Source organism: Pseudomonas fluorescens, from assembly GCF_040448305.1.
GTDB classification, from domain to species: Bacteria; Pseudomonadota; Gammaproteobacteria; order Pseudomonadales; family Pseudomonadaceae; genus Aquipseudomonas; species Aquipseudomonas fluorescens_BH.
In genome coordinates this window covers 402,457-460,127 of the sequence record NZ_CP148752.1, presented here as the reverse complement: position 1 = coordinate 460,127, position 57,671 = coordinate 402,457, and the positions used below count along the sequence as shown (strand labels likewise).

The following is a 57,671-nucleotide window of genomic DNA, read 5'->3' as shown; positions in this document are numbered from 1 at the left end:
CAATTGATTGGCCTGGAAAAGCTCCAGGGTTATCTGTCGCTCAATCAACTGGTCAGCCTGCCGAACGAACAGCAACAGGTGCGCGACGCGCTGAGCAAACTGCCATCGTACTGGCAACCCTTGCTCGACATCGGCGTACCGGCCGAGGCGCTGCAAGCCGAGCTTGCGAAGCTACAGGCATTGCCGACCGTGGACATCGACGCAGCGCTCAGCGGCCCATTGGCAGAATCCTACCGGCCCCTGTGGCTGGGGCCGACCGATGGCGGCGTGGCGGCGATGGTCAGCCTGCAAGGCATCAACAACCCGGCCCTGCTGCGGCTCCAGGGTGAGGATTTACCCGGCGTGATACTGGTGGATCGACTGGGTGAATTGAACAACGTCTTCGCGGCCACCCAAATCAGTGCCGCCGAACTGAAACTCGCCTCTTGCGTGCTGATCGTGCTGGTGCTGATCCTGCCATTCGGCCTCGGCGGTGCATTGCGTATCGTGTCCCTGCCCCTGCTGGCAGCGTTGTGCAGCCTGGCCAGTCTCGGCTGGCTAGGGCAGCCGTTGACCCTGTTCAGTCTGTTCGGCCTGCTGCTGGTGACGGCGATCAGCGTCGATTACGCGATCCTGATGCGCGAACAGGTCGGCGGCGCAGCCGTGAGCCTGCTGGGCACCCTGCTGGCGGCGTTGACCACCTGGCTGTCGTTCGGCCTGCTGGCAGTGTCGAGCACCCCGGCGGTGAGCAACTTCGGACTGTCGGTGAGCCTGGGCCTGATCTTCAGCTTCCTGCTCGCACCGTGGGCCGGTCGACAGGTGCATGAGCCTACGGCCGTGGAGCGGGCAACATGATGGTCGTTCTGTTCTGGGCGATGGCGCTGGTGTTGTTCGCGGTGGCGACCCGTGTCGGCCGGCATTTCGGCCTGATTCCCATCGTCAGCCAGTTGTTGCTGGCGACCCTCGGCTTGCCGCTGTTGATGTATTTCTGGATCGAGCCACAATGGCAATTGAGCGGTGCGCTGCTGGTGTCGCCGGGCTGGCTGAAGAACCTCTACAGCCTGAGCTTTGCCCTGTTGCTGGGTTACATCCTCAGCGATGTGATCGACCTGCAACTGGATCGCCAAAGCCTGAAAATCGCCCTGCCCAGCTTTTGCATTCCGTTTGCCTGCGGCCTGGCCACGGCGGTCTGGTTGTTGCCGCCGCAACCGTGGATCAGCTCGCTGGCCGTCGGCCTGTTGTTCGCCATCACCGCGATTCCGGTGCTGTACCTGTACCTGCGGCACATCGATTACCCACCTGCCGCTACCCGACGTCTGGTGCAAACCGCGATCCTCATCGACCTCGCCTGCTGGACCCTGTTCGGCATCGCCCAGGGCAGCCTGCACCTGAGCAGCCTGTTGCTGCCCCTGGCCGGCGCGTGCCTGCCGGTGCTGCTGCGGTTGCTCGGTTTGCGCCAGACATGGCTCTACAGCCTGAGCTTTTTCGCCCTGCTGGTCGTCGCCGAACACTTCAAGCTCAATGCGCTGATTTTCGGCATCGACTATGTGTTGATCATGGCCGCGCTGAAAGCCCCACTGGTCCTGCCGCTGCCGGCCGTGTGGATGGGCCGCTTGCAGACGTACATCGCCATCCCGCTGATCCTCACGTTCGGCATCGTGCAGATCAACGTGCACAGCGCGCTGGACAGCCTCGGCTGGGTGCAACTGGTCGCCCTGCTGCTGTTGCCGATGCTGAGCAAACTGCTGGGCAACTGGCTCGGCCTCGGCTGGGCCGGGGCCTCGTTCCAGGGTGCCAGCCGCTGGCGGGAAAGCGTGCTGCTGAACATCCGTGGCTTGAGCGAGATCGTTTTTCTCAACCTGCTGCTGCAACAGCGACTCATCAGCCCGCCGCTGTACTTTGCCCTGATGCTGATGGGTCTGATCGCTACACTGCTGCCAGCCCTGACCGGCATGCACCGAATCCCCCTGAAAACCGCTGTCCCGGCAAGGAGCCCCCATGCCAACCGTTGAAATGGAATGTCGCCAGGTCGTGGTCATCGGCGCCGGTCCATCCGGTGCCATCGCCGCCGCGTTGCTCAAGCGCAAGGGACACGATGTGCTGGTAATCGAGCGTCAGCATTTTCCACGGTTTTCCATTGGTGAAAGCCTGTTGGCCCATTGCCTGGACTTCGTCGAAGAAGCGGGCATGCTCGACGCCGTCAACGCGGCCGGCTTCCAGCTGAAAACCGGTGCCGCGTTTGCCTGGGGCGAACGCTACAGCGCGTTCGATTTCGGCGAGACGTTCAGTGACGGCAAATCGACGACGTTTCAGGTCCAGCGCGCCGATTTCGATAAGCTGCTGGCCGATCAGGCCACGCTGCAAGGCGTGGAGATCCGCTATGGCGAAACCATCGTCAGCGTCGACATCGACCCCGGAAAACCGCAGCTCGGCGTGCGCCGCGAGGACGGTAGCGAGTACCGCGTCGAGGCAGATTTCCTGCTCGATGCCAGTGGTTACGGCCGCGTACTGCCGCGTTTGCTCGACCTCGAAGCGCCGTCGAACTTCCCGGTGCGTCAGGCCGTGTTCACTCACGTCGAAGACTGTATCGACCTCCCGACCTTCGACCGCAGCAAGATCCTCGTGACCACTCATCCGACCCAGCGCGACGTATGGTTCTGGACCATCCCGTTCAGCAACGGGCGCTGCTCGGTCGGCGTGGTCGCCGCAGAGGAGCGTTTCGCCGGCCGCAGCGACAATCTGGACGAGTGCCTGCGCGGCTTTATCGCCGAGACGCCCAGCCTGGCCAGCGTGTTGCAAAATGCGCAGTGGGACACCGAGGCCAGAACCATCGGCGGTTACTCGGCCAACGTCAAAACCCTGCACGGTCCGGGCTTCGCGCTGCTGGGCAATGCCGCGGAATTCCTCGACCCGGTGTTTTCCTCCGGCGTGACCATCGCCATGCGTTCGGCGAGCATGGCCGCCGGGGTATTGCACCGTCAGTTGCAAGGCGAAGCCGTCGACTGGCAAGGCGAGTTCGCCGAACCGCTCAAGCGCGGCGTCGACACGTTCCGTTGCTATGTCGAAGGCTGGTACGCCGGGACCTTCCAGGATGTGATCTTCCATGAGAGCAGTTCACCGGAAATCCGCGGGATGATCAGCTCCATACTTGCCGGATATGCCTGGGACCCAAGCAACCCGTTCGTCAGCGAAGCCAAGCGCCGGTTGAAGGTGATATCGGAGTTCTGTGCAAGGGATGCGTCATGAACTACTTGAGCGACCACTACGTCGAAGAAACCCGTTTCGGCTTGTGGTTCCTGCGCAGCCAGATCTGGCAACACTATGTGCTGCGGTTGGCGATCGACGATTTGCGCAACCTGTTCAGCGAAGCGCTGCCTGTCAGCCCGGTGCTGCTGGATGCCGGTTGCGGCCAGGGCAAGTCATTCCCGCTGCTGCGCCTGGCCTTTGCGCCCGGTCGCCTGATTGGCATCGATGCTGATCCCCAGAGCCTGGACCAGAGCCGCGCAGAAGCGTCCCGCCAGGGCATGGAAGTGGAGTTGATCGGCGGCGACTGCGCCAGCCTGAACCTGCCGGACGCCAGTATCGACCTGCTGTTCTGTCACCAGACCTTCCATCATCTGGTGGAACAGGAACAGGCACTGGCTGAGTTCTACCGCGTGCTCAAACCCGGTGGTTATCTGCTGTTCGCCGAATCCACCGAGGCTTACATTGATACCTGGGTAATCCGCTGGTTGTTCCGCCACCCGATGCACGTGCAGAAAAGCGCGGCGCAGTACCTGCAAATGATTCGCCAGCAGGGCTTCGAATTTAGCGCGCAAAACGTGTCTTATCCGTACCTGTGGTGGAGTCGCGCCAAGGATTTCGGCCTGCTCGAACACTTGGGTGTGTGCAAGCCAAAACCCTTTGGCCAACGGGAAGAAACCCTGGTCAATGTGGTGGCGCGCAAACCTTTTGTAGGAACCGTGTGATGTTGATTACCCGTCACTTGAACTGCACAACCTGTAGGAGCGAGCCTGCTCGCGATAGCGGTGGGTCAGTCAAAATGGATGTCGACTATAAAGCCGCCATCGCGAGCAGGCTCGCTCCTACAGGGGTTATCGGTGCTATGCGATTTCTGTTAGTCGCCGCAACCCTGCTGCTGAGCGCCTGCGCCGGCCGGGCGCCGCTGCCCGAGCAAAATCCGGATCTGCCGTTGCCGCTGCAACTGCACATCCAGCTCTTACAGCCCGACGACCGCCAGGACTGGGTACTGGTGATCCAGCGCGAGGAATCGGGTATTCGCTGGTCGATGATGGACCTGTTGGGCATTCCCCAGGCCCGCCAGAAATTGATCGATAAAACCTGGGAGTCCGATGGTTTCTTGCCGCCCAATCCACAAGCCCGGGAGCTGTTCGCGGCGCTGCTGTTTGCGCTGACGCCGCAAGATGAACTGGCGGCCAACTATCCCGGCGCCTGGCAGCACGGCAGGCAACGGTACCTGCCCGAGCGCTGGGACATCCGCTACGCACAACCGCAAAATTTTGAATTGAAGCTACCGCGTGGTCCGAGCTATCAAGTCACCCCCCTGAGCGGTGAAACGCCATGACGGCCTACCTCAACGCCCTCGGATTGGTCTGCGCGCTGGGCCGCGACAAGCAGGAGGTTGCCCGCAACCTGTTTGCCGGCGACTGCGGCGGCATGCGCGAACAAGCCGGGTGGGTGCCGCAACGCACACTGCCGGTCGGTGCGGTCCAGGGCAAACTGGAAACCCTTCCAGCCGACATGTCGCGCCATCACAGTCGCAACAATCAGTTGCTGCTGGAAGCCACGCTGCAAATTCGCCCGGATATCGACAGCGCGATCCAGACCTACGGCCGCGACCGCATCGGTGTCGTGCTGGGCACCAGTACCTCGGGCATCGACGAGGCCAGCCAGGGCCTGGCGCATTACCTGCGCGAAAAGCAGTTCCCTGCCGAGTACGACTATCAGCAACAGGAACTCGGGGCACCGGCGAACTTCCTCGCCGAGTGGCTGCAATTGAGCGGGCCGGCCTATGTCATTTCCACGGCTTGCACCTCCAGCGCCCGGGCCTTGATGAGCGCCCAGCGCCTGTTGGACCTGGGCATTTGCGACGCGGTGCTGTGTGGCGGTGTCGACACCTTGTGCAAGCTGACCCTCAACGGTTTCTCGGCACTGGAAGCGGTCTCGGAACAACGCTGCAATCCGTTTTCGGTGAACCGCAATGGCATTAACATTGGCGAAGCGGCGGTGCTGTTCCTGATGACCAAACGTGCAGGCGACAGCCAAGCGATTGCCCTGCTTGGCAGCGGCGCCAGTTCCGATGCGCATCACATATCCGCCCCAGAGCCGAGCGGTCGTGGCGCCCTGCAAGCCATGCGCAAAGCCTTGGGCCGTGCCAACCTGCAACCGCTGCAGATCGCTTATCTGAACCTGCACGGCACCGCCACCCAGCACAACGACGCCATGGAAAGCCAGGCCGTGGCGACGCTGTTCCCGGCCGGCGTGCCCTGTTCGTCGAGCAAACCCATGACCGGCCACACCCTCGGTGCCGCCGGGGCGCTGGAAGCGGCGTTCTGCTGGTTGAGCCTGAGTGCAGACAATCGCGAGCATGCCCTGCCGCCGCACGTCTGGGACGGACAGCCCGACCCCGAACTGCCGCCGCTGCAATGGGTGACCCCGGCCACGCGCCTGACGTCCATTGCACCCCGCTACCTGATGAGCAATTCCTTTGCCTTCGGTGGCAACAACGTCAGCCTGATTATCGGAGACGCCCCATGATTGACTGGCCGCTCGCCGAATTGCTGCCCCACGCTGGCGACATGATCCTTATCGATCAGATCCTGGCGTTCGATGAAGAGCAGATTCACACGCGCCTGACCGTCAAGCCCGATGGCCTGTTCAATCTCCCCGACGGCAGCCTGCCGGCCTGGGTCGGTATCGAACTGATGGCCCAGAGCGTGGCCGCCTTCGCCGGTTGCCATGCGCGCCAGCGCGGTGATGCGGTGGAATTGGGCTTCCTGCTCGGCAGCCGCAAATTCGAATGCAACGTCGAAAGTTTTCCGGCCGGTACCGAGTTGACCATCCACGGGATTCGCTCCCTGGAAGACGATAACGGCATGGGCGTGTTCGAGTGCCACATCAACGCCCCCGGGATCCACGTTACCGCCCGTCTGAACGTGTTCCGCCCACCCCAGGCCGCTCAATATCTCCATGAACCCGAAGGAGTCCAGTGATGACTGAATCCGTACTGGTCACCGGCTCCAGCCGTGGCATCGGCCGCGCCATTGCCTTGCGCCTGGCCCAGACCGGGCACGACATCGTATTGCATTGCCGCAGCGGCCTGGCCGACGCCGAAGCCGTCAAGGCCGAAGTCGAGGCCGTGGGCCGTCGTGCGCGCATCCTGCAGTTCGACGTGTCCGACCGCGCCCGTTGCAAAGAAATTCTCGAAGCCGACGTGGAAACCCACGGCGCCTATTACGGCGTGGTGCTCAATGCCGGCCTGACCCGCGACGGTGCCTTTCCGGCCCTGAGCGAGGAAGACTGGGATGTGGTGATGCGCACCAACCTCGACGGTTTCTACAACGTGCTGCACCCGGTGATGATGCCGATGATCCGTCGTCGCGCCGCCGGGCGGATTGTCTGCATCACTTCGGTGTCGGGGCTGATCGGCAACCGTGGCCAGGTCAACTACAGCGCCTCCAAGGCAGGTTTGATCGGCGCGGCCAAGGCATTGGCGATCGAGCTGGGCAAGCGCAAAATCACCGTTAACTGTGTCGCACCCGGCCTGATCGACACAGCCATGCTCGACGAAAACGTGCCGGTGGAAGAACTGATGAAAATGATCCCCGCACAACGCATGGGCACCCCTGAAGAGGTGGCCGGCGCGGTGAATTTCCTGATGTCGGCGGAAGCCTCGTACATCACCCGGCAGGTTCTGGCCGTCAACGGAGGCCTGTGCTGATGAAGCGCGTCGTCGTCACCGGCATGGCCGGCATCACCTCACTGGGCAGCGACTGGGAGACCATCGCCGGCAACTTCGCGGCCAACCGCAGCGGCATCCGCCGGATGGACGAGTGGGATCGTTTTACCGAGCTCAACACTCGCCTGGCTGGCCCCATCGATGACTTCAAGGTGCCGAGCCACTGGACCCGCAAGCAACTGCGCAGCATGGGCCGGGTCTCACGGCTGGCTGTGGGCGCTGCCGAGCAAGCGTTGGCCGACGCCGGCCTGTTGGGCGACGAGTCGATCAAGGACGGGCGCATGGGCGTTGCCTGCGGCTCCTCCACCGGCAGCACCGACGAGATCAAGGCGTTCGGCAACATGCTGCTCAACTCGGTGGCCGAAGGCCTGAACGCCAACTCCTACGTGCGCATGATGCCGCACACCACCGCGGCCAATATCAGCATCTTCTTCGGCCTCACCGGTCGCCTGATTCCCACCTCCAGCGCCTGCACCAGCGGCAGCCAGGGCATCGGCTATGCCTACGAGGCGATCAAGTTCGGCCGCCTGCCGCTGATGCTCGCCGGCGGCGCCGAAGAACTGTGCCCGACCGAAGCCATGGTCTTCGACGCGCTCTACGCCACCAGCCTGAAAAACGACACCCCACAACGCAGCCCGCGCCCTTACGACAGCGCACGCGACGGCCTGGTGATCGGCGAAGGCGGCGGCATGCTGGTGCTCGAAGAACTGGAACACGCCCTGGCCCGTGGCGCGCGCATCCATGCCGAGATCGTCGGTTTCGGCAGCAACGCCGACGGCCAGCACACCACCCGTCCCGAACAAGTCACCATGCGCCGGGCCATGGAACTGGCCCTGGAAGACGCCGGGCTGAAGCCTTCGGACATCGGCTACGTCAACGGCCACGGCACCGCCACCGAACAGGGCGACATCGCCGAAACCCTGGCCACCAGCAGCCTGTTCGGCGAACACATGCCGATCAGCTCGCAGAAAAGCTTCCTCGGTCACACCCTCGGCGCCTGCGGTGCGCTGGAGTCCTGGTTCAGCATCGAAATGATGAACCGCGACCTGTACGCCCACACCTTCAACCTCGACGAAGTCGACCCGCATTGCGGCAAGCTCGACTACCTGCGCGGCGAGTTTCGGCAGATGAGTAATCAGTACGTGATGAACAATAATTTTGCGTTTGGCGGGGTGAATACTTCGCTGATTTTCAAGCGCTGGTCGTAACCTAAAATATTTCCCCTGTGGGAGCGAGCTTGCTCGCGATGGACATCAACGATAACGCGCGGTGCCTGAATGACCGCGTTGTCTGGACGTTTTTCGCGAGCAGGCTCGCTCCCACAAGGGTTCTCGCCTCCCCGGACGATCACGGTGGGTCGAGGTTATCCAACACCCGATTCACCGCCATTTCCCCCAGCATGATCGACTGCTGAATGCCCAGCAGGGTGTTGCTTTGCGCTCCGTTCAGACTCCTCGCGAAGTCGCTCGCCATGGCATTCGCAGATGCCAGTGACACACATGCGTACTCCAGCAGAGTGTGGTTGTCGACTTCAGGAGCGACGAGAAAGATTTTGCTGGGTTGGCGTGAGGTATCCGGATCGGTGTCCGACCGGTTTTTTGCTTTATTGGTCATGATTCAGCGCCCAGAAAAGTGGAGCCGACACCGTGTCGCTACGAATCAAAAGGGTGGCAGCTGTACGCAGGTTAGCAGACCGGGTCTTCGCCAAACCGGCGCGCCCGAAGGCGCCCTGCGCACAGCTACCGTCAAGGGCAGGTACAGACATACCTGCCTATCAGGAGCGCAAATGCACTTAGCGAAAACACGAGCTGCTAAACCCGATCACTGACCATCAGTGACACGAATCAAGTTAGCGATGGCCCTCAAAGCGCACAAGCCGGCGGATTCTGGAGTAGTTGCAGGCAACGTCGCAAGGCGCTGTAGCCGTTGCGAGGGATTTCGGAAATGTCCCACAGCGGGCGGTGAAGCGTCCGGCAGGACTGATGCTTCTTGCTCCATACAGCAGGTCTTTTTGGTGTTCTCTCGGACGCCATCGCGAGCAAGCTCGCTCCCACAGGGTTCAGCGCTGTGAACACAATGCTCGCCATACCACCCACCCACTGTGGGAGCGAGCTTGCTCGCGATTGACTGCGCAGCAGTCACGCCTCTAACGGCTCGACCTTCCTGGTCAACAACTCCACAAACGCCCGCGCCATCGCCGATTTTTGGTCCTTGCGCTGCACCAGCCACACTGCTGACACCGCCGCCGGATCGAGCAACGGACGGTAGACCACACCGTCGATGCGCATCCGCTGATAAGACGCCGGCAACACCGACACACCGAGCCCCGCCGCTACCAGCCCGATGATGGTCATCGCCTCGCCGGCCTCCTGGGCGAAGTGTGGGCTGAAGCCGGAATCCCGGGCCAGGCTGAGCAGTTGCGCATACAGGCCACTACCGTAGCTACGCGGAAAAAACACAAAGGGCTCAAGGGCCAGGGCAGACAGAAACAAGCCCTCCTCGCTGCCCTCTACCAACGGGTGCTTGGAGCTGAGCACCGCGACCAGCGGCTCGCGCATCAATTCGACCACGCTGAGGCAGTCCGGCAGCCCGAGCGGGCGCATGATGCCGACTTCAATCGACTCGTCCACCAGCGCATCGGCCACCTGGGTGCTGCTCATTTCCCGCAGGTTCAGGTGCACCGCCGGGAAGCGCTGGCGGAACGAAAAAATCGCCTGGGGAATGGTCGAGTTGAAGGGTGCCGACGAGGTGAAGCCGATTTTCAGTTCACCCAACTCGCCCAGTTGCGCCCGTCGCGCGACATCCGCCGCTTTGTCGACCTGCGCCAGCACCAACCGCGCCTCTTGCAGAAACAGCCGACCGGCCTCGCTCAGCTCGACCCGACGATTGGTACGCTCGAACAACCGCGCGCCGACTTCCTGTTCCAGCGCCTGAATCTGCTGGCTCAGCGGCGGTTGCGAGATGCCCAGCACCTGTGCGGCGCGGCCGAAGTGCAGTTCTTCGGCGACGGCGATGAAGTAGCGCAGATGACGCAATTCCATGAAAACCCCATTAGGTCGTTAAAGCTATCAAACAGGTCGAACAATATATTGGATTGAATCATTAGCCAGCTATATGCTTTTTTCATTGCCTGACCGGCTGCGTCCTCCGAGGTCCAACGTGAAAACTGCTTTCGCCCCTCTCGCCCATGAAGTGCCTCCCGCAGCACCGGACGCTATTGCCGCTGAACTGGCGGAAATCTACATCGAAAAAGGTACCCCGGCGTTCATGCGCACGGTGCTGGCATTGTTCTGCGGCGGCTTCGCGACTTTCGCCCTGCTCTACTGCGTGCAGCCGATGATGCCGCTGCTGTCCGACGAGTATTCCATCAACGCGGCGCAGAGCAGCCTGATCCTGTCTATCGCCACCGGCATGCTTGCCATCGGCCTGCTGATCACCGGCCCGATTTCCGACCGTATCGGGCGTAAACCGGTGATGGTGGCCGCACTGTTCGCCGCAGCGCTGTGCACCATGGCCAGTGCGATGATGCCGAGCTGGCACGGTGTGCTGCTGATGCGTGCGCTGATTGGGTTGTCGTTGAGCGGTCTGGCGGCGGTTGCGATGACTTACTTGAGCGAAGAGATCCACCCACAGCACATCGGCCTCGCCATGGGCTTGTACATCAGTGGCAACGCGATTGGCGGGATGAGCGGACGCTTGATCACCGGGGTATTGATCGACTTCGTCAGCTGGCACACGGCGATGCTGGTGATCGGTGGCCTGGCGCTGATTGCCGCGGCGGTGTTCTGGAAAATCCTCCCCGAATCGCGCAACTTCCGCGCCCGCTCGCTGCACCCGCGCAGCCTGCTCGACGGTTTCACCATGCACTTTCGCGACGCCGGCCTGCCGCTGCTGTTTCTTGAAGCCTTTGTGTTGATGGGCGCGTTCGTCACGCTGTTCAACTACATCGGCTATCGCCTGCTGGCCGCGCCGTACCACATGGAACAGGCCTTCGTCGGGTTGCTGTCGGTGGTGTACCTGTCGGGCATCTATAGCTCAGCGAAAATCGGTTCGCTGGCCGACAAACTCGGTCGCCGCAAAGTGCTCTGGAGCACCATCGCGCTGATGATCGGTGGTCTCGCCCTGACGATGTTCACGCCATTGCCGCTGGTGATCATCGGCATGCTGGTCTTTACCTTCGGCTTCTTTGGCGCCCACTCAGTGGCCAGCAGCTGGATCGGCCGCCGCGCCACCAGGGCCAAGGGGCAAGCATCGTCCCTGTACCTGTTCAGCTACTACGCCGGGGGGAGCATCGCCGGTACGGCAGGCGGCGTGTTCTGGCACTTGGGCGGCTGGAACGGGATCGGGTTGTTTATCGGCACGCTGCTGGTGATTGCGCTGCTGGTCGCGTTGAAGCTGGCGAAGTTGCCGTTGTTGCCACAGAACACCTCGGCTACCTGAGCACCACCCGCGCCTCCAGGGCATCGTCACGTTTTTCCAGGGTCAGCGATTGCAACGCGACACCGCCGCGCTCGATGCCGTCGATCCACTGCATCAAGGGCTGCGCATTGCCATTGAGGGTCACGCGCAGCAGATCGCTGTCGCTCTCCATCTGACGGATTTCCAGCCCCGCCGCCGTGGCACTTTCGCTGATGCGCAGCGATAGCGGTTTTTCGCTGTCGACGGGGACGTGGCTGCGCGGTAATGCCCGCTGCAGTTGCGCGGCCAGCCCTGCCTGCTGTTGGTATTGTCGCTCGACAGCTTCCAGCCGCTGCCGGGTTGGTTGCCAGATCAGGCTGAAAGCCACGACCGCCAACAAAAAAGCCCCCGATACCTGCAACAGCCGTTGTTCGCGCGCGGAAATACGTCGCCATACCTGCTTCATGCCTCGTCCTCCACGGTGAGGGTGGCTTGCACCCGGTCAGCGGCTTTGTTTGCGCTGTCGAGCCGGACGGGCATGCCTTGTTGTCGTCCGCGTTCCCGCAACTGCTCCAGCTCGGTAAAGCCGCTGGCGGTCAGCTGGATTTTCCAGCCTTCGCCTGCTCGAAACTCGATGCGCTGGACCTCGACCGGACTGGCACCGATCACCTGCTCAATCAACTGGAGCAGCCCTGCAATACGGGTGTTTTGCGAATCCACAGGCTGGTTTTGCAGGGCCTTGAGTTGCGCTGCCATATCGACGATGCGGCTTTGCTCCGGGTAAAGCGCCTTGAATCGCTGTTCATTCTGGGTGGCGAGGCGGTGGGCTTCGCTGTCGAGGAAGCGGATCCGCGTCTCGCTGGCACCCCAGGTCAACAGCGCCAGCATCAACAACGCCCACCCGCCGGCACGCCAAGGCAGACGCTTGCCCCGTGGGGCGAATGCGCCTTGCAGCAGATTGATGGACCGGGTTGGACGGCGGGTCAGGCTTTGATCGATGACAGCGGGGGCCTCACGCTCATCCAGCCATTGCATGTCCTTGGGTAATAACGGGGCGAGCAGCGCCAGGTGGTCTTGCGACAATGCCAGGCGCGCAGGCAAGCCTGCCCCCAACAACCAGCGACCGAACCACCATGCGCCGCACGGCTGATCGCCGGACAACACATCAGCATCGACGAACACCCCGCGCACCTCAATACCCGCCTCGCGCAGCAAGTCGAGCACGGCGGCCAACCGTTCGCGACCAATGACAATGACCGGGTAGCAGCCGTCACGATCACGAGCGCCAACACTCAGATGCACCCTCTCCAGCGCTTCACTCAGTTGATCTTCCACGGCGTAGGCTATGGCTTGGGCCTCGGGTTTACGCCGCGCCGGCCATGGCTCGCTGCGTACCCAACTACACATTTCCATGGGCAGTAGCACATCAACCGCCTGCCCCTGCAATGCCGAGGTCGCTTGATTCAGTGGCATCGGCTGGCGTTGACCGACTTGTGACCACAGGACGCAAGGCCAAAGGCTGGATGGCGCGTCGTGCCCTTCGGCGGTCAGGTAAAGCCAAGTGTTCATCGCGGCCTCTCGTGGCTATTCATGGGAAGAAAACGTCGTTGCAGCACCGTCAGTTGTCGAGTCTTGGGGTCGTGCCCGACATCCGTGGCCAGGTGCAGTTCGCCCCCGCCCCGGGTCACCTGCACTCTTATCCGATACCAGCGGCTTTGGGTACCAAGTCCGTGATTGCTCAGGCCCTGCCCGGAGAGCAACGGGTCCTGGCTAAACGCCTGGACGCTCGCCCAGGGCGTTATTGCTGCCTGACTCGCCAGCGCATCAGCGGTCGCGGCGTCCATCTCGCCGAGCGTTCTTAACAGCAGCGCCGGTGCGGTGTTGATGTTCAAGGCCGCGTCGGTGGGCAACAGCGCCACCCAGGGCTCCAGCCGCTGCAGCAGGCGAGCGTCAATGCCAGGCAGCAAGCGCAGCTGGCTCAGTTCCTCCAGCGACCCGACCTGGCTCAGTTGCAGAGGAGGCAGTTCGAGCAGCTCGAGCAGGCGCGCCCAACGGTTGAGGGTGACCTGATCCACCTGCCCCTGGCGCAACAACGCATTGAGATTGAAGCGCCCGGCGAGGTCGTCGATATCGATTCGGATCTGCGCATCTTCAACCTCGAAACCCGGTGCCATGGCCGTCCAGCCTTGAATCCGCTCGACGGGTTTTTTCGCGTCCTGTAACGCGTCGCGCAACAGCAACAACGCCCAGGTTTCCCCGCCCGATGCGAGCTGCCGCAGCTGTATCTGCTGCAACTGTTGCCCGCTGCTTTGCAGCGAAAGGTGATGGCTGCGCAACACGCCACCAATGATCAGCAGTGCCAGGCTCATGACCAGCAATACGCTGATCAACGCAATGCCGCGTTGGCGCCCGTTCATGGCAATGCACCCGGCATCGGCAACACCCGACGAATCGATTCGAAGCGCCCGACCGACACTTGCACTTCCAGCGCCATGGGCGCCTTCGCGTCCTTCCCGGCCGGCCAATGAGCAACCCAGCCGGACTGACTGTCGAACAGGTGCCAGCGCAACTCACGAACGTCTTCGAGCAGTTTTTGCCGCTGCACGAACTCCGTACCTTCGCCCTGGCTTTCGCGCCACAGCACGCCGCCATCGAGTCGATAGGTCAGCGTTTGACGCTCACTGCGCGGTTGGTCCAGAGGATTGCGCCAGTGACTGCGCTGGAACTGCAAAAGCGCCGGTACGAGCACCATCGGCTGTGCGCTGACGTGCAGCAGATCCCGCTCGATCACCGCCACCGCTCGTTGCAGGCTCCTGAGTGCTCGCTCGTGGGCCGTCGTGCCCTGTTGCACTCGCAGCACGCTATCGAACAAGCCCCAACTGGCCAACCCCAGCACGGCGAAGATGGCCATGGCGATGACCAGCTCCAGCAAGGTGAACCCGCGCTGCTTATTCATGAACCGCGAGTATCCAGCCGCTGGCACGATGCAAGGCGTGTGCACTGTTCGCCGGGCTGACCTGAATGTCGACCTGGAGCAAACGCGGATCGCGGGTGGCGCTGATGTGCTGTTGCAGCACCCAGTCACGCTGATCCATAGACACGACCTGTTGTTGCTGACCGGCCGCCAAGCCGGATTGCAGGCGCAATTCGTTCAACCGGTTGTCCGCCAGCCACGCCGCAAACAGTCGCTCCTCAACAGCGCCGCGCTGCTTCACCGCGTATTGACTGGCCGACAGCACGGCTGCCGCCAGTGTCGCGAAGACCGCCAGGGCCACCATGATCTCCAGCAGCGTGAAGCCGCCCATGGACGACAAGGATCGCCGGCTAGTCATCGATCGCCACCTCGCCGATGCCATCGCCGGACAGGCTCAGCCAGGTCCTGTTGCCGGACTCGAATGCCAGCGTGAAGGCACTGGTTTCATCGTTGCTGAGCAACAGCAGCTGTGGCGGTCCTTCGTCAGCGTCCAGCCCTACCGCATAGCCGTCCTGCTGCAAACGTACTTGCACGCTCAGGGGCCAGGCAGTCAGTTCATTCACCGGCTCCCACCCGCCAACACCCCGGCGCATCACCCGGTGGCCATCGGTACCCAGCCGCAAGCCATATTCCTGCCCCTCGAACACCGCACGCTCACGCAATTGATGAATCACCTGCACCATCGCTTCGGCTTCCTGCCTGACCTCGCGCGCGGGACTGCCCCCACCGACAAAGCTCACCATGCCCAGCAAGACGCCAACCACGACAATCACGATCATCAGCTCCAATAACGTAAACCCCCGGCAGTGGTAGCCCACGGATCAATGGCCCCAATTGCCGATTTCGGCTGCAAACCCTTCACCGCCTGCTACGCCATCAGCGCCCAGGGAATACAGGTCGTAAGCGCCATCTACCGATCGCACCCCCGGATTGAGGTACTGATAAGGCGTGCTCCACGGGTCGACCGGCATGCTCTTGAGGTAACCCTGAGGGTTCCAGCCCCGTGCCGCGGGCAGTCCGGAGGGACGTTTGACCAACGCTTCCAGGCCTTGCTGGGTCGAGGGGTAATGGGCGTTGTCGAGGCGATACATTTCCAGGGCGGTGGCGATGGCCTGGATATCGATTCTGGCGGCAGTGACCTTGGCTTGATCGGGGCGGCTCATGAACTGTGGCACCACGATAGCCCCCAGCACGCCGATGATGACCACCACCACCATGATTTCGATCAGGGTAAAACCGCGTTGCGCGCGAGAAAGGTTTTTACGGACAGGTTGCATGGATCAATTCACCAATTGGTTGAGGCTGAGAATCGGGAGCAGGATGGCCATGACGATCAGCAGCACGACGCCGCCCATCAGTACAAGCATCGCCGGCTCGAAGAGGCTCACCACCAGCGCAATGCGCGCGGCGAGGCTGTTTTCCTGTTGTTCGGCGGCCCGGGCCAGCATGCGGTCGAGTTCGCCGGCACGTTCGCCGCTGGCGATCATGTGCAGCATCATCGGCGGGATGTCGCCGCTCAGTTCCAGGCCACGGGTCAGCGTTCCGCCTTCGCGGACAGAGCGGGCGACATCGACCATCCGCGCACGAATGGTCAGGTTGCCGATGACCGCGGCGGCAATCTCCAGTGCGTCCACCAACGGCACGGCACTTTTGCCGAGGATTGCCAGGGTGCTGGCAAACCGTGCGGCTTCCATGGCACGCAGCACTTCACCAATGACTGGCGCATTCAGCACCCAACGATGCCAGCGCAGGCGCCACTGCGGCTGCTGCCAGCTCCAGCGCCACAGGCCGAACAGCGTCGCCAGCACGCTGATCAACAACAGGAAATGGTTGCGCAGGCCGTTGCTCACGCCGATCAGCGCCTGGGTCAGCCAGGGCAACGGCTGGCCGCTGTCGACGAAGATCTTCACCACATCCGGCACCACATAACCGAGCAGAAAACCGACGATTGCCAGGCTGGCCAACATCAGGATCAACGGGTACACCAGGGCCATCTGGATCTTTTGCCGCGAGGCCTGGCGGGCCTGGGTGTAGGCCGCCAGTTGCTCCAGCACATGGCCCAGATACCCCGAGCGTTCTCCAGCGGCAACGGTGGCGCGGAACAACTCGGGGAAGGCCCTGGGAAATTGCCCCAGCGCCGAGGCCAGGGCGTGGCCTTCCATCACCCGGCTCCTGACCGCCGAGAGCAAGCCCGCCACCTTGCGCTTTGAGCTCTGCTTCGCCACCGCATCGAGCGCTTCTTCCAGAGGCAGTCCGGCCTGAACCAGCGTTGACAATTGCAACGTCAACAGCGCCAGATCAGCTGCACTCAGGCGCCCACCTCGCGACTGTTTGTCCGCACCGCTGCCAACCCGAACCTCGGTCAACACACGCGGCCACAAGCCGCGCTCACGCAACAACTGTCGCGCATGGCGGGGTCCATCGGCCTCCAGTCGTCCCCTGCAGGACCGTCCCTGGGCGTCGTGGGCGCGGTAGTCGAAGGTCGGCACCGGTCAGTTCTCCTGCGTCACGCGCAGCAATTCATCAAGGCTGGTCAATCCTTCCAGCACCCGCTGGCGCCCGTCCTGGAACAGGCTGCGCGAGACCTTGCGTGTTTCGTCGACGAGGATTTGCTCGTGGGCGCCCTGATGGATCAGCGCCGAGACGGCGGGTGTGACGCTGATCAGTTCGTAAATGCCGATGCGGCCGCGATAGCCGTGCTGGCACTGTTCACAGCCCGAGGCCTTGAACAGGGTGTGCGGCGTGGCGGTGTCGAGCCCCAGGCGCTGGCAGGCTGCCGCGTCGGCGAGGTACGAAACCTTGCAATGGGGGCACAAGGTGCGCAGCAGGCGCTGGGCCAGAATGCCCACCAGCGAGGACGCCAGCAGATAGGCATCGACGCCCATGTCTACCAGCCGCGTGACCGCGCCTGCCGCGCTGCTGGTGTGCAGGGTCGAGAGCACCAGATGCCCGGTCAAGGACGCCTGGACAGCGATCTCGGCGGTTTCGCGGTCACGGATTTCGCCGACCATCACCACGTCCGGGTCCTGGCGCAAAATCGCCCGCAGGCCCCGGGCGAAGGTCATGTCGACTTTCGGATTGACCGGCATCTGACCGACGCCCGGCAGGTGATATTCGATCGGGTCTTCGACCGTCAGGATGTTGCGGGTCTGGTCATTCAGACTGCTCAGCGCGGCGTACAGGCTGGTGGTCTTGCCGGAACCGGTCGGCCCGGTCACCAACAGGATGCCGTGGGGTTTGCCCAACAACTGGCGCAGGACCGCGAGGGTATCGTCCGGCATACCCAGCCGATGCAGGTCCAGGCGCCCGGCCTGCTTGTCGAGCAGGCGCAGCACCACCCGTTCGCCATGGGCCGAAGGCAGCGTCGAGACCCGCACATCGACTTCATGCCCGGCCAGGCGCAAGGCCATTCGTCCATCCTGGGGCACGCGTTTTTCCGCAATGTCCAGGCGCGCCATGACCTTGATCCGCGACACCAGCAGCGTCGCCAGTTCGCGCTTGGGCCTGAGCATTTCACGCAGTTGACCATCCACCCGCATGCGCACCGACAGGTACTGCTCGAAGGTTTCCAGGTGCACATCCGAGGCATGCTCACGCACCGCTTCACCGAGCAGCGCGTTGATCAGGCGAATGATCGGTGCGTCGCCCTGTTGCTCCAGCAGGTCGGCGGTTTGCGGGACCTGATCGACCAGGCTGAGCAAGTCCAGTTCTTCGTCCAGTCCCTGGGCAACTTGCTCCACCGCACTGTGCCCCTCGCGATAGGCCGCCGCCAGGCGCGAGGCGTACTCATCGGCCCCGACGATTTGAAACGGCAATGCCCGCCCGCACACCCGGCGCGCCTCCGCCAATGCGGCGAGCGGCGCATCGCTACGCAGGGCAAGGCGCAGGTCGTCGCCGTCATGCTCCAGCAACACGCCAAAACGCCGGGCGAAGCCGAAGGGCAATTGCTCACAGAGTTCGCTCATGGATTTACTGCGCCTTGCTGCGCAAATCGAACACTGGCGCATCGCTGGCCGGTTCGAACAACCCGCGCGCCTCGGATGGCAGCAACAACGAGTTGTTCTCCCCCGCCCCTGATTTGCTCAAGTCACGCAGCGCGTTGTAACGCTGCTGGCTGACCTGGGACAGGTCTTCCTTGCTGCGCACGATGGTCGGGCGCAAGAACACCATCAGGTTGCTTTTGGTCTGGGTGTCGCGGCTCCAGCGGAACAACGCGCCGAGGTAGGGAATGTCACGCAGCAGCGGCACGCCGCTTTTCTGGGTGCGCACGCTGTCCCGGATCAGGCCGCCGATCACGATGATTTCGCCATCGTCCGCGAGGATGGTGCTCTTGAGCGCTCGCTTGTTGGTGATCAGGTCCGAGGAGTCGATCCCCGACACTGACGGTGCGATGTCCGACACTTCCTGTTCGACCTCCAGGCGCAACGTCGAGCCTTCGTTGATGTAAGGCTTGATCTTCAGGCTGATGCCGACGTCCTTGCGCTCGACAGTGGTGAACGGATTCTCCCCGCCGTTGCTGTTGGTGGCATAGGAGCCGGTCTTGAACGGCACATTCTGGCCGACGATGATTTCGGCTTCCTGATTGTCCAGGGTCAACAGGCTCGGCGTGGACAGCAGGTTGCTGTGGGTATTGCTGGCCAGGGCTGAAATCAGCGCGCCGAAGCGGTCGCTGCCCAGTTGCAGGATCGCCCCTTCCGGCGCCGATCTTTTCTCGTCGAACTTCAGCCCGCCCACAATCGGAATGTCGGTGCCAGGAAAGTTGATGAAGCCCTTGGCGTCACCTGTGCTGAGGTTCCACTGCACGCCGACGGCCTCGGCGATGTCGCCGGAGATTTCGACGATGGCGGCATGGATCAACACCTGGGCTCGTGGCTGGTCCAGCTGACGCACGATGTTCTCGATCGTCCGCACCTGCGCCGGCTCGGCGATCAGCACCAGTGCGTTCTGGCTTTCGTCGGCCTTGATCATGAAGGTTGCAGCGCCAGATGTGTCCTTAGCGCTGCCGACGGCGGATGTCTGCTTTCTGCCCTGCCCCATCGACTCCAGGATCTCGGCCAACTGCTTGGCATCGCTGTGACGCAGGCGAATCACTCGGGCATTGTCGAGCGTCGTGGTGGCCGGCGTATCGAGACCTCGGGCCAGTTCGATCAAGCGCTGGCGAACGACCGGCGGGCCGATGAAAATCAGGCGATTGGTCCTGGTGTCGGCCAGTACCTGTATCGCTGAATCGGCATTGCGCTTGCCCATGGAGGCCTCGATCACCGGCGCGACATCGCCCGCCTGGGCATGCTTGAGCTGAACCACCGCGTGCAGGTTGTTCTGCCCGGAGTCCAGCTCGCGGATCACCCGGGCAATGCGCTTCACATTGGCAGCCGTATCGGTCAGCACCAACGCGTTGGCCGACACCGAAGGGCCGACGTAACCATTGGCAGACACCAACGGTCGCACCAGCCCGGCAATATCGGAGGCACTGCTGGTGTTCAAGCCGATGACTTCGGTCACGAACTGCGACGCCGTGGTGGTTTTTACCGTGCCCTGGCCGGCCCGGGTCTTGGCCTCGGCAACCGGGGTGATGAGAATCCGGTCGCCCTCATCGATCACCGTGAAGTTGTGGGCGTCGAGCACTGAATAGAACAACCGACGCACCCCCTCACGATCGAGGGCCTGCCGGGACATGACGGTGATACGACCGGAGACTTTGGGGTCCAGCACCACGGTGGTTCCCAGAATGCCGGAGATCTCTTCGACGATGTCGCGCAGCTCAGCGTTGTTCATCGCCAGCTGCCATTTTTCTTCAGCGCGAAGCGTGCCCGAAAAGGTTGCAGCCGCCAAAACGGCAAGCAGAAACATGGAGCGCAACCAATGCACACCGACGAAGCTGTTCATGAAATTCATCACTCTGGTTGCCCGGAGAGCGGGCGTAAAAAGCGCGTGGTCGTGGTAACCGGTTGAGAATCGACGGATGATTCGAGTCCCTTCAGAAAACGTGCGCCAGAAGGCACGAGCGTTAGCAGCTCTTCTCGCCCCTTGTTCCACAGTGCAACCTGGTGGGTCTCGATACGACGCAGGACGCTGCCGCCAGGCAAGCGCTCACCCACCTGATAGAGACGAGAGCCTTGTGCATTGGCCAGCAGTGCCTTGGATAATCCGTTGCTGACAAAGCTCGCTTGCAAAGTCATCGGCTCGGAGCTGGGCTGCGGTGTGGCCTCCGTCGTCAGGCCGAACACAATGGCAATCGATGCTGTTTCGAGCGGTTCACGTACAGGCACCGGCACTCGGGTTGCAATGTCGGGCGACGGTGAAGCCAGATGCTCGCGAAACTCCATTTCCTGCCACGCCAGAAACACTGCGCCGCCCACTGGCAACGCGAGCCAACAAACGCTGCTCAGGCACGCCCGAAAGCGTTGTCCGGAGAATTTCGAAACCTTCATTTTTAACTCGATACTCAACAGAGACGCCCGGCTTCAGGCGACCTTTTTGAGGCCACCTGAAGCCAGTTGCGAGGACTTACAACTTGTCCCACGCCATGTGCCAGTGAGCACCAACACCCGGCTCGAAGCCGTTGGCGGTTGGGCTGTACTGCTTGCAGTAACCCGACTCAGGGAACGGCTTGCACTCAAAGACTTCGTCGGTCTTCGGCTGCAACACCTTGGTACCAGCGGTGTAGCCGCTGATGCCATCAGGGAACACGAAGTCGTATTCGATGCCAGCGCCTTCACCGGTCATCTGGGTGGCCTGAGTATCCTGACGGGTAGTGCGACCATCCAGCGTGGTGCCGACCAGGGTCAGTGTGTGCACGCCCGGGTTGCTACGCACATCCATGGACAGCGAGGTGGAACCACTGGCCACTTGAGCCGACGTGGTGCCAACCGGTTTGTTGTTCTGATCGAACAAGGTGGCTTCGACGTTCATCGGGCGGTTCGAAATCATGCTGAACTCGACCTTGGCCCGGCCTTTATCCAGAACGTATTCGGCTTGCTGCGAGGCCACCGACATGCGGGCAGCGGTGTCTTCCTTCATGTCCAGCTGCACTTCGTAGCGGACTACGCCGCTTTCTTTTTGCGCGTAGAGGCGATTGGTGCCTTTGACCGGGACAACATTGCCGCTCTCGTCACGGATACCGGCGCGAACCAGGGTGTGGGTCGCGTTGATTTTTTCCGCCAACTTGAACGACCAGTTTTGCGGCGTGCCGTCTTCAGCGTTTTCGATGCTGATTTCGACGCTGTAGTCCGGACTCTCACCATTGGCGGTGAACGCGCGGGCCTTGACCTTGTCGCCTACCAGCAACGTGGTCGATGGCGCAATGCTGCCAACCGAGGACCAGCCACCAGGCAGCTCAGGCTCTGCCAAGATGTTCAGATCCGTAGCGTTGTAGAACGCGGCATCGGTATCGCCCACGGTCCAGATGGCCAGGACGACGTGGTGGCCGGATTTGTCAGCTGGAATGGTGCAGTTGTGTTTGTCGCTGTTGGACGGTTTCTGGTTGCCACCGTCGATGGTGCAGAACGGCGTGCTTTCGAAGGTGGCGCGCTTGAGGGATTCGTTCGGATTCCAGCCGTTGCGGGTGATGAAATACTCGTGCTTGGTGGCCGGGTGAACCGCGGTGTAACGCCATTGGAAATCGATGTTGCGATCCCTGATTTCCGTCAGGTGCCAACGGGTGGCGAACTGGGCATCCAAGGTTGAGAAACGGGCGTTACCACCGCTGGCAATCTTGCCATCGACCGGTCCTTGCAATGGAGTACCACCGACGCCCGCCGGAAAGCCTTTGAAGGTTTCACCAACACTCTGCGGTTCGAACTGCTCGTCGCCGCAGTTGGTGTTGACCCCTTTCTGGCACAACAGAGCACGGGACGGTGGCACGTCCAGATAGCCATGGGCGGAAACGGTTTGAGAGGCCAGCATTGCCGATAACAGGACCATCGATGAAGTGCAGGCGGTTAGCGCACTTCTTTTATCAAAAGTTATTTTCATGACGTATTCCAGACTGCTTATCGAAAACAACGCACCTTGCAGGCGGCGATGTTCCCTTCGTTATTGTTCAGAATTGCGCTGAACAGGGGTCTGGAACCTTACGGGGATGACGAAGAGTTCTATGTAGGAGTAATCATCGAACCAGGCGGGAATAGTCTGCGCCTTCGGTTTTCCGACAAAGAAAGGAAACACTCTTACAGGAAGAAATGCTTTATCCGGGCCGTGTTTCTGTAGGGCACAAAAAAGCCTGTCCGGCACGAGGCGGGACAGGCTTCTGGAAAACGGCGTTGACCGTTACTCGTGATATTGCGCCGACAATTCATGCACGGCACGCAAGAATGCACCGGCGTGTTCCGGATCGACTTCCGGCGTGATGCCATGGCCGAGGTTGAACACGTGGCCGCTGCCCTTGCCGTAGCTGGCCAGAATACGCCCGACTTCTGCGCGGATGGCTTCCGGTTTGGCGTAGAGCACGGTCGGGTCCATGTTGCCTTGCAGCGCGACCTTGTCGCCGACACGGGCGCGGGCGTTGCCGATGTCGCAGGTCCAGTCCAGACCCAATGCATCAGCACCGGCGTCGGCGATGCTTTCCAGCCACAGGCCACCGTTCTTGGTGAACAGGATCACCGGCACCTTGCGCCCTTCGTGCTCGCGGATCAGGCCGCTGACAATTTTCTTCATGTAGGCCAGGGAGAATTCCTGGTACGCCGCCGCCGACAGGCTGCCGCCCCAGCTGTCGAAGATCTGCACCGCTTGGGCACCGGCCATGATCTGGCCGTTGAGGTAGCTGGTGACCGTCTGCGCGAGCTTGTCCAGCAGCAGGTGCAAGGCTTGCGGGTTGTCGTAGAGCATGGTTTTGGTCTTGCGGTAGTCTTTCGACGAGCCGCCTTCGACCATGTAGGTGGCCAGGGTCCATGGGCTGCCGGCAAAGCCGATCAGCGGCACGCGGCCGTTCAGTTCGCGGCGGATGGTGCTGACCGCGTCCATCACGTAACCCAGGTCTTTTTGCGGATCAGGAATCGGCAAGGCTTCGATGTCGGCCAGGGTGCTGACGACTTTCTTGAAGCGCGGACCTTCGCCGGTTTCGAAGTACAGGCCTTGGCCCATGGCATCGGGGATGGTCAGGATGTCGGAAAAGAGGATTGCCGCATCCAGTTGCGGATAGCGGTCGAGCGGCTGCATCGTGACTTCGCAAGCGAACGCCGGGTTCATGCACAGGCTCATGAAGTCGCCGGCCTTGGCACGGCTGGCGCGGTATTCAGGCAGGTAGCGACCGGCCTGACGCATCATCCACACGGGGGTGACGTCTACAGGTTGCTTGAGCAGGGCGCGCAGGAAACGGTCGTTCTTCAGGGCAGTCATGTCGGCATCCGGAAAAAAAGTGAGGGCATTTTCTCAGAGCCGGGCGCAAAAGGCACGGTTGCAGGTCAGCCTTTTGTCTATCGGGTCAATTTGTCGCGGTGGAATGCAGTATTTGCCTCACCACAAAACGACTGTGGGAGCGAGCCTGCTCGCGAAGAGGCCGGCACATCCAACATAGAAGTTGGCTGACAGACCGCTTTCGCGAGCAGGCTCGCTCCCACAGGGTTACTGCATTTCAAGCCTGGTTCTGGGGTCAGACGCCCAGGTAATCCAGGATCCCTTCCGCCGCATTACGGCCTTCGAAGATCGCTGTCACCACCAGGTCGGAACCGCGCACCATGTCGCCACCGGCGAAGATTTTCGGGTTGCTGGTCTGGTGCTTGTACTGACCTTGTTCCGGCGCCACCACGCGGCCCTGGCTGTCGGTCTGGATCTCGAACTGCTCGAACCACGGCGCCGGGCTTGGGCGGAAACCGAAAGCGATGACCACGGCGTCGGCCGGGATGATCTCTTCGGAGCCCGGGATCGGCTCGGGGCTGCGACGACCACGGGCGTCCGGCTCGCCGAGACGGGTCTCGACCACCTTCACGCCTTCGACCTTGTCTTCACCGACAATGGCGATCGGCTGGCGGTTGTAGAGGAATTTCACGCCTTCTTCCTTGGCGTTCTTCACCTCTTTGCGCGAGCCAGGCATGTTCGCTTCGTCACGACGATAGGCGCAGGTCACCGACTTGGCGCCCTGACGGATCGAGGTGCGGTTGCAGTCCATCGCCGTGTCGCCGCCGCCGAGTACCACGACCTTCTTGCCTTTCATGTCGACGAAATCTTCCGGCGACTTTTCAAAGCCCAGGTTGCGGTTGACGTTGGCGATCAGGAAGTCCAGCGCGTCGTACACGCCCGGCAGGTCTTCCCCGGCAAAGCCGCCCTTCATGTAGGTGTAGGTGCCCATGCCCATGAATACCGCATCGTATTCTTCGAGCAGTTGCTCCATGGTCACGTCCTTGCCGACCTCGGTGTTGAGGCGGAACTCGATGCCCATGCCGCTGAAGACTTCGCGACGATTGCTCAGCACGGTCTTTTCCAGCTTGAACTCGGGGATGCCGAAGGTCAGCAGACCGCCGATTTCCGGGTTCTTGTCGAACACCACCGGGGTCACGCCACCGCGCACCAGCACGTCGGCACAGCCCAGGCCCGCAGGCCCGGCACCGATGATCGCGACACGCTTGCCGGTCGGCTTGACCTTGGACATGTCTGGGCGCCAGCCCATGGCGAACGCGGTGTCGGTGATGTACTTCTCCACCGAGCCGATGGTCACCGCGCCGAAGCCGTCGTTGAGGGTGCAGGCACCCTCGCACAGACGGTCCTGCGGGCACACCCGACCGCAGACTTCCGGCAGGGTGTTGGTCTGGTGCGACAGCTCGGCGGCCTGGAGGATGTTGCCCTCGGCCACCAGTTTCAGCCAGTTGGGAATGAAGTTGTGCACCGGGCACTTCCATTCGCAATACGGGTTACCGCAACCCAGGCAGCGGTGGGCCTGGTCGGCCGACTGCTGGGGTTTGAAGGGTTCGTAGATTTCCACGAACTCTTTCTTGCGTTGACGCAACAGTTTCTTCTTCGGATCCTTGCGCCCGACCTCGATGAACTGGAAGTCATTATTCAGACGTTCAGCCATTTTAAAACCTCATCAAACTCTTCAGGCGCATATCACTGCGGGTTGGCACGGGTGCTGGAAAGCAACGACTTCAGGTTGGCAGCCTTGGGCTTGACCAGCCAGAAACGGCGCACGTAATCATCGAGGTTCTCGGCGAGTTCACGACCCCACTCGCTGTCGGTCTCCTCGACGTACTCGTTCAGCACGCGTTGCAGGTGGCTACGGTAGGCTTCCATCGCCTCGCCGCTGATCCGCTGGATTTCCACCAGTTCGTGGTTGACCCGGTCAACGAAACTGTTGTCCTGGTCGAGCACGTAGGCGAAACCACCGGTCATGCCAGAGCCGAAGTTGTAACCGGTCTTGCCCAATACGCAGACGAAACCACCGGTCATGTACTCGCAACAGTGATCGCCAGTGCCTTCCACGACGGTGTGGGCACCGGAGTTACGCACGGCGAAACGCTCGCCCGCGGTACCAGCGGCGAACAGCTTGCCGCCAGTGGCGCCGTACAGGCAGGTGTTGCCGATGATGGCACTGTCCTGAGTGCGGTAGACGCTGCCCTTCGGCGGAACGATCACCAGCTTGCCGCCGGTCATGCCCTTGCCGACGTAGTCGTTGGCGTCGCCTTCCAGGTACATGTGCAGGCCACCGGCGTTCCACACGCCGAAACTCTGCCCGGCCGTGCCTTTGAAGCGGAACGTGACCGGCGCGTTGGCCATGCCCTGGTTGCCGTGCTTGCGCGCGATTTCGCCGGAGATCCGTGCACCGATGGAACGGTCGCAGTTGCAGATTTCCAGGTCGAAGTCGGCACCGCTCAGGTCATTGATCGCCGAGGTGGCCATGGTGACCATTTTCTCGGCCAGCAGGCCTTTGTCGAACGGCGGGTTGCGTTCCACACCGCAGAACTGTGGCTTGTCCGCCGGCACGTGGTCGCTGCCCAGCAAGGGGGTAAGGTCCAGGTGATGCTGCTTGGCGGTCTGGCCTTCGAGGACTTCCAGCAGATCGGTACGGCCGATCAGCTCTTCGAGGGAACGCACGCCCAGCTTGGCCAGCCATTCACGGGTTTCTTCGGCGACGTAGGTGAAGAAATTCACCACCATGTCGACGGTACCGATGTAGTGATCCTTGCGCAGCTTCTCGTTCTGGGTCGCGACGCCGGTGGCGCAGTTGTTCAGGTGGCAGATGCGCAGGTATTTGCAGCCCAGGGCGATCATCGGCGCGGTGCCGAAGCCGAAGCTTTCAGCGCCGAGGATCGCCGCCTTGATCACGTCGAGGCCGGTTTTCAGGCCGCCGTCGGTCTGCACCCGGACTTTGCCGCGCAGGTCGTTGCCGCGCAGGGTCTGGTGGGTTTCGGCCAGGCCGAGTTCCCACGGAGCGCCCGCGTATTTGATCGAGGTCAGCGGTGATGCACCGGTGCCGCCGTCGTAGCCGGAGATGGTGATCAAGTCCGCGTAGGCCTTGGCTACACCGGCGGCGATGGTGCCGACGCCCGCTTCTGCTACCAGCTTCACCGAGACCAGCGCCTTCGGGTTGACTTGTTTCAGGTCGAAAATCAGCTGCGACAAGTCTTCGATCGAGTAGATGTCGTGGTGCGGCGGTGGCGAAATCAGGGTCACGCCCGGCACTGCGTAACGCAGCTTGGCGATCAGACCGTTGACCTTGCCGCCCGGCAATTGACCACCTTCGCCGGGCTTGGCGCCCTGGGCGACCTTGATCTGCAGCACTTCAGCGTTGACCAGGTATTCCGGGGTTACACCGAAACGGCCAGTGGCAACCTGCTTGATTTTCGAGCTCTTGATGGTGCCGTAGCGCGCCGGGTCTTCGCCGCCTTCACCGGAGTTGGAACGCGCACCGAGGCGGTTCATGGCTTCGGCCAGGGCTTCGTGAGCTTCCGGCGACAGGGCACCCAGGGAGATACCGGCGGAGTCGAAGCGCTTGAGCACCGATTCCAGTGGTTCGATCTCGCTGATGTCCAGCGGCGTGTCGAGGGTTTTGACTTTCAGCAGGTCACGAATCATCGACACCGGGCGGTTGTCCACCAGCGACGTGTATTCCTTGAACTTGCTGTAGTCGCCCTGCTGCACAGCGGCTTGCAGGGTGTTGACCACGTCCGGGTTGTACGCGTGATATTCGCCACCGTGGACGAACTTCAGCAAACCACCTTGCTGGATCGGCTTGCGCGGGCTCCAGGCTTCGGTAGCGAGTGCTTTCTGCTCGGCTTCGATGTCGACGAAACGCGCACCCTTGATGCGGCTTGGCACGCCACGGAAGCTCAGGTTGCAGACTTCCTCGGACAGGCCGATGGCTTCGAACAACTGCGCACCACGGTACGAAGTGATGGTCGAAATGCCCATCTTCGACAGGATCTTGAGCAAGCCTTTGGTGATGCCTTTACGGTAGTTCTTGAACACCTCGTAGAGGTCGCCCAGTACTTCACCGGTACGGATCAGGTCGCCCAGCACTTCGTAGGCCAGGAACGGATAGACGGCAGAGGCTCCGAAACCGATCAACACGGCGAAGTGATGCGGATCGCGAGCGGTCGCGGTTTCCACCAGGATGTTGGAGTCGCAACGCAGGCCTTTTTCAGTCAGGCGATGGTGCACCGCGCCGGTGGCCAGCGAAGCATGGATCGGCAACTTGCCCGGGGCAATGTGACGGTCACTCAGCACGACCTGGGTACGACCAGAACGCACGGCTTCTTCAGCCTGATCGGCCACGTTGCGGATCGCCGCTTCGAGACCGACGCTTTCGTCGTAGTTCAGATCGATGATCGCGCGTTCGAAGCCCGGACGATCGAGGTTCATCAGCGAGCGCCACTTGGCCGGGGAAATGACCGGCGAGCTGAGGATCACGCGCGAAGCGTGTTCCGGCGACTCCTGGAAGATGTTGCGCTCGGCACCGAGGCAGATCTCCAGAGACATGACGATGGCTTCACGCAGCGGATCGATCGGCGGGTTGGTCACCTGGGCGAACTGCTGGCGGAAATAGTCGTACGGCGTACGCACGCGCTGGGACAGCACGGCCATCGGCGTATCGTCGCCCATCGAGCCCACGGCTTCGTAGCCTTGCTCGCCGAGCGGACGCAGCACCTGGTCGCGCTCTTCGAACGTGACCTGGTACATCTTCATGTATTGCTTGAGCTGATCGACGTCGTAGAACGCCGAACCGTGGTCGTTGTCTTCCATGGTCGCCTGGATGCGCAGGGCATTCTTGCGCAGCCATTGCTTGTAGGGATGACGGGACTTCAGGCGGTTGTCGATCGCATCGGTGTCGAGGATCTGACCGGTTTCGGTGTCCACGGCAAAGATCTGGCCAGGTCCCACACGGCCCTTGGCGATCACGTCTTCAGGCTGGTAGTTCCAGACACCGATTTCCGAGGCCAGGGTGATGAAACCGTTCTTGGTGGTGACCCAACGCGCCGGACGCAGACCGTTACGGTCGAGCAGGCACACCGCGTAACGACCATCGGTCATTACCACGCCGGCCGGGCCGTCCCACGGTTCCATGTGCATCGAGTTGTATTCGTAGAACGCACGCAGATCCGGGTCCATGGTCTCGACGTTCTGCCACGCAGGCGGAATGATCATCCGCACGCCACGGAACAGGTCGATGCCGCCGGTGACCATCAGCTCCAGCATGTTGTCCATGCTCGAGGAGTCGGAACCCACGCGGTTGACCAGCGGGCCCAGTTCTTCCAGGTCCATCAGATCGTTGGTGAACTTGGTGCGACGGGCCACGGCCCAGTTGCGGTTGCCGGTGATGGTGTTGATCTCGCCGTTGTGCGCCAGGAAGCGGAACGGTTGAGCCAGTGGCCATTTCGGCAGGGTGTTGGTGGAGAAGCGCTGGTGGAACACGCAAATCGAGGTTTGCAGGCGCTCATCGCTCAGGTCCGGATAGAAGGCGGTCAAGTCCGCCGGCATCATCAGGCCTTTGTAAATGATGGTCTTGTGCGAAAAGCTGCAGACGTAGTGGTCGGTGTCGGCGGCGTTGGCCACGGACGAGCGACGACGGGAGGTGAACAGCTTGACGGCCATGTCCTGATCGCTCAGGCCTTCACCGCCGATGAACACCTGCTCGATCTGCGGCAGGCGCTCAAGGGCCAGGCGGCCGAGGACGCTGGTGTCGATCGGCACTTTGCGCCAGCCGACCAGTTGCAGGCCGGCAGCCAGGATCTCGCGGTTCATGTTCTCGCGAGCGGCTTCGGCTTTGACCGGGTCCTGGTTGAAGAAGACCATGCCCACAGCGTATTGCTTGGGCATTTCGACGCCGAAGGTTTCCTGGGCGATGGCTCGCAGGAACACGTCCGGCTTTTGAATCAGCAGACCGCAACCGTCACCGGTCTTGCCGTCGGCATTAATCCCACCGCGGTGGGTCATGCAGGTCAGGGCCTCGATGGCCGTTTGCAAAAGGGTATGACTGGGCTCGCCCTGCATATGGGCTATCAGGCCGAAACCGCAGTTATCCTTGAATTCATCTGGTTGGTACAGACCTGCTTTCATAGACACTTTCTCACCAGGCTGCCTCTTTACGAGGCAAATTTCTTTTCAATTCAACCACTTGCCATCCGCGCCGAACGTACGCCAGCTTTGCGGGAGCAAAAGGGAGGTCATTGTACACACCGACACTTGGCCCCACAAATTTGACGACGAAATGTCGCAAATCTATGTCGCATTTGTGAAAGGTTTAAAGCGATCTGCTGTGCTAGTCAAAACTTTTTTTAATTTTGACCGCTACGACTCAAAAGCTACTATGACGCAGACACCACAAGGCACGCAGCCCGGAAGGCGGCGCGCACTTGTAGAAATTTTGAGGTGCTTGGAGAGGCGGCCTGGGTAAGGCCGCCGAATCTTCAGCGAGTTGTTGCCAGTTCCTGTTGGACGCTGGCGACAGTGCGAGGCCAAGGTTTACCAGCCTGAACCTTCGCTGGCAAGGCCTTGATGGCGGTTACGGCTGCATCGCGGCTGGCGAAGTTACCGTAGGTGATGACGTAAAGCGGCTTGCCGTTGAGGACTTTCTTGAAGTAACGGTACTCGCCGCCCTGCTCTTTGACGAAGTTTTGTGCGGACGCTTCGGAGCTGGTGCCGAGGATTTGCACCACGTAGTTGCCCGGTGCCTGACCGGCGTACCAGGTGCCGCCTGCAGCCTTGGCCGCCGGAGCCGGTTTCTCGGCAGGCTTGGCCGCCGCAGCAACGGCTGGCTTGGCTGGGGCTGGAGCAGGTTTGGCCACTGGAGCAGGCGCTGGCTTGGCGGTGGCGACCTGAGTTGGCGCAGGCGTCGGCTTGGCCGCTGGCGTTGGCGCAGGGCCGGCAGGAACGCCCACAGGCGGCGCAGTGGTGGTTACCGTCGGCGGTGTGGCGCTGGAGCCTTCAACCGGCACGCCGTCGTCGCCCTCGGTAATGCCACCCGCGGCTTCAGCCAGCGGACCGCGCATGACCGGTTGCGAGTTACCGACCAACGGCAATGGCATCGGCTGCGTGTTGCCGGCGAATTCGACGGCCGGAGCACCGCCATTTGCTGTTGGCTGCCCCTGACCAAGCGGCAATTGCGCCTGTTCGTTGGCCGGTGCACCTGTGGTCGGTGCCTTGTTGCGACCCGGCATCAACCAGGCGGCAGCTACCGCGACCACGACGACGGCGGAAATCGCCAATACGTGTTTCTTCGGCATATTGAACCCCATTTTTGGACGCTTCACCGCTGAGCGGCTGGCAATCATGGCTTCGATCATTGCATCGCGGGCAACCTGGTTGATGTTGCCAGGCCAACCGTCGGAGCTTTCGTGAATATCAGAGATCTGATCCGCGGTGAAAAGTTCGATACCCCGACCCGCCCCCTCAAGCCGTTGATCCAGATATTCGCGGGTCTCTTCTTCGGTGTAGGGCTGCAACTCGATGACGTGAAAACGCTCTTCCTCAAGGTGCAAGGCATCAAGCTGAGCGATCAGCGACGACTCGCCGAACAGGAACACATGGGGTCGCCCTTCCGGCGCACCAGCAGCCAGGGCCATCAAGGCTTCGAGCGCAGATTCGTCGAGCTGCTCGGCATCATCCACCAGCAAATAGACTTCCTGACCGGTAAGCGCAAGCTGCACCACTTGACCCAGGATCGTGTCGATCTCGGCGTGGGCCACGTTCAGCGCCTGGGCGACCTGACGCAGGATGCCCGCCGCATCACCGGCACCACGGGCGGAAACCACCACACTCTGTACCGATTGCTTATTGGTGCTGGCCACCAGGGCCTGGCGCAGCAGAGTCTTGCCACTGCCCTGAGGGCCAGTGACCACCAGCAACAACTGGCTATAACGCGCCAGGTGATGCAGTTGCCCCAGCACGGGCTTGCGCTGGGCCGGGAAAAATTTGAAGCCAGGCACCCGTGGAGCAAAAGGGTCATGACTCAACTGGTAATGGCCGAGGAAAGCCTCGTCGGCATGCAAACTAGTCATCGTGTTCTTATTAACCTTTAAGCTGGGCCAGGGCGCGGTAGTCTGCCCCCAGCGTGGCCTGTAGAACCTCTTTCGGATAATCGTCGGTCACCACCGCTTCACCCATGTGGCGCAGCAGCACCAGGCGCAAACGACCGTCGATCACTTTTTTATCAATGGACATATGTTCGAGGAAATCGGCTTCTGTCATCTCTTGCGGCGGAATGACCGGCAGCCCCGCACGCTGGAACAGACGAATGCCGCGATCACGTTCCTGCTCGCTGATCCAGCCCAGTCGCGTGGACATTTCCAGCGCCATTACGGTGCCGGCAGCCACCGCCTCACCATGAAGCCATACACCATAGCCCATGTGGGTTTCGATGGCGTGGCCAAACGTGTGGCCCAGGTTCAATGTGGCACGAACGCCCGTCTCTTTCTCATCGGCACCGACCACCGCCGCCTTGGCCGCGCAGGAGCGCTCGATGGCATAGGTCAGGGCTTGCTGGTCCAGATTGCGCAGGCGGTCGACGTTGTCTTCGAGCCAGGTCAGGAACGGCTCATCGCAGATCAGCCCGTACTTGATGACTTCGGCCAGCCCGGCGGACAGTTCGCGCGCCGGCAGGGTATTGAGGCTGGCGGTATCGATCAGCACCACGTTCGGCTGATAGAAGGCGCCGACCATGTTCTTGCCCAGCGGATGGTTGATCCCGGTCTTGCCACCCACCGAGGAGTCGACCTGCGACAGCAGCGTGGTCGGAACCTGGATGAAATCGACGCCGCGCTGGTAGCAGGCGGCGGCAAAGCCGGCCATGTCACCGATCACACCGCCGCCAAGGGCGATCACCGTGGTGCGGCGGTCATGCCGGGCGGTCAGCAGACCATCGAAAATCAGTTGCAGGGTTTCCCAGGTCTTGAAGGCTTCGCCGTCGGGCAGTACCACGGAAATCACCGAGAACTGCGCCAGGCTGCGGGTCAGACGCTCGAGATAGAGCGGCGCAACAGTCTCGTTGGAGATGATCGCTACTTGCCGTCCGCGAATGTGCGGGGCCAGCAGTTCGGGCTGATCCAACAAACCTTCGCCAATATGAATCGGGTAGCTGCGCTCGCCTAGATCGACCTTGAGTGTCTGCATGTGTCCCCACAGTGAAGATGGAATCAGGCGTTCTGCCTTGAGTTAACGAATATCCACGGCCTCTGCTGGTGTGACGCCGTTCGGTAGCCATCCGCCACAACCTTGAGCGGTCATGGCGGGACGCCGAGGATAGCGCATTTCGCGCGGCGCTTTAACGGGGTGGCAACTGCTGCAAGCGCTCTAGAATGTCGAGTACGACCATTCGTGGCGGGCGCTCATCGGTTTCGACCACCAGGTCGGCAATTTCCCGATAAAGCGGATCGCGGATCGCCAACAGATCCCGAAGGGTCTTGGCCGGGTCGGCGGTACGCAACAATGGCCGATTGCGGTCGCGGGAAGTGCGGCCTACCTGCTGCTCGACCGACGCATGCAGATAAACCACCCGCCCACCGGCATGCAGTGCCCGACGATTGGCTTCGCGCATGACCGCGCCCCCGCCTGTCGCCAGCACCACACCGTCGCAAGCGCACAGCTCGGCAATCATTGCCTGCTCGCGATCACGAAAGCCCGGTTCGCCTTCTTTATCGAAGATCCAAGGGATATTGGCGCCCGTGCGCAATTCAATTTCCTTATCGGAATCTTTGAATGGCAGGCGCAGCTCTTTGGCCAGCAACCGGCCGATGGTGCTTTTTCCAGCACCCATCGGTCCAACAAGAATCAAATTTCGCACAGAATCAATGACTCACAGCAATCGCCTGATTATTCATGATACGCGGAGTGAGGAATACCAACAGCTCGGATTTTTTCTCCGAAACCACATCACGCCGGAAAAGGCGGCCAAGATACGGCACATCGCCAAGAAATGGCACCTTATCTACAACCTTGCTCTGAGTATTTGAGAAAACACCGCCAATGACGATGGTCTCGCCATCGTTGACCAGGACCTTGGCGTTGACTTCGTTTTTCTTGATGGGCGGTACATCCTGGACCTTGTTCAGGAAGTCCGGTTCGTCCTTGGTGACCTTGACCTCCATAATGATCCGATTGTCGGGCGTGATCTGCGGCGTCACCTCCAGCGACAGCGAAGCCTCCTTGAACGACACCGAAGTCGCGCCGCTGGAACTGGCCTCCTGATAGGGAATCTCGGTGCCCTTGAGGATTTTCGCGGTTTCCTTGTCAGACGTGACCACCTTGGGCTGTGAGACGATTTCCCCGTTACCGGTTTTCTCCATGGCCGTCAGCTCCAGGTCCAGCAAGACGTTATCGGTGATGAACGCGATGCCGATTCCCGAGGTGTTGTTGGCTACGCCCATGTCGACGAACGGTGAGTTGGTGCTGGTACTGCCGGGCGTGCCGATGGTCGATGACCCATTGAGTCCATTGCTGACGCCGGAGGTATTCCAGTTGCCCTTGTTCTGTATCGAACCGCCCCAGCGCACCCCGAGGCTTTTGTCATAGTCGACGTTGGCTTCGACAATGCGCGCCTCGATCATCACCTGACGCACCGGGATATCCAGCTGCGTGACGATCCTGCGCAGCTCGTCCAGCCGGTCCTGGGTCTGGTAGGCAATGATGTTGTTGGTGCGCTCATCGACGGTGATCGACCCCCGTTCGTCGGGTTTCGCTTCGGCACTGGTCACCGACTGGAAGAGCTTGGCGATGTCCGCCGCCTTGGCGTAATTGACCTGCAACAGCTCCCGACGCAACGGCGCCAGATCGGCAATCTGCTTCTGCGATTCGAGTTCCTGACGCTCACGGGCAGCAATTTCATCGGCCGGCGCAACAAGCAGGACATTGCCGACCTTGCGCTTATCCAGCCCCTTGGTTTTCAGCACCAGATCCAGCGCCTGATCCCACGGAACGTTCTGCAAGCGCAGGGTAATTCCCCCCTGGACCGTGTCGCTGGCCACCAGATTGAGGTTGGTGAAATCGGCGATCAGTTGCAGCACCGAGCGCACATCGATGTCCTGGAAATTCAGCGACAGCTTCTCGCCGCTGTAGGCCTGTTGCCCGGCATTGCGCTTTTGCAGCTCGTCGACCGTCGCCGGGCGAACGCTGACCGTGAGCTTATTGTCAGTCTGATAGGTCGAGTAATCGAACGTGCCACCGGGTTCAATGCTGATGGTGGCTCGATCGCCGCTCGCGCTGGCATTGACGAACTGCACTGGCGTGGCGAAATCTTTCACGTCCAGACGCACGCGCAATGGCTCGGGCAATCGGGTTTTGGCAAAGCCGACGATGATCTTGCCCTCGCGCTCTTGTATGTCGGCCGCAATCGATGGATCCGACAAGTCGATCACCACGTTGCCTTCGCCCTGGGTTCCCCGTTGGAAATCCACACCCCGAATGACCTTGCCTGCCGTCGCGGCGGCTCGTGCCGGAACCGGCGTTGCTGTGGCCGTCTGCCTGGATGTCGACGGTTTACCCCCTTGCCCGACAACTATCAGCAAATTGTTGCCTTCAATTCGCGACTCATACGGGGCCGGCTGGGTCAGGTTGATGATCAACCGCGTACGGTCCCGGGCTTCCACTACCGTCGCACTGCGGGCATTTCCATTGCCGAGATCGCGAGTCTTGCTGGCCAGCTGACTGGCGACACCCGGTAAATCCAAGGCAATCCGGGCCGGCGAATCCGTCGTGTAGCCGCGGGGCACCGGGGGCGGCGCATCGAACGACAACTTCAACTCGACACGGTCACCCGGCAGCGCGGCGACATCCAGCGCCCTGAGATTGGCCGCTTGTACCATCGGCGACAACAACGCTATCCATAGCGAAAGGCCGACGGTGGAAAGAATCCTGTTCATTATTGGAGTTCCACTATGAGTGCTCTTTCAAGGAAATGGTCCGGGGACGCTCCAGCCACGCACCCTGACCATCAGGGACAATTTCAACCACATCGACTTGAGAGCCGCTGATCGCAACGATCCGTCCGTCGTTACGCCCCAGGTAATCGCCGATTTTCAGCCGGTGCACCCCACCCGCCCCGCGCAGCAGGGCATAGGAGCCCGTTGCATTGGAAAGGGTGCCGACCATTTCAAACTGCTCGATGTTGAAGCCTTCGAGGTATTGCCTGACCCGTCCCGGGTCGGGTTTGACGTTACGTGAGCCCCTGCGTTGAGCCGCCAGATCAGTGCTGATCTGCGGTGAGAACGGGCTGCGCAGATTCGCCGCGTTGTAAGTGAATGCCGGGTAAGACCGGAATACCGGCGTTGTTTCAATCCTCCCCGGCCCATGCAGGCGCATTTCGTTCATGTACGCATCCAGATCGGTGTAGTCATCGCCTGCGCCACAACCGGACAGGGCAGACAGCAACACCACCACCGAAAAACAATGTGCCGGGCTCATTGATGCTGTCCCTTGTCGCTGTAGCGGTAGGTCTTGGCGAGGATGGTCAAGCGCAGCTTCGGACCACCCTCGGGGCTGACGGGCGCAAGATCGAAATCGTGCAAGGTGACGATTCGCGGCAACCCGGCCACACCACTGACGAAGGTAGCCAGGTCGTGGTAATCCCCGGTGACCGTGATCTGGATCGGCAGTTCGATGTAGAACGGCTGGGCGACCTCCGGCAGCAACTTGATCTCTTCGAACTCCAGGCCACTGCCCAGACCCGTACGCGTGATGTCTTCCAGCAAGCCGGGCACTTCGGTGTCGCCGGGCAGTTGCCGCAACAGCACGCCGAAGGCGTTCTCCATCTCCTTCAACTGCTGGGTGTAGAGATCCAGATTCGCCGCCATGCGGGCCTTGTCGGCGAACTGTTCCTTGAGTGTCGACTCTTCCTCGCGCTTGAGATCGAGCTGGCTCACAAGGTCGCGACTGGAAAAGTTGTAGCCCAGGGCCAGCACCAGAAACATGAGCAACCCGGCCACCAGAAACTTGATCGCCGGCGGCCAGGAACCCATGTTGCTGGTATCCAGATCATTGATGTCGATCTTGCGCAGCCCTTCGAACCATTCGGACGGACTCATTTGCCCCCCTCCGGCGTTGCGGGCTGAGTCTGGCGAACGGTCAACTGGAAGACGTTGGCCTGCACCACCTGGCCGGCAGCTGTGGCCTTGACTTCGGTCAGGCTCGGCGCATCGAACCAGTCTGATGCCTCGAGGTTGCGCATCAAGTCTGAAACACGGTTGTTGGATTGCGCAGCGCCGGTGATGGACAAGGTCTTTGCGGTCATTTTCACTTCGGTGAAATACACGCCGTCGGGCAGGGCTCGCGCCAATTGGTCAAATATTCGCCCGCTGATTTGGCGATTGCCTTGCAAGTCCTGGATGATGCGCATGCGCTCGACCAGTTGCTGGCGGCGCGCCTTGAGATCATTGATCTGCTTGATCCGCTCATCGACCACGGCGACTTGCTTGCCGATGTAATCGTTACGGGCGACCTGCCGGTCGATGGCACCGCTGATGGCCTGGTTCGCGACCAGCACCGCGCCCATCGTGCCCACCATCACGGCCACCAGGACCAGCAGGAAGCGCTTGCGACGGACTTCACGCCGCTCCTCACGCCAAGGTAAAAGGTTGATCCGTGCCATCAGTCGAAGCTCCTGAGGGCCAAACCACAGACGATCATCAACGCCGGGGCATCACTCGCCAGGGCAGCACTATTGACCTTGCTGCCCAGAGTCATTTCGCAAAAAGGATTCGCGACCTGGGTCGGCGTACCCAATTGCTGCTCGATCAAACGGTCCAGCCCCGGGATCGACGCGGTACCGCCGGCCAGCAGGACATGGTCAACGGCGCTGTATTGGCCTGAGGCAAAGAAGAATTGCAACGAGCGCGACACCTGCTGCACAAGCGCCTCTCGAAATGGCTGCAAGACCTCAGCGGCATAGTCATCCGGCAGACCGCCCTTCTTTTGCGCCAGCCCCGCCTGCTCCAGCGTCAGGCCATAGCGTCGCTGGATTTCTTCGGTCAACTGCCGACCGCCGAACAGTTGTTCGCGGGTGTAGATAATCCGCCCGTTGTGCAGCACGCTCAGGGTGGTCATGGTGGCGCCGATGTCCACCACTGCGACCGTCGAAGACTCCCCGGAAACCGCGAGCCGACTGACCAGCAATTCGAATGAACGCTCCAGCGCGTAGGCCTCCACATCAACCACGCGGGCGGTCAGCCCCGCCAGGGCCAGGGCGGCCTCGCGGACTTCGACGTTTTCCTTGCGACAAGCGGCGAGCAGCACGTTGACGCGCTCCGAATTGCGCCCGGAGGTGCCCTGGACTTCAAAGTCGATCGCGACTTCGTCCAGGGGATAAGGAATGTACTGATCAGCCTCGATCTTCAACTGGCTTTCCATCTCGTCCTCGGAAAGACCGGCATCCATCTCGATGGTCTTGGTGATCACCGCTGAGCCCGCCACGGCCACGGCCACGTTCTTGAGGCCGGTTCTGGCCTTGGCCAGCGCGCGCGCGAGGGCCAGCCCCACGCCTTCAAGCTCAGCGATATTCTTTTCGATCACCGCGCCGACCGGCAACGGCTCGACCGCATAGGCCTCAACTCGAAAACGCTCACCCTGACGGCTCAACTCAAGAAGTTTCACCGAGGTAGAGCTGATGTCGATTCCCAGGAGCGTATTGGATTTTTTGTTGAAGAGTCCTAGCACTACCAATTCCCTATGACTTTCCGTGAGTTACGGACTCTGCAATATCCATTGCGTTCAATCCACCCGTCTTGACAGCAGCGCCAATGACGCTCCCGATCAGAAAAATGCTTATAATGCCCAACGTTTTTTTTCCGCATTTGCTCAAGCGCAGGTCGTTCTCATTTAGCCTGAACCCTGTTGCCCAATTCATTTTTACCCTGGATATCCAAAAGCCTTGATTCGTCTGCTGAAGTTTTTCGGTTGGTCCATCGTCGCGGTTTTCTGCGGACTCCTTCTGGGTCTGAGCGGGGCGTACCTTTACCTTAGTCCCGGACTACCGTCCGTGGAGGCGCTGAGAAGCATCCAGTTGCAGATCCCTTTGCGGGTCTACAGCAGCGATAACAAGTTGATCGCAGAATTCGGCGAAATGCGCCGCACACCGATCCGTTTCGCCGACATTCCCCCCAACTTCATCAATGCGTTACTAAGTGCTGAAGACGACAATTTCGCCAACCACTACGGCGTCGATCCGAGCAGCCTGATGCGTGCCGCGACCCAGCTGATCAAAAGCGGACACATCCAGTCCGGCGGCAGCACGATCACCATGCAGGTGGCAAAGAACTTCTTCCTGACCAGCGAACGCAGCTTTTCGCGCAAGACCACCGAGATCCTGCTGGCCCTGCAGATCGAACAGCAACTGACCAAGGACGAGATCCTCGAGCTGTACGTCAACAAGATCTATCTGGGTAACCGTGCCTACGGCATCGAGGCGGCGGCACAGGTCTATTACGGCAAATCGATCCGCGATGTCAGCCTGGCGCAGATGGCGATGATCGCCGGCCTGCCCAAGGCGCCGTCGCGTTTCAACCCGCTGGCCAATCCGGCGCGCAGCAAGGAGCGTCGTGACTGGATCCTGGGACGCATGTACAAGCTCGGAAAAATCAGCGAGGCCGACTACAACACTGCGGTCAACGAGCCGCTGAACGCCAGCTATCACGTGCCGACCCCGGAAGTGAACGCCCCGTACATCGCCGAAATGGCCCGTGCCGAAATGGTCGGGCGTTATGGCAGCGAGGCGTATACCGAAGGCTTCCGCGTCACCACCACGGTGCCGAGCGACCTCCAGGAACTGGCCAACACTGCGGTCCATGAAGGCCTGATGACCTACGATCAGCGCCACGGCTATCGCGGGCCAGAGTCGCGGCTGCCGGGCAAGACTCGCGAAGCCTGGGCCACCGAACTGACCAAACAACGCACCATCAGTGGCCTGGAACCGGCCATCGTGACCCAGGTCGACAAGAACGGCCTGCAAGTGCTGACCCGCACCGGCCAGGAACACGTGAACTGGGACACCATGAAGTGGGCCCGGCCGTTCCTGAATACCAACAGCATGGGCGCCAACCCGAAACAACCCTCGGACGTGGCCCAGGTCGGCGATCTGATTCGTGTGCAGCGTCAGCCGGACAATTCGCTGAAGTTCAGCCAGATCCCGCAGGCCCAGGGCGCGCTGGTATCCCTGGACCCACAGAACGGTGCCATTCGTTCGCTGGTCGGCGGTTTCGCCTTCGAGCAGAGCAACTACAACCGCGCATTGCAGGCCAAGCGCCAGCCGGGTTCGAGCTTCAAACCCTTCGTCTACGCCGCCGCACTGGATAGCGGCTACACCGCCTCCAGCCTGGTGAACGACGCACCGATCGTGTTCGTCGACGAGTACCTGGACAAGGTCTGGCGGCCGAAGAACGACACCAACACCTTCCTCGGCCCGATCCGCCTGCGTGAAGCGCTGTACAAGTCGCGCAACCTGGTATCGATCCGCCTGCTGCAAGCGATGGGCGTTGGCAAGACCATCGACTACATCACGCGTTTCGGCTTCAACAAACAGGACCTGCCACCCAACCTGTCCCTGGCGCTGGGCACCGCGACCCTGACGCCAATGGAAATCGCCACTGGCTGGAGTACCTTCGCCAACGGCGGCTACAAGATCACCCCGTACATCATCGACAAGATCGAAAGCCGCAACGGCGACACACTGTTCGTCGCCAACCCGCGGAGCGTGCCTCAGGGCGGTGCGGCCAGCGATGGCATTGCCGTGCCCGCCCCTCAAGCCTTCACGGTCAACGCAACGCCAGGCGAAGCCCCGGGCGCTACGCAGGCGCCACAAGCTCCCGCCGTGGCCGAACGCATCGTTGACGGGCGCACCACGTACATCCTCAACAGCATGCTTGAGGACGTGATCAAGCTCGGTACCGGTCGCCGCGCACTGGCCTTGGGCCGCCCTGACATTGCCGGCAAGACCGGTACGACCAACGAATCCAAGGACGCCTGGTTCTCCGGTTACAACGCCGATTACGTGACCACCGTGTGGACCGGTTTCGATCAGCCGGAAAGCCTGGGTCGCAAGGAGTTCGGTGGCACCGTCGCGCTGCCGATCTGGATGAACTACATGGGCGCCGCGCTCAAAGGCAAACCGCCGCATACGCAACAGGAGCCGGAAGGCATCCTCAGCCTGCGAGTCGACCCGATCAGCGGCCGCGCAGCCAGCCCAGGCACGCCGGGAGCCTACTTCGAACTGTTCAAGGTCGAAGATACGCCACCGTCGGGGAACGAACTGGGCAACGGCCTGGCACCTGGCAGCCCGCTTCCAGCGGATGAAGCGGCACCGATCGATTTGTTCTGATTGGATGATGCAAGGCAAAAAGCCCCGCTCTTCTTTGGAAGGCGGGGCTTTTTGATATCCGGGTTTCTTGTAACACCGCCATCGCGAGCAGGCTCGCTCCTACAGGGAGTACGTATTCCAAGGTAGGAGCGAGCCTGCTCGCGATAGCAACCTGAAAGCCAACCCAAAACCCTCAGGCACAAAAAAGCCCCGACTCTCACAAGCCGGGGCTTTTCGTTGAAGCACTACAACGACTTAGCCGTTGAACACATCATCCACGCTTTTGAGCGGGTAGTTCTTCGGATACGGCAGGGTCGCCACACCGGTCTCGATCGCGGCTTTAGCCACGGCATCGGAGATCAGGGTGATCAGACGGGCATCCATTGGCTTCGGAATGATGTACTCACGACCGAATTCCAGCTTGATGCCGCCGTAGGCATCACACACTTCCTGAGGTACTGGCAGCTTGGCCAGTTCACGCAGGGCGTTGGCCGCAGCCACTTTCATTTCTTCGTTGATGCGCTTGGCGCGAACGTCCAGGGCACCACGGAAGATGAACGGGAAGCCCAGTACGTTGTTGACCTGGTTCGGGTAGTCGGAACGACCGGTGGCCATGATCACGTCGTTACGGGTGGCGTGCGCCAGTTCCGGGGAGATTTCCGGATCCGGGTTGGAGCAGGCGAACACGATCGGGTTAGGCGCCATCGACAGCAGGCCTTCAGCGCTCAGCAGGTTCGGGCCGGACAGGCCAACGAACACGTCAGCGCCTTGCAGGGCGTCAGCCAGGGTGCGCTTGTCGGTCGCGTGAGCGAACACAGCCTTGTACTGGTTCAGGTCGTCACGGCCGGAGTGGATCACGCCGGTACGGTCGACCATGTAGATGTTTTCGATGTTGGCGCCCATGCTCACCAGCAACTTCATGCAGGAGATGGCGGCAGCGCCGGCACCCAGGCAAACGATCTTGGCTTCCGGCAGGGTTTTGCCAGCGATTTCCAGGGCGTTGATCATGCCGGCCGCGGTCACGATAGCGGTGCCGTGCTGGTCATCGTGGAATACCGGGATATCGCACTGCTCGATCAGAGCGCGTTCGATTTCAAAGCACTCTGGTGCCTTGATGTCTTCCAGGTTGATGCCACCGAAGGTGATGGAGATGCGCTTGACGGTGTCGATGAAGGCTTGTGGGCTTTCGGAGTCGACTTCGATGTCGAAAACGTCGATGCCGGCGAAGCGCTTGAACAGCACGCCTTTACCTTCCATCACTGGCTTGGAAGCCAGCGGGCCGAGGTTACCCAGGCCGAGAATCGCGGTGCCATCGGAAATGACTGCAACCAGGTTGCCTTTGCCGGTGTACTTGTAGGCCAGTTCAGGATCGCGGGCGATCTCGCGTACTGGTTCGGCTACGCCCGGGCTGTACGCCAGCGACAGGTCGCGAGCGGTAGCAGTGGCCTTGGTGAGCTCGACACTCAGCTTCCCTGGACGAGGATTGGCGTGATATTCGAGAGCGGCAGTTTTCAGATCAGACATTTTGGCATTCCGCTTTTACTGTTGGACAGACTGGTCAGCGAGGATACGCGCCTCGCAAAGTCCCCACAAGACTGACCGGTCACCCCTGTCAAGCACCCGGCCCTACGACTTTGGGCCAAGAGCCACGGAACACAAGGGATTGACTGTTCACAATCGACAGAAAAAATGTCTACAATTCTTTATCACTGCACGACTTGAAGCATCGCCGGGTCGGTCAAGGGCAACATCCAGCGCGCCTGACCCTCCTTGAGACCGCCACGCCGCGAACGATCCAGGACCCAGCCGCGCGCCTCGACCTGCTTGCCTTCCAAGCGTTCCAGCGAGGCGATATCGAATCGCGCCAGTTGATTGGGTGCAACACGCAATACAACCGAATCCTGCAACTCGATCCAAACCCCGCCGTGATTGCGTTGAACCTTGCTCACACGACCGCTGAGCACGGCAAACCCGGACGCACTGATCTGATCCGCCTTCAGTACAGGTGACTGGCGCCACACACCGAGCCCGGCCTGACGGGCGCTACGCTCCGCCGCCTGCTGACACGCGACCAGATCGACATTCGGCGCTACCGCCACCAGGAAACCGAGGCCCTCGGCGAGCATTTGCGCCTCAAGGTTAGCGCCATCTGCACCATAGACGTGGGCCAGGGTGCGGCCGTAGCGATCCTTGCTTTCTTTACCGGGCAACAAACCGACCTGCCCGTCGCTTGCCGCCACCAACGCTTCGAGACGCTTGCGCGCCGCCACTGCGAACGGTTCGTCGGAACGGCCCTTCTTGCCCAGCTCCGGCGTATTAAGGCCGATCATGCGCACGTTGCGGCCATCGTCCAGGCGCAGAGTGTCGCCATCGACCACCCGCTCCACGGCGACAGAGGCCAGCCCCTCGGGTGCCGGGCAGAAAGCCTGGGCGCCGGAGAGCCAAATCGCGGACACAAAAAAGGCGCCCGCAAGGGACGCCTTTTTTAACAGCAAGGAAAAGCCCATAAGGCTTTTTAACCTTACTCTGCAGCAGCTGGAGCTTTCTTGCCGAAAGCACCGAAACGGTCGGCGAAGCGCTGAACGCGGCCGCCAGTGTCCAGAGTCTTCTGCTTACCGGTGTAGAACGGGTGGCATTCGTTGCAAACGTCGATCGCCAGGGCTTTGCCGAAGGTCGAACGGGTTTCGAACTTGTTGCCGCAGCTGCAGGTAACAGCAACTGCTGGGTATTCTGGATGGATATCAGCTTTCATGGTGTCTTCCTCAGGCTAGCGTGCCGCCACCCAACACTATTGTTGAATACCGCACGTAATTAGGCCGCGGATTCTACCAGACAATGCCAATCACGCAAGCTGTCCCTCAAACCGGTCGTCTGCTAGGCTCCCGCCCCAATACGCGATCCCCTGTAGGAGTGAGCCTGCTCGCGATAGCGGTCTGCCAGTCGCCGCAATGTTGACTGCTAGATTGCTATCGCGAGCAGGCTCACTCCTACAGGTTATATGTCACGCCCCCTATTGTTTGTTGATCGAGATCCCCCGCGTGCCCGACGCCATTTTGCGCCTCGCCCTGCCTTCGCCGCTGCGCCGCCTGTTCGACTACCGCGCTCCGGCCGGCGTCCTGCGCACCCAGCTGCACCCCGGCATGCGCCTGCGGGTACCGTTCGGCCGGCGCGAGATGATCGGTATTCTGGTGGAAGTCACCAACACCAGCGAAGTCCCGGCCGAGAAGCTCAAGCCGGCCCTGGCCCTGCTCGACGCTACGCCACCGCTGCCACAGGCGCTGTTCAAGCTGTGCCTGTGGACCTCCCAGTATTACCAGCACAGCCTCGGCGACACCTTGAGCTGGGCGCTGCCGGTGCTGCTGCGCCAGGGCGAGCTGGCCGAAGCGCGCCAGGAGCGTTTCTGGTCCGCCGCGCCGGGGGCCAGCCTCGATGATCCGCGCATCGCCCGCGCCCCGCGCCAGCGCGAAGCCCTGGCCACGCTGGCCCAGCATCCCCACGGCGTCGCCCATCAATTGCTGAGCAAACTGATGCTGAGCAAGGACAGCCTGGATTTGCTGCTGGCCAAGGATCTGGTGCAGGTCGAGATCCGCCGGCAGGCCCCGGGTGCACGCCACGAACACTGGCTGGCGCAACCGGAACTCCCGCTGAACCCGGAGCAACGCGCCGCCTATGAGGCGATTCGCGCCGGCTTCGACAGTTATCACGCGTTCCTGCTGGCCGGCGTCACCGGCAGCGGCAAGACCGAAGTCTATCTACAGTTGATCCGCGAAACCCTCGAGGCCGGCAAGCAGGCGCTGGTGCTGATCCCGGAAATCAACCTCGGCCCGCAGACCCTGGCGCGCTTCGAACAGCGTTTCAATGCCCGTATCGCGCTGATCCATTCGGCGGTCAATGACCGCGAACGCCTCGAGGCCTGGCTGGCCGCCCGGGACGGTGAGGCCGATATCATCATCGGCACCCGCTCGGCCCTGTTCACACCGATGAAGAACCCCGGCCTGATCATCATCGACGAAGAACACGACGGTTCCTATAAACAGCAGGAAGGCTTGCGCTACCACGCTCGCGACCTGGCATTGGTGCGGGCTCGACAGGAAAACATCCCGATTGTCCTCGGCTCCGCCACCCCTTCGCTGGAAAGCCTGCACAACGCCTACACCGGCCGCTATGGGCTGCTGCGCTTGAACGAGCGCGCCGGCGGCGCCAAACAGCCGCGCTTCCTGCGTCTGGATGTCAAAAGCCGCCCGCTGGACAGCGGCATTTCCGGGCCGATGCAACAAGCCATCGGCCAGACCCTGGCCGCCGGACAACAAGTCCTGGTGTTCCTCAACCGCCGCGGCTTCGCCCCGACCCTGCTGTGCCATGACTGTGGCTGGATGTCCGAGTGCCAGCGCTGTGACGCGCGGATGACCGTGCATCAGCGTCACGGCGAGCTGCGCTGCCACCATTGCGGCTACGTCGAACGCGTGCCGCGTCAGTGCCCGAAGTGCAACAAGGTCGATCTGCGCCCCGTTGGCGCCGGCACCGAACGGGCCGAGGAGCGCCTGGCGATTCTTTTCCCGGACTATCCGGTGCTGCGGGTCGACCGCGACAGCACATCGCGCAAGGACGCGATGAACCAGCTGTTCGCGACCATTCAAAAAGGCCAGCCGTGCATCCTGATCGGCACGCAGATGCTTGCCAAAGGTCACCACTTTCCACGGGTGACACTGGTGTCGATCCTCGACGCCGACGGCGGCCTGTTCTCCGGCGACTTCCGCGCCAGCGAGCGCATGGCTCAACTGATCGTGCAGGTCGCTGGCCGCGCAGGCCGCGCCGAAGAGCCGGGCAAGGTGATTATCCAGACGCACCTGGCCGACCACCCGCTGCTGGTGCAGTTGACCGAACAGGGCTATTTCGCCTTCGCCGAACAGGCCTTGAGCGAACGCCGCGCGGCCGGGTTGCCGCCGTTTGCGCACTTGGCGCTGCTGCGGGCCGAGGCGCATAAACCGGGGCAGGCCGAGGGCTTCCTGGATGAGGCTTGCAGCGAGGCGGAGCGTTTGCTGGGCGAACAGAATCTGACCGGGATCGAGTTATTGGGACCAGTCCCGGCACCGATGGAGCGCCGGGCCGGGCGTTATCGTGCGCAACTGTTGGTACAGGCTACGGCGCGGGCACCCTTGCATCGATTGCTGGCCAGTTGGTTGCTGGTACTGGAGCAGATGCCGAGCGGGCGGGCGGTGCGCTGGTCTTTGGATGTAGATCCCGTCGATTTGTATTGATCTGAAGATCGCCTTCGCGAGCCTGCTCGCGAAAGCGGCCAAATTGTCACCACACATCCACATCCTGCCTGCTAAGGTTGGCAAGCCCGTCTTCGCAACGGATAATGCCCAGTTTTTCCACCAGCGCATGATGCGCCGCCGCGCCTGCGGTCGAAAGAGAAGACCATGAAAGACACCATTCGCCAGCTGATCCAACAAGCCATCACCCAACTCGTCAACGAAGGTGTGTTGCCTGAAGGCCTGTCGCCGGCGATCCAGGTGGAAAACTCCCGCGACAAGAAGAACGGCGATTTCGCCAGCAACATCGCCATGATGCTGGCCAAGCCGGCCGGCATGAAGCCCCGCGACCTGGCGGAAAAAATCATCGCCGCGCTGCCGGCTGACGAAAATGTCGCCAAGACCGAAATCGCCGGCCCGGGCTTCCTGAACTTCTTCCAGAACACCGACGCCCTGGCGACCCGCCTGGACGCCGCCCTGGCCGACGCCCACATCGGTGTGCGCAAGGCCGGTCCGGTGCAGCGTACCGTGGTCGACCTGTCGGCGCCGAACCTGGCCAAGGAGATGCACGTCGGCCACCTGCGCTCGACCATCATCGGCGACGGCGTGGCCCGTGTGCTGGAATTCCTCGGCGACACCGTGATCCGTCAGAACCACGTCGGCGACTGGGGCACCCAGTTCGGCATGCTGATGGCTTACCTGCAGGAAAACCCGATCACCAGCGACGAGCTGTCGGACCTGGAGAACTTCTACCGCGCCGCCAAGCAACGCTTCGACGAATCCGCAGAGTTCGCCGACCGCGCCCGTGGCCTGGTGGTCAAGTTACAGGCCGGCGACGCCGATTGCCTGGCGCTGTGGACCAAGTTCAAGGACATCTCGCTGTCCCACTGCCAGAAGATCTACGAACTGCTCAACGTCAAACTGACCATGGCCGACGTGATGGGCGAAAGCGCCTACAACGACGATCTGATCAACGTGGTCAACGACTTGAAGGCCGCAGGCATGCTGGTCGAGAGCAACGGCGCCCAGTGCGTGTTCCTCGACGAGTTCAAGAACGCCGACGGCGACCCGCTGCCGGTGATCATCGTCAAGGCCGACGGCGGCTACCTCTACGCCACCACCGACCTGGCGGCCGTGCGCTACCGCAGCGGCAAGCTCAAAGCCGATCGCGCGCTGTACTTCGTCGACCAGCGTCAGGCCCTGCACTTCCAGCAAGTGTTCGCCGTGGCGCGCAAGGCCGGTTTCGTGACCCATCCGATGGAAATGGAACACATGGGCTTCGGCACCATGAACGGCGCTGACGGCCGTCCGTTCAAGACCCGTGATGGCGGCACCGTGAAGCTGATCGACCTGCTGACCGAAGCCCAGGAGCGCGCCTACACCCTGGTCAAGGACAAGAACCCTACACTTGCCGAAGCCGAGTTGCGCAACATTGCCAAGGTGGTGGGCATCGGCGCGGTGAAATACGCGGACCTGTCCAAGCACCGCACCAGCGACTACAGCTTCAACTTCGACCTGATGCTCAACTTCGAAGGCAACACCGCGCCGTACCTGCTGTATGCCTACACCCGCGTGGCCGGCGTGTTCCGCAAGCTCGGCAAGGACTTCAGCGAAGTCGACGGCCAGATCGTTCTCGAAGCGGCGCACGAACACGAACTGGCGGCGAAGCTCGCGCAGTTTGGCGAGATCCTGAACAACGTGTCCGAAAAAGGCACCCCGCACATCCTCTGCACCTACCTGTACGACGTCGCCGGCCTGTTCTCCAGCTTCTACGAGAACTGCCCGATCCTCGCCGCCGATACCCCGGCACAAATGCAGAGCCGCCTGCGCCTCGCCGCGCTGACCGGACGCACTCTCAAGCAAGGCCTGGAACTCTTGGGCCTGGAAACTCTGGAGCGTATGTAAGTTGGCTGCCAAGAAAAAACCTGCACCCAAGCGTGGCGCCAGCCGTTACCAAGCTCCTGCAAAGCAACCGATTCCGGGTTGGCTGTGGATGGTCATCGGCCTCACGGTCGGCGCCTTCCTGGTGTTTTTGATGAAACTGGAGCCGGGCAAGGGCAGCGACACGGTCAAGCGTGAAAAAGTCGAGCAACAGCAGAAAGCCAGCAAGATCGCCGAGGCCAACAAGACCCCGCCGAGCCCTACGCAACCGGTGAAGCCGAAGTACGACTTCTATACCTTGCTGCCGGAATCGGAAGTCATCGTGCCGCCAGATGCCGTGCCGGAAAAAACCCTGCCGACGCCGCAAGTACCGGCCATCCCGACAACGCCGGTCACCCCGGCCGAAGCGGCGAAGATCGACACGGCTCGCGCCCAGGCTGCTTTGGCCGGGATTACTCCGCCTCCTGCGCCACCGATCAAGGCTGCGCCTGTGACGAAGTTTTTCCTGCAGGCTGGCTCGTTCCGCAAAGAGACTGATGCGGATAAGGTGCGGGCGCAGATCATCTTGTTGGGCCAGGCTGTCTCGGTTGAGTCCGGAACGGTGAAGGACGAAACCTGGTATCGGGTATTGGTCGGACCGTTCAGCAACCGCGAACAACTGACCACTGCGCAGAAACAACTGGCGGGCGCCGGCTTCAGCAACTTGCTGTTACAACAACGCCAAAGCCGCTGACTCCTTCAGGATCACCGCGTTATCGTTCTTCGCGAGCAAGCCCGCTCCCACATTCGACCGCATTCCAATGTGGGAGCGGGCTTGCTCGCGAAGGGGCCCTGACAAACACCACAGCCCCATCTGACTCACACCACTCGTCCTCTCTCCCTTCCTACAGTTGAAATCCTCTCCACCACCCCCATATGAATGGGCATAAGGCATTTTCGCCCCGCTGCGTGGAGACTCTTCCCTTGACCACCATCGTTTCAGTTCGCCGCCACGGCAAAGTCGTCATGGGCGGCGACGGCCAGGTTTCCCTTGGTAATACCGTGATGAAAGGCAACGCGAAAAAAGTTCGCCGCCTGTACCACGGTCAGGTCATCGCCGGTTTTGCCGGTGCCACCGCTGACGCCTTTACCCTCTTCGAACGTTTCGAAGGCCAGCTTGAAAAACACCAGGGTCACCTGGTGCGCGCCGCCGTCGAACTCGCCAAAGAATGGCGCACCGACCGCTCCCTGAGCCGCCTCGAAGCCATGCTCGCGGTAGCCAACAAAGACGCCTCCCTGATCATCACCGGCAACGGCGATGTGGTTGAACCCGAAGAAGGCCTGATCGCCATGGGTTCCGGCGGCGGTTACGCCCAGGCTGCTGCCAGCGCGCTGCTGAAGAAAACCGACCTGTCAGCCCGGGAAATCGTCGAAACCGCCCTCGGCATCGCCGCCGACATCTGCGTATTCACCAACCACACCCAGACCATTGAGGAGCAGGACTGCGCCGAGTAAGCCCGTGTTGGCCATCGCGCCACGGCTCATTCTTGCTTGAGGTCCGCTAAATACTATGTCCATGACTCCCCGTGAAATCGTCCACGAACTCAATCGCCATATCATCGGCCAGGACGATGCCAAGCGCGCCGTCGCCATTGCCCTGCGCAACCGCTGGCGCCGCATGCAGCTGCCAGAAGAGCTGCGTGTTGAAGTAACACCCAAGAACATCCTGATGATCGGCCCGACCGGTGTCGGTAAAACCGAGATCGCCCGTCGCCTGGCAAAACTGGCCAATGCGCCGTTCATCAAGGTCGAAGCGACCAAGTTCACCGAAGTCGGCTATGTCGGCCGCGACGTCGAATCGATCATTCGTGACCTGGCCGATGCCGCGATCAAGCTGTTGCGCGAGCAGGAAATCGTCAAGGTTCGCCACCGCGCCGAAGACGCCGCCGAAGAGCGCATCCTCGACGCCCTGCTGCCACCGGCGCGCATGGGTTTCAGCAACGACGACGCCCCGACTGCCGACTCCAACACCCGCCAGCTGTTCCGCAAGCGCCTGCGCGAAGGTCAGCTGGATGACAAGGAGATCGAAATCGAGGTCGCCGAAATGGCCGGCGTCGATATCTCCGCGCCACCGGGCATGGAAGAAATGACCAACCAGCTGCAAAGCCTGTTTGCCAACATGGGCAAGGGCAAGAAGAAAGCCCGCAAGCTCAAGGTCAAGGAAGCGCTCAAGCTGGTACGCGACGAAGAAGCCAGCCGCCTGGTCAACGATGAAGAGTTGAAGGCCAAGGCCCTGGAAGCGGTCGAGCAGCACGGCATCGTGTTCATCGACGAAATCGACAAGGTGGCCAAGCGCGGCAATTCCGGTGGCGTCGATGTGTCCCGTGAAGGCGTGCAGCGCGACCTGCTGCCGCTGATCGAAGGCTGCACCGTCAACACCAAGCTGGGCATGGTCAAGACCGACCACATCCTGTTCATTGCTTCCGGTGCCTTTCACCTGAGCAAGCCGAGCGACCTGGTGCCCGAGCTGCAAGGCCGCCTGCCGATTCGTGTCGAACTCAAGGCCCTGACCCCGGAAGACTTCGAACGCATCCTCAGCGAGCCTCACGCTTCGCTCACCGAGCAATATTGCGCCCTGCTGAAAACCGAAGGCCTGGGCATCGAGTTCCAGCCGAGCGGGATCAAGCGCATCGCGGAGATCGCCTGGCAGGTCAACGAGAAAACCGAAAACATCGGTGCCCGTCGCCTGCACACCCTGCTCGAGCGCCTGCTCGAAGAGGTGTCGTTCAGCGCCGGCGACCTGGCCAGCGTCCATGACGACAAGGTGATCCAGATCGACGCCGACTACGTCAACAGCCACCTGGGCGAATTGGCGCAGAACGAAGACCTGTCCCGTTATATCCTGTAAGCAACTCTTACAGATGTAGTAGAACTGTGGGAGCGAGCTTGCTCGCGATGACGGCGGTACATTCAACCCTTGCGTTGACTGTTGCATCGCTATCGCGAGCAAGCTCGCTCCCACAAGGTTCTGCTCAAGACGGACATCCGGCCATGATCCCCACCGACATCAAGCTGCACAAAGCCTCGAAAACCCTGTCGCTGAAATACGCGTCCGGCGAGGAATACACCCTGCCCGCCGAGTTCCTGCGCGTGCACTCGCCTTCCGCCGAGGTCCAGGGCCACGGCAAACCCATCCTGCAATTCGGCAAGATCAACGTCGGCCTGACCAAGGTAGAACCGGCCGGTCAGTACGCACTGAAACTGACCTTCGATGACGGTCACGACAGTGGTCTGTTCACCTGGGAATATCTGTACGAGCTGGGGCGACGTTATGACGCACTCTGGGAAGATTATCTGGCCGAGCTAAAAGCCGCCGGAAAAACCCGCGATCCGAACGAATCCGTCGTCAAGCTGATGCTCTAATCCGAGCCTCTTGCTCTTTAGAGGGCATTTTCTAATTTCATCTGTTTGAATGCTCCGCTTCAGGGCCGCCGATTGGCCTGCTTGCGAAAAAAATTAAACTCGGGTAACCAATGGAACTGGCAAGTTCCCTGCAGTGCTCTCTGCATTAAAAAAGCAGCGATGCAGTATTAACGGTCACCCCGAGCAGTAGTACCTGGCATTGGCTGTGTGACTACACAGCAGGACCCGGTACTCGTCTCAGGACAATGGAGCGTCGTAGATGAGTAACAAGAATAACGATGACTTGAAGAGTCAAGCCTCGGAAAACACCTTGGGGCTGAATCCTGTCGTTGGACTGCGTGGAAAGGATCTACTGGCTTCTGCTCGAATGGTGCTCAGGCAGGCCATCAAACAACCGATTCACAGCGCCAAACATGTCGCTCATTTCGGCCTTGAACTCAAGAACGTGCTGTTCGGCAAATCCGAGCTGCAACCGGGCAGCGATGACCGTCGCTTTGCGGATCCGGCCTGGAGCCAGAACCCGCTCTACAAACGTTATCTGCAAACCTACCTGGCGTGGCGCAAGGAACTCCACGACTGGATCGACGACAGCAACCTGCCGGCCAAGGACGTCAGCCGCGGGCACTTCGTGATCAACCTCATGACCGAGGCCTTCGCCCCGACCAACACGGCGGCCAACCCGGCGGCGGTCAAGCGCTTCTTCGAAACCGGTGGTAAAAGCCTGCTCGATGGCCTCTCGCATCTGGCCAAGGACCTGGTGCATAACGGCGGCATGCCGAGCCAGGTCAACATGGGCGCATTCGAGGTCGGCAAGACGCTTGGCGTGACCGAAGGTGCGGTGGTCTTTCGCAACGACGTGCTGGAGTTGATCCAGTACAAGCCGATCACCGAACAGGTGCATGAACGCCCACTGCTGGTGGTACCGCCGCAGATCAACAAGTTCTACGTTTTCGACCTGAGCCCGGAAAAGAGCCTGGCGCGGTTCTGCCTGCGCAACAACGTGCAGACCTTCATCGTCAGCTGGCGCAACCCGACCAAGGAGCAGCGCGAGTGGGGCCTGTCGACCTACATCGAAGCGCTCAAGGAAGCGGTTGATGTGGTCACCTCGATCACCGGTAGCAAAGACGTGAACATGCTCGGTGCCTGCTCCGGCGGCATCACCTGCACCGCGCTGCTGGGCCACTACGCGGCAATCGGCGAGAACAAGGTCAACGCCCTGACCCTGCTGGTCAGCGTGCTCGACACCACCCTGGACAGCGACGTGGCCCTGTTCGTCGACGAGCAAACCCTCGAAGCCGCCAAGCGTCACTCCTACCAGGCCGGTGTCCTCGAAGGCCGCGACATGGCGAAAGTTTTCGCCTGGATGCGCCCCAACGACCTGATCTGGAACTACTGGGTCAACAACTACCTGCTGGGCAACGAGCCGCCGGTATTCGACATCCTGTTCTGGAACAACGACACCACCCGGTTGCCCGCTGCGTTCCATGGCGACTTGATCGAGATGTTCAAAAGTAACCCACTGACCCGTGCCGATGCACTGGAAGTGTGCGGCACGCCAATCGATCTGAAGAAGGTCACCGCCGACATCTTCTCGCTGGCCGGCACCAACGACCACATCACTCCGTGGCGCTCCTGCTACAAGTCGGCGCAACTGTTCGGCGGCAACGTTGAATTCGTGCTGTCCAGCAGCGGGCACATCCAGAGCATTCTGAACCCGCCGGGCAATCCGAAATCGCGTTACATGACCAGCACCGAAATGCCCGCCAATGCCGATGACTGGCAAGAAGAGTCGACCAAGCACGCCGACTCCTGGTGGCTGCACTGGCAGGCGTGGCACGCACAGCGTGCGGGCAACCTGAAAAAAGCTCCGCTGAAATTGGGCAACAAGGCCTATCCAGCGGGTGAAGCCGCACCAGGCACCTATGTGCATGAGCGGTAACTGACACACCTCGCCCCACACTGTGGGAGCGAGCCTGCTCGCGATAGCGGCGGCAGCTTCGGCCAATGAGCTGGCTGACACACCGCTATCGCGAGCAGGCTCGCTCCCACCGGGGATGGGGAAGAATTTGAGATAGCGACCCACAGGGCCAGAAGCATGCCGCAACCCTTCATATTCCGTACCGTCGATCTGGATGGCCAGACGCTCCGCACGGCGGTACGCCCCGGCAAGCCTCACTTGACGCCCCTGCTGATTTTCAATGGCATCGGCGCCAACCTGGAGCTGGTGTTTCCGTTCATCGCGGCACTGGACCCGGACCTGGAAGTCATCGCCTTCGACGTACCCGGCGTCGGCGGTTCGTCGACACCGAACCGGCCGTATCGTTTTCCGAGCCTGGCGAAACTCACGGCGCGGATGCTCGACTATCTCGACTACGGGCAGGTAAACGTCATTGGCGTGTCCTGGGGTGGCGCCCTGGCCCAGCAGTTCGCTTTCGACTATCCGGAGCGCTGCAAGAAACTCGTGCTGGCCGCAACGGCGGCGGGTGCGGTGATGGTGCCGGGCAAACCGAAAGTGCTGTGGATGATGGCCAGCCCGCGACGTTACATCCAGCCGTCCCATGTGATCCGCATTGCGCCGATGATCTACGGTGGCGCGTTCCGTCGCGACCCGACGCTGGCCGCCAGCCATGCGGCCAAGGTGCGTTCAGCGGGCAAGCTCGGTTACTACTGGCAGCTGTTCGCCGGCCTCGGCTGGACCAGCATCCACTGGTTACACAAAATCCGCCAGCCGACCCTGGTACTGGCCGGCGACGATGACCCACTGATCCCGCTGGTCAACATGCGCTTGCTGGCCTGGCGAATTCCCAACGCCCAGCTGCACATCATCGATGACGGGCATCTGTTCCTGATTACCCGGGCCGAAGCGGTGGCTCCGATCATCATGAAATTCCTGGAAGAGGAGCGCCAGCGCGCGGTGATGCATCCGCGTCCGGCGCCATTGGGCAGCTAAACCGCTGCCTCAGCGGTCGGCAGGACGCCACGCCGCGCAACAATCCGTTACAGCGTCTATGGTGTTCTGGTTCGGTGTATTTGTTTTTGGCCTGAAGACGAAGGAGTGTTGACTCATGCGCGAGAAACCAGCGAGGGATTCCCTACCGACTCCCGCCGCGTTCATCAATGCACAGAGTGCGATTACCGGCCTGCGCGGTCGGGATCTATTGTCGACCCTGCGCAGTGTGGCCGCCCATGGCTTGCGCAATCCGGTACACAGCGCCCGACATGCCCTCAAACTCGGCGGTCAGCTTGGCCGTGTGCTGCTGGGCGAAACCCTGCACCCGACCAATCCGCAAGACGCTCGCTTCACCGATCCGGCGTGGAGTCTCAACCCGTTTTATCGCCGTAGCCTGCAGGCCTATCTGAGCTGGCAGAAACAGGTCAAGAGCTGGATCGACGAGAGCGACATGAGCCCGGACGACCGCGCCCGCGCCCACTTCGCGTTCGCCTTGCTCAACGACGCCGTATCGCCCTCCAACACCCTGCTCAATCCACTGGCGGTCAAGGAGCTCTTCAATTCCGGCGGTAACAGCCTGGTGCGTGGCATCAGCCATTTGGTGGACGATCTGCTGCACAACGATGGCCTGCCCCGGCAAGTCACCAAGCAAGCGTTCGAGGTTGGCAAGACGGTCGCCACCACCACCGGTGCCGTGGTGTTTCGCAACGAGCTGCTGGAGTTGATCCAGTACAAGCCGATGAGCGAAAAGCAGTATTCCAAGCCCCTGTTGGTGGTGCCGCCGCAAATCAACAAGTACTACATTTTCGACCTGAGCCCCCACAACAGCTTCGTCCAGTTCGCCCTGAAAAACGGCCTGCAAACCTTCATGATCAGTTGGCGCAACCCGGATGTGCGTCACCGCGAATGGGGGCTCTCGACCTACGTGGAAGCCGTGGAAGAAGCCATGAATGTCTGCCGGGCGATCACCGGCGCACGCGAGGTCAACCTGATGGGCGCCTGCGCCGGCGGGCTGACCATTGCCGCGTTGCAGGGTCACTTGCAGGCCAAGCGGCAGCTGCGCAGGGTGTCCAGCGCGACTTATCTGGTGAGCCTGCTCGACAGTCAGATGGACAGCCCCGCGACGCTGTTCGCCGACGAACAGACTCTTGAAGCTGCCAAACGCCGTTCCTATCAGAAAGGTGTTCTGGACGGCCGCGACATGGCCAAGGTCTTCGCCTGGATGCGCCCCAACGATTTGATCTGGAGCTACTTCGTCAACAACTACCTGTTGGGCAAGGAGCCACCGGCGTTCGACATTCTCTACTGGAACAACGACAACACGCGCCTGCCGGCCGCCCTGCATGGCGACCTGCTGGACTTCTTCAAGCACAACCCGCTGACCCACCCGGGCGGGCTGGAAGTGTGTGGCACTCCGATCGATTTGCAGAAGGTCACCGTCGACAGCTTCAGCGTCGCCGGCATCAACGATCACATCACGCCGTGGGACGCGGTGTATCGCTCGACGCTGTTGCTCGGTGGCGAGCGCCGCTTCGTGCTGTCCAACAGCGGTCATGTGCAAAGCATCCTCAACCCGCCGAGCAACCCGAAAGCCAACTACGTCGAGAACGGCAAACTGAGCAGCGACCCCCGAGCCTGGTACTACGACGCCAAGCGTGTCGATGGCAGCTGGTGGACCCAGTGGCTGAGCTGGATTCAGGAACGTTCCGGCGCGCAGAAGGAAACCCACATGGCGCTCGGCAACCAGAACTATCCACCGATGGAGGCAGCACCCGGTACTTACGTGCGCGTGCGCTGACGTTCAACGAGCCACGGCCTCTGCCGGTCGTGGCAAGACTCGATCATTAAGAAGACTGGATGAAAACCCGCGACCGGATCCTCGAATGTGCCCTGCAATTGTTCAATCAAAAGGGCGAACCGAATGTCTCCACCATGGAAGTTGCCAATGAAATGGGCATCAGCCCGGGCAACCTCTACTACCACTTCCACGGCAAGGAGCCGCTGATTCTCGGGCTGTTCGAACGCTTTCAGGGCGAACTGGCGCCCTTGCTCGATCCACCGGCCGATGCTGAACTGGCACCCGAAGAATACTGGCTGTTCCTGCACCTGATCGTCGAACGCCTGTCCCATTACCGGTTCCTGTTCCAGGACCTGTCGAACCTCGCCGGGCGCCTGCCGAAATTGGCCAAGGGCATTCGCAACCTGCTCAATGCACTCAAGCGCACACTGGCATCGCTCCTGGCACGATTGCAGGCGCAAGGGCTGCTGGTCAGCGATACCCAGGCACTGGGGCAACTGGTGGAACAGATCACCATGACCCTGCTGTTCTCGCTGGATTACCAGCGGATTCTTGATCGTCAGGGCGAGGTGCGATTGGTGGTCTACCAGATCATGATGCTGGTGGCGCCGCATCTGCTGCCGTCGATGAAGGCTGCGACCGAACAGATGGCGATGGAGTATCTGAAAGACCACGAATAACCCTGACACCCCCCACCCCTGTGGGAGCGAGCTTGCTCGCGATGGCGGTGGATAAGCCAACATCAATGTTGGATGTGATGGCCTCATCGCGAGCAAGCTCGCTCCCACAAGGGTACTGCGGTGTTCAATGAATCACGCACAAACAAAAACGCCCGGCCTTCACAGGCCGGGCGCTTTCTTGAGCCCTGAGAATCAGGACTGACTGGTTGGCGTCGATGGAGCCGGCGCGACAGTCGGGGTGACAGCAGGGGTCGGTGCGGTAGCGGAGTTCGATGCGCTGACCGGAGCTGCCGGCGTTGCCGGTTTGGCAGCTGCCACTGCTGGTTTTGGCGCGGCGGCTTTTGGAGCGGCCGGCTTTTTCACCGCTGGTTTTTTCGCCGCAGCGGGTTTGGCCGCTGCAGTTTTCGCTGCAGGCTTGGCGGCCGGTTTAGCCACTGGTTTGGCGGCGGCTTTTGCGGCGGCCGGTTTGGCGGCTGCAGTTTTAGCCGCAGGCTTGGCAGCAGGTTTAGCCGCTGCTTTTGCCAGTGGCTTGGCTGCGGTTTTGGCGGCCGGCTTGGCAGCAGGCTTGGCTGCCGCGGTTTTCGCCGCAACAGGCGCAACCTTGGCACCGGTCAGTTTTTCGATTTGCTTGGTCAGGGTATCGACCTTGCTGTGCAGTGCCTTGACTTCGT

Annotated in this window: 50 protein-coding genes (2 of these 50 only partly in view); 21 read left to right on the top strand and 29 right to left on the bottom strand. The window is 61.3% G+C overall.

Annotation, left to right across the window (positions count from 1 at the left end):
* The 9 genes from WHX55_RS02070 to WHX55_RS02030 all read left to right on the top strand — a co-directional run.
* A protein-coding gene (locus WHX55_RS02070; RefSeq protein ID WP_353741945.1) for a hypothetical protein crosses the window boundary here: on the top strand, positions 1-834 show its final stretch. Its footprint begins 1,506 nt before the window's first position; 834 of the gene's 2,340 nt are visible here — the last part of the coding sequence; its start codon lies beyond the left edge, outside the window; its stop codon occupies positions 832-834.
* A complete protein-coding gene (locus tag WHX55_RS02065; RefSeq protein WP_353741944.1) occupies positions 831-1,991 on the top strand; it encodes a sodium:proton antiporter in 1,161 nt (386 codons plus the stop codon). Before WHX55_RS02070 ends, WHX55_RS02065 begins: the two co-directional genes overlap by 4 nt.
* A complete protein-coding gene (locus tag WHX55_RS02060) occupies positions 1,978-3,225 on the top strand; it encodes an NAD(P)/FAD-dependent oxidoreductase (RefSeq protein ID WP_353741943.1) in 1,248 nt (415 codons plus the stop codon). The genes WHX55_RS02065 and WHX55_RS02060 overlap by 14 nt, the downstream gene beginning before the upstream one ends.
* A complete protein-coding gene (locus WHX55_RS02055) occupies positions 3,222-3,947 on the top strand; it encodes a class I SAM-dependent methyltransferase (RefSeq protein ID WP_353741942.1) in 726 nt (241 codons plus the stop codon). Before WHX55_RS02060 ends, WHX55_RS02055 begins: the two co-directional genes overlap by 4 nt.
* A gap of 74 nt (positions 3,948-4,021) precedes the next feature.
* The gene (locus WHX55_RS02050; RefSeq protein WP_224789023.1) at positions 4,022-4,564 is read left to right on the top strand and encodes a hypothetical protein; all 543 of its coding nucleotides are present in this window, start codon (positions 4,022-4,024) and stop codon (positions 4,562-4,564) included.
* Positions 4,561-5,757, top strand: coding sequence for a beta-ketoacyl-[acyl-carrier-protein] synthase family protein (locus tag WHX55_RS02045; protein WP_353741941.1), 1,197 nt, complete (start codon positions 4,561-4,563; stop codon positions 5,755-5,757). The genes WHX55_RS02050 and WHX55_RS02045 overlap by 4 nt, the downstream gene beginning before the upstream one ends.
* Complete coding sequence (locus WHX55_RS02040; protein ID WP_150726604.1) at positions 5,754-6,212, top strand: hotdog family protein; 459 nt, start codon at positions 5,754-5,756, stop codon at positions 6,210-6,212. The genes WHX55_RS02045 and WHX55_RS02040 overlap by 4 nt, the downstream gene beginning before the upstream one ends.
* Positions 6,212-6,940 (top strand): 3-oxoacyl-ACP reductase FabG, encoded by a 729-nt coding sequence (fabG, locus tag WHX55_RS02035; protein ID WP_353741940.1) that lies wholly within the window; start codon positions 6,212-6,214, stop codon positions 6,938-6,940. The genes WHX55_RS02040 and fabG overlap by 1 nt, the downstream gene beginning before the upstream one ends.
* On the top strand, positions 6,940-8,166 hold the full coding sequence (locus tag WHX55_RS02030; protein WP_353741939.1) for a beta-ketoacyl-ACP synthase: 1,227 nt from the start codon (positions 6,940-6,942) through the stop codon (positions 8,164-8,166). The genes fabG and WHX55_RS02030 overlap by 1 nt, the downstream gene beginning before the upstream one ends.
* A gap of 139 nt (positions 8,167-8,305) precedes the next feature.
* Here WHX55_RS02030 and WHX55_RS02025 read toward each other — a convergent pair whose 3' ends face one another.
* On the bottom strand, positions 8,306-8,572 hold the full coding sequence (locus tag WHX55_RS02025; RefSeq protein ID WP_353741938.1) for a hypothetical protein: 267 nt from the start codon (positions 8,570-8,572) through the stop codon (positions 8,306-8,308).
* Positions 8,573-9,096: 524 nt separating this feature from the next.
* Positions 9,097-9,999, bottom strand: coding sequence for a LysR family transcriptional regulator (locus WHX55_RS02020; protein WP_150754744.1), 903 nt, complete (start codon positions 9,997-9,999; stop codon positions 9,097-9,099).
* A gap of 118 nt (positions 10,000-10,117) precedes the next feature.
* Between WHX55_RS02020 and WHX55_RS02015 the strand changes: the two genes are divergently transcribed.
* On the top strand, positions 10,118-11,398 hold the full coding sequence (locus WHX55_RS02015) for an MFS transporter (protein WP_353741937.1): 1,281 nt from the start codon (positions 10,118-10,120) through the stop codon (positions 11,396-11,398).
* Here WHX55_RS02015 and gspM read toward each other — a convergent pair.
* The 23 genes from gspM to WHX55_RS01900 all read right to left on the bottom strand — a co-directional run bounded on the left by gspM (position 11,391) and on the right by WHX55_RS01900 (position 38,399).
* Positions 11,391-11,822: a type II secretion system protein GspM gene (gspM, locus tag WHX55_RS02010; protein WP_353741936.1), complete on the bottom strand. Its 432-nt coding sequence runs from the start codon at positions 11,820-11,822 to the stop codon at positions 11,391-11,393. The two genes, WHX55_RS02015 and gspM, sit on opposite strands and share 8 nt — an antisense overlap.
* Positions 11,819-12,925 (bottom strand): type II secretion system protein GspL, encoded by a 1,107-nt coding sequence (gspL, locus tag WHX55_RS02005; protein WP_353741935.1) that lies wholly within the window; start codon positions 12,923-12,925, stop codon positions 11,819-11,821. The genes gspM and gspL overlap by 4 nt, the downstream gene beginning before the upstream one ends.
* Positions 12,922-13,773, bottom strand: a complete 852-nt coding sequence (locus tag WHX55_RS02000) for a type II secretion system protein GspK (protein ID WP_353741934.1) — start codon at positions 13,771-13,773, stop codon at positions 12,922-12,924. The genes gspL and WHX55_RS02000 overlap by 4 nt, the downstream gene beginning before the upstream one ends.
* Positions 13,770-14,312, bottom strand: a complete 543-nt coding sequence (locus WHX55_RS01995) for a type II secretion system protein GspJ (RefSeq protein WP_353741933.1) — start codon at positions 14,310-14,312, stop codon at positions 13,770-13,772. Before WHX55_RS01995 ends, WHX55_RS02000 begins: the two co-directional genes overlap by 4 nt.
* Positions 14,305-14,688, bottom strand: a complete 384-nt coding sequence (gene gspI, locus WHX55_RS01990) for a type II secretion system minor pseudopilin GspI (protein ID WP_353741932.1) — start codon at positions 14,686-14,688, stop codon at positions 14,305-14,307. The genes WHX55_RS01995 and gspI overlap by 8 nt, the downstream gene beginning before the upstream one ends.
* Complete coding sequence (locus tag WHX55_RS01985) at positions 14,681-15,109, bottom strand: GspH/FimT family pseudopilin (RefSeq protein ID WP_353741931.1); 429 nt, start codon at positions 15,107-15,109, stop codon at positions 14,681-14,683. The genes gspI and WHX55_RS01985 overlap by 8 nt, the downstream gene beginning before the upstream one ends.
* 42 nt (positions 15,110-15,151) lie before the next feature.
* Entirely contained in the window at positions 15,152-15,607 is a 456-nt protein-coding gene (gspG, locus tag WHX55_RS01980) for a type II secretion system major pseudopilin GspG (RefSeq protein ID WP_353741930.1), read from the bottom strand.
* Positions 15,608-15,610: 3 nt separating this feature from the next.
* Entirely contained in the window at positions 15,611-16,819 is a 1,209-nt protein-coding gene (gene gspF, locus WHX55_RS01975) for a type II secretion system inner membrane protein GspF (protein WP_150726590.1), read from the bottom strand.
* Positions 16,820-16,822: 3 nt separating this feature from the next.
* Entirely contained in the window at positions 16,823-18,295 is a 1,473-nt protein-coding gene (gene gspE / locus WHX55_RS01970; RefSeq protein WP_353741929.1) for a type II secretion system ATPase GspE, read from the bottom strand.
* Positions 18,296-18,299: 4 nt separating this feature from the next.
* The gene (gspD, locus tag WHX55_RS01965) at positions 18,300-20,216 is read right to left on the bottom strand and encodes a type II secretion system secretin GspD (RefSeq protein ID WP_353741928.1); all 1,917 of its coding nucleotides are present in this window, start codon (positions 20,214-20,216) and stop codon (positions 18,300-18,302) included.
* A gap of 8 nt (positions 20,217-20,224) precedes the next feature.
* The gene (locus WHX55_RS01960; RefSeq protein WP_224789017.1) at positions 20,225-20,779 is read right to left on the bottom strand and encodes a type II secretion system protein N; all 555 of its coding nucleotides are present in this window, start codon (positions 20,777-20,779) and stop codon (positions 20,225-20,227) included.
* Between the two features lie 58 nt (positions 20,780-20,837).
* Positions 20,838-22,304 carry an N-acetylglucosamine-binding protein GbpA gene (gene gbpA, locus WHX55_RS01955; RefSeq protein ID WP_353741927.1) on the bottom strand — a complete coding sequence of 489 codons (1,467 nt, stop codon included), beginning with the start codon at positions 22,302-22,304 and terminating at the stop codon, positions 20,838-20,840.
* Positions 22,305-22,598: 294 nt separating this feature from the next.
* Positions 22,599-23,666 (bottom strand): uroporphyrinogen decarboxylase, encoded by a 1,068-nt coding sequence (hemE, locus tag WHX55_RS01950; protein ID WP_353741926.1) that lies wholly within the window; start codon positions 23,664-23,666, stop codon positions 22,599-22,601.
* Between the two features lie 253 nt (positions 23,667-23,919).
* Positions 23,920-25,338 carry an FAD-dependent oxidoreductase gene (locus tag WHX55_RS01945; protein ID WP_007997363.1) on the bottom strand — a complete coding sequence of 473 codons (1,419 nt, stop codon included), beginning with the start codon at positions 25,336-25,338 and terminating at the stop codon, positions 23,920-23,922.
* Positions 25,339-25,370: 32 nt separating this feature from the next.
* The gene (gene gltB / locus WHX55_RS01940) at positions 25,371-29,816 is read right to left on the bottom strand and encodes a glutamate synthase large subunit (RefSeq protein ID WP_150756780.1); all 4,446 of its coding nucleotides are present in this window, start codon (positions 29,814-29,816) and stop codon (positions 25,371-25,373) included.
* 350 nt (positions 29,817-30,166) lie between these two features.
* Positions 30,167-31,756 (bottom strand): AAA family ATPase, encoded by a 1,590-nt coding sequence (locus tag WHX55_RS01935; protein ID WP_223457617.1) that lies wholly within the window; start codon positions 31,754-31,756, stop codon positions 30,167-30,169.
* A 10-nt stretch (positions 31,757-31,766) separates the two neighbouring features.
* On the bottom strand, positions 31,767-32,867 hold the full coding sequence (aroB, locus tag WHX55_RS01930; RefSeq protein WP_095942362.1) for a 3-dehydroquinate synthase: 1,101 nt from the start codon (positions 32,865-32,867) through the stop codon (positions 31,767-31,769).
* A 151-nt stretch (positions 32,868-33,018) separates the two neighbouring features.
* Positions 33,019-33,537 (bottom strand): shikimate kinase AroK, encoded by a 519-nt coding sequence (gene aroK, locus WHX55_RS01925; protein WP_045061936.1) that lies wholly within the window; start codon positions 33,535-33,537, stop codon positions 33,019-33,021.
* A gap of 4 nt (positions 33,538-33,541) precedes the next feature.
* On the bottom strand, positions 33,542-35,611 hold the full coding sequence (gene pilQ / locus WHX55_RS01920) for a type IV pilus secretin PilQ (RefSeq protein ID WP_353741925.1): 2,070 nt from the start codon (positions 35,609-35,611) through the stop codon (positions 33,542-33,544).
* Between the two features lie 13 nt (positions 35,612-35,624).
* On the bottom strand, positions 35,625-36,152 hold the full coding sequence (locus WHX55_RS01915; RefSeq protein WP_353741924.1) for a pilus assembly protein PilP: 528 nt from the start codon (positions 36,150-36,152) through the stop codon (positions 35,625-35,627).
* On the bottom strand, positions 36,149-36,772 hold the full coding sequence (pilO, locus tag WHX55_RS01910; protein WP_150756785.1) for a type 4a pilus biogenesis protein PilO: 624 nt from the start codon (positions 36,770-36,772) through the stop codon (positions 36,149-36,151). The genes WHX55_RS01915 and pilO overlap by 4 nt, the downstream gene beginning before the upstream one ends.
* Positions 36,769-37,335, bottom strand: a complete 567-nt coding sequence (locus WHX55_RS01905; RefSeq protein WP_150756786.1) for a PilN domain-containing protein — start codon at positions 37,333-37,335, stop codon at positions 36,769-36,771. Before WHX55_RS01905 ends, pilO begins: the two co-directional genes overlap by 4 nt.
* Positions 37,335-38,399 (bottom strand): pilus assembly protein PilM, encoded by a 1,065-nt coding sequence (locus WHX55_RS01900; RefSeq protein WP_353741923.1) that lies wholly within the window; start codon positions 38,397-38,399, stop codon positions 37,335-37,337. Before WHX55_RS01900 ends, WHX55_RS01905 begins: the two co-directional genes overlap by 1 nt.
* A 214-nt stretch (positions 38,400-38,613) precedes the next feature.
* Between WHX55_RS01900 and WHX55_RS01895 the strand changes: the two genes are divergently transcribed.
* Positions 38,614-41,055: a penicillin-binding protein 1A gene (locus WHX55_RS01895; RefSeq protein WP_150754721.1), complete on the top strand. Its 2,442-nt coding sequence runs from the start codon at positions 38,614-38,616 to the stop codon at positions 41,053-41,055.
* Between the two features lie 234 nt (positions 41,056-41,289).
* Here WHX55_RS01895 and WHX55_RS01890 read toward each other — a convergent pair whose 3' ends face one another.
* From WHX55_RS01890 to rpmE, 3 genes are all read right to left on the bottom strand, one after another.
* On the bottom strand, positions 41,290-42,558 hold the full coding sequence (locus WHX55_RS01890; protein ID WP_056725708.1) for a malic enzyme-like NAD(P)-binding protein: 1,269 nt from the start codon (positions 42,556-42,558) through the stop codon (positions 41,290-41,292).
* A 182-nt stretch (positions 42,559-42,740) separates the two neighbouring features.
* On the bottom strand, positions 42,741-43,541 hold the full coding sequence (locus WHX55_RS01885; RefSeq protein WP_353741922.1) for a thermonuclease family protein: 801 nt from the start codon (positions 43,539-43,541) through the stop codon (positions 42,741-42,743).
* 14 nt (positions 43,542-43,555) lie between these two features.
* Complete coding sequence (gene rpmE, locus WHX55_RS01880) at positions 43,556-43,786, bottom strand: 50S ribosomal protein L31 (protein ID WP_053153366.1); 231 nt, start codon at positions 43,784-43,786, stop codon at positions 43,556-43,558.
* 286 nt (positions 43,787-44,072) lie between these two features.
* Here rpmE and WHX55_RS01875 point away from each other — a divergent pair, with 286 nt between their 5' ends.
* The 10 genes from WHX55_RS01875 (at position 44,073) to WHX55_RS01830 (ending at position 57,000) form a co-directional block, all read left to right on the top strand.
* Positions 44,073-46,292, top strand: coding sequence for a primosomal protein N' (locus WHX55_RS01875; RefSeq protein WP_150754719.1), 2,220 nt, complete (start codon positions 44,073-44,075; stop codon positions 46,290-46,292).
* A 165-nt stretch (positions 46,293-46,457) separates the two neighbouring features.
* Positions 46,458-48,194: an arginine--tRNA ligase gene (argS, locus tag WHX55_RS01870; RefSeq protein WP_150726571.1), complete on the top strand. Its 1,737-nt coding sequence runs from the start codon at positions 46,458-46,460 to the stop codon at positions 48,192-48,194.
* A 1-nt stretch (position 48,195) separates the two neighbouring features.
* On the top strand, positions 48,196-48,903 hold the full coding sequence (locus WHX55_RS01865) for an SPOR domain-containing protein (RefSeq protein ID WP_353741921.1): 708 nt from the start codon (positions 48,196-48,198) through the stop codon (positions 48,901-48,903).
* A 230-nt stretch (positions 48,904-49,133) separates the two neighbouring features.
* Positions 49,134-49,664 carry an ATP-dependent protease subunit HslV gene (gene hslV, locus WHX55_RS01860; RefSeq protein WP_046031180.1) on the top strand — a complete coding sequence of 177 codons (531 nt, stop codon included), beginning with the start codon at positions 49,134-49,136 and terminating at the stop codon, positions 49,662-49,664.
* A gap of 55 nt (positions 49,665-49,719) precedes the next feature.
* A complete protein-coding gene (hslU, locus tag WHX55_RS01855) occupies positions 49,720-51,057 on the top strand; it encodes an HslU--HslV peptidase ATPase subunit (RefSeq protein WP_150726569.1) in 1,338 nt (445 codons plus the stop codon).
* A gap of 143 nt (positions 51,058-51,200) precedes the next feature.
* Entirely contained in the window at positions 51,201-51,572 is a 372-nt protein-coding gene (locus WHX55_RS01850; RefSeq protein ID WP_150726568.1) for a DUF971 domain-containing protein, read from the top strand.
* A gap of 259 nt (positions 51,573-51,831) precedes the next feature.
* On the top strand, positions 51,832-53,511 hold the full coding sequence (gene phaC, locus WHX55_RS01845) for a class II poly(R)-hydroxyalkanoic acid synthase (protein ID WP_150726567.1): 1,680 nt from the start codon (positions 51,832-51,834) through the stop codon (positions 53,509-53,511).
* Positions 53,512-53,667: 156 nt separating this feature from the next.
* Entirely contained in the window at positions 53,668-54,522 is an 855-nt protein-coding gene (gene phaZ, locus WHX55_RS01840; RefSeq protein WP_150726566.1) for a poly(3-hydroxyalkanoate) depolymerase, read from the top strand.
* A 115-nt stretch (positions 54,523-54,637) separates the two neighbouring features.
* Positions 54,638-56,320 carry a class II poly(R)-hydroxyalkanoic acid synthase gene (gene phaC, locus WHX55_RS01835; RefSeq protein ID WP_150726565.1) on the top strand — a complete coding sequence of 561 codons (1,683 nt, stop codon included), beginning with the start codon at positions 54,638-54,640 and terminating at the stop codon, positions 56,318-56,320.
* A gap of 59 nt (positions 56,321-56,379) precedes the next feature.
* On the top strand, positions 56,380-57,000 hold the full coding sequence (locus WHX55_RS01830; RefSeq protein WP_150726564.1) for a TetR/AcrR family transcriptional regulator: 621 nt from the start codon (positions 56,380-56,382) through the stop codon (positions 56,998-57,000).
* Positions 57,001-57,192: 192 nt separating this feature from the next.
* Here WHX55_RS01830 and WHX55_RS01825 read toward each other — a convergent pair whose 3' ends face one another.
* Positions 57,193-57,671: the 3' portion of a phasin family protein gene (locus WHX55_RS01825; RefSeq protein ID WP_353741920.1), read on the bottom strand. It continues 343 nt past the right edge of the window; 479 of the gene's 822 nt are visible here — the last part of the coding sequence; its start codon lies off the right edge, out of view; it ends in the stop codon at positions 57,193-57,195.

What these genes read in the sequence shown, in the direction of transcription:
- hslU (WP_150726569.1), top strand. Translation starts at nt 49,720, where the DNA reads ATGTCCATGACTCCCCGTGAAATCGTCCACGAACTCAATCGCCATATC.
- WHX55_RS02050 (WP_224789023.1), top strand. Translation starts at nt 4,022, where the DNA reads ATGGATGTCGACTATAAAGCCGCCATCGCGAGCAGGCTCGCTCCTACA.
- hemE (WP_353741926.1), bottom strand. Translation starts at nt 23,666, where the DNA reads ATGACTGCCCTGAAGAACGACCGTTTCCTGCGCGCCCTGCTCAAGCAA.
- gspE (WP_353741929.1), bottom strand. Translation starts at nt 18,295, where the DNA reads ATGAGCGAACTCTGTGAGCAATTGCCCTTCGGCTTCGCCCGGCGTTTT.
- WHX55_RS01890 (WP_056725708.1), bottom strand. Translation starts at nt 42,558, where the DNA reads ATGTCTGATCTGAAAACTGCCGCTCTCGAATATCACGCCAATCCTCGT.
- WHX55_RS01935 (WP_223457617.1), bottom strand. Translation starts at nt 31,756, where the DNA reads ATGACTAGTTTGCATGCCGACGAGGCTTTCCTCGGCCATTACCAGTTG.
- phaC (WP_150726565.1), top strand. Translation starts at nt 54,638, where the DNA reads ATGCGCGAGAAACCAGCGAGGGATTCCCTACCGACTCCCGCCGCGTTC.
- gspL (WP_353741935.1), bottom strand. Translation starts at nt 12,925, where the DNA reads ATGAACACTTGGCTTTACCTGACCGCCGAAGGGCACGACGCGCCATCC.
- WHX55_RS02040 (WP_150726604.1), top strand. Translation starts at nt 5,754, where the DNA reads ATGATTGACTGGCCGCTCGCCGAATTGCTGCCCCACGCTGGCGACATG.
- gspD (WP_353741928.1), bottom strand. Translation starts at nt 20,216, where the DNA reads ATGAACAGCTTCGTCGGTGTGCATTGGTTGCGCTCCATGTTTCTGCTT.
- pilQ (WP_353741925.1), bottom strand. Translation starts at nt 35,611, where the DNA reads ATGAACAGGATTCTTTCCACCGTCGGCCTTTCGCTATGGATAGCGTTG.
- WHX55_RS01915 (WP_353741924.1), bottom strand. Translation starts at nt 36,152, where the DNA reads ATGAGCCCGGCACATTGTTTTTCGGTGGTGGTGTTGCTGTCTGCCCTG.
- rpmE (WP_053153366.1), bottom strand. Translation starts at nt 43,786, where the DNA reads ATGAAAGCTGATATCCATCCAGAATACCCAGCAGTTGCTGTTACCTGC.
- gltB (WP_150756780.1), bottom strand. Translation starts at nt 29,816, where the DNA reads ATGAAAGCAGGTCTGTACCAACCAGATGAATTCAAGGATAACTGCGGT.
- WHX55_RS02025 (WP_353741938.1), bottom strand. Translation starts at nt 8,572, where the DNA reads ATGACCAATAAAGCAAAAAACCGGTCGGACACCGATCCGGATACCTCA.
- gspG (WP_353741930.1), bottom strand. Translation starts at nt 15,607, where the DNA reads ATGCAACCTGTCCGTAAAAACCTTTCTCGCGCGCAACGCGGTTTTACC.
- WHX55_RS01905 (WP_150756786.1), bottom strand. Translation starts at nt 37,335, where the DNA reads ATGGCACGGATCAACCTTTTACCTTGGCGTGAGGAGCGGCGTGAAGTC.
- gspI (WP_353741932.1), bottom strand. Translation starts at nt 14,688, where the DNA reads ATGACTAGCCGGCGATCCTTGTCGTCCATGGGCGGCTTCACGCTGCTG.
- gspM (WP_353741936.1), bottom strand. Translation starts at nt 11,822, where the DNA reads ATGAAGCAGGTATGGCGACGTATTTCCGCGCGCGAACAACGGCTGTTG.
- WHX55_RS01995 (WP_353741933.1), bottom strand. Translation starts at nt 14,312, where the DNA reads ATGAATAAGCAGCGCGGGTTCACCTTGCTGGAGCTGGTCATCGCCATG.
- argS (WP_150726571.1), top strand. Translation starts at nt 46,458, where the DNA reads ATGAAAGACACCATTCGCCAGCTGATCCAACAAGCCATCACCCAACTC.
- WHX55_RS01885 (WP_353741922.1), bottom strand. Translation starts at nt 43,541, where the DNA reads ATGGGCTTTTCCTTGCTGTTAAAAAAGGCGTCCCTTGCGGGCGCCTTT.
- WHX55_RS02060 (WP_353741943.1), top strand. Translation starts at nt 1,978, where the DNA reads ATGCCAACCGTTGAAATGGAATGTCGCCAGGTCGTGGTCATCGGCGCC.
- WHX55_RS01945 (WP_007997363.1), bottom strand. Translation starts at nt 25,338, where the DNA reads ATGGCTGAACGTCTGAATAATGACTTCCAGTTCATCGAGGTCGGGCGC.
- WHX55_RS02065 (WP_353741944.1), top strand. Translation starts at nt 831, where the DNA reads ATGATGGTCGTTCTGTTCTGGGCGATGGCGCTGGTGTTGTTCGCGGTG.
- WHX55_RS02030 (WP_353741939.1), top strand. Translation starts at nt 6,940, where the DNA reads ATGAAGCGCGTCGTCGTCACCGGCATGGCCGGCATCACCTCACTGGGC.
- WHX55_RS02045 (WP_353741941.1), top strand. Translation starts at nt 4,561, where the DNA reads ATGACGGCCTACCTCAACGCCCTCGGATTGGTCTGCGCGCTGGGCCGC.
- aroB (WP_095942362.1), bottom strand. Translation starts at nt 32,867, where the DNA reads ATGCAGACACTCAAGGTCGATCTAGGCGAGCGCAGCTACCCGATTCAT.
- WHX55_RS01830 (WP_150726564.1), top strand. Translation starts at nt 56,380, where the DNA reads ATGAAAACCCGCGACCGGATCCTCGAATGTGCCCTGCAATTGTTCAAT.
- WHX55_RS02000 (WP_353741934.1), bottom strand. Translation starts at nt 13,773, where the DNA reads ATGAACGGGCGCCAACGCGGCATTGCGTTGATCAGCGTATTGCTGGTC.
- phaZ (WP_150726566.1), top strand. Translation starts at nt 53,668, where the DNA reads ATGCCGCAACCCTTCATATTCCGTACCGTCGATCTGGATGGCCAGACG.
- gbpA (WP_353741927.1), bottom strand. Translation starts at nt 22,304, where the DNA reads ATGAAAATAACTTTTGATAAAAGAAGTGCGCTAACCGCCTGCACTTCA.
- pilO (WP_150756785.1), bottom strand. Translation starts at nt 36,772, where the DNA reads ATGAGTCCGTCCGAATGGTTCGAAGGGCTGCGCAAGATCGACATCAAT.
- phaC (WP_150726567.1), top strand. Translation starts at nt 51,832, where the DNA reads ATGAGTAACAAGAATAACGATGACTTGAAGAGTCAAGCCTCGGAAAAC.
- WHX55_RS02055 (WP_353741942.1), top strand. Translation starts at nt 3,222, where the DNA reads ATGAACTACTTGAGCGACCACTACGTCGAAGAAACCCGTTTCGGCTTG.
- WHX55_RS01850 (WP_150726568.1), top strand. Translation starts at nt 51,201, where the DNA reads ATGATCCCCACCGACATCAAGCTGCACAAAGCCTCGAAAACCCTGTCG.
- WHX55_RS01985 (WP_353741931.1), bottom strand. Translation starts at nt 15,109, where the DNA reads ATGATCGTGATTGTCGTGGTTGGCGTCTTGCTGGGCATGGTGAGCTTT.
- fabG (WP_353741940.1), top strand. Translation starts at nt 6,212, where the DNA reads ATGACTGAATCCGTACTGGTCACCGGCTCCAGCCGTGGCATCGGCCGC.
- WHX55_RS02020 (WP_150754744.1), bottom strand. Translation starts at nt 9,999, where the DNA reads ATGGAATTGCGTCATCTGCGCTACTTCATCGCCGTCGCCGAAGAACTG.